Genomic DNA, 46,997 nt, shown 5'->3' with positions numbered 1-46,997 from the left:
TCAATGCTAGAAGCTGGACTCGAAACACTTAACAACTCAGCAACCTGCTTCGTTCGTCTCCGTGTATCTCGTCGGTATGGGGTGCATTCTAGAGCATTTCGAAATCATTGCAAGTGCTTTTAACCCCATGTTTTATTGAGTGTTCTATTTTTATGCACCATTATGATTCATTAATAATCACATTTACACTTAACCCTATAATATTGAAGCAAAAATATTAATTTAATATTTCTGCTTCTTTTTTTAATCACTATTTCGCTTTTGAAGGTTTTATATTCACACTTAAAATTTTAATAGGATTTTTTGGCACATCTTGATGCATACCAAATCTACCAGTAGGCACTTTTGCAATTTTATCGACAACATCCATGCCTTTAGTTACCTGACCAAACACAGCATAACCAGGATTCATTGGCGCTTTATTTAGAAAATCATTATCCGCAATATTGATAAAAAATTGGCTTGTTGCTGAATCAGGCTGGTTTGTACGTGCCATGGCTAAAGTGCCACGGTTATTCTTTAAGCCATTATAAGACTCGTTCTTGATTGGAGGTCGATTCGCTTTTTCTTTCATCGATACATCTAATCCTCCACCTTGGATCATGAACCCTGGAATAACCCGATGGAAGATTGTGCCGTTATAAAAATTAGCTTTCGCATAAGTTTCAAAGTTCTTTACTGAAATCGGAGCTTTATCATTAAACAACTCGATTTCGATATCTCCTGCTGATGTTTTGATTTGCATATGCGTATTTGCTGCCAAAGACAAAGTACTCATCGCCGCAACAGAAGCACCTAACATCATTTTTTTTAACATACGCTATCCTCTTATTGCTGTTTTATCTTATCTATTATTCATGAATCAATCGCCAGAAAAGATTCAGTTTTTTGTTAAGCATCAAAGTATTTTTATTCGATTACTCTATATAAAGAAAAAATCCTGAGTTTCGTTTAAATCTCAGGATTTGAAAGTAAGGATCTATTAACTATTTTTATCCCAAAATCTTCTAAACTCTTTACTCATTTCAATCAACAATTTTTTAGAACGCCCTGAGATTAGCGTTAGATTAATAAATCCGTGTGTTTGATCTTCAAAATCTTGATACAACACTTTAGTGCCATTTTGACGTAATTTGTGGGCGTAAATTTTGCCTTCATCATGCAATACATCATGTCCCGCTGTAACAACATAAGCTGGTGCCAATTTTTTTAGATTGCCGTATGTTGGGGAGATTAGTGGATTATCCAAAGCAACTTTATGTCTTGTCGCGTAGTATTCTGTCACATAGTCAATATCGCTGTTGGTTAATACTAAACCATCTTTATACGCAAAGAATGATGGATGACGACTTTTGAAATCCACCGCAGGATATATTAAAAATTGAGCTTGAGGCGCATAACTGGCATTCAATGCACGTTGAGCAACGACAGCACTAATATTACCGCCAGCACTATCTCCTGCTACAGCAATACGATTTTTTAAGATTTTAAAGTGACGACGATTTTGATATACCCATGCCAATGCGTCTTCACATGATTGAATCAATGATTGTGGAGAAACTTCTGGCGCTAAAGGATAATCAATACTGATCACTTGTGCTTTTGCATAATTCGCAATGATTCGGCACGCTTCATCATGTGTATTCACACTTCCGACAACAAACCCACCACCATGATAAAACACAATCATTGGTAATTTTTTATTCGGAGCAGGATGATAATGTCTGGCAAATACAGTACCACTTTGTAAAGGAAGACGAATATCTTCTACATATTGAACATGAGTTGATTTATGAGTGATGGATTGGATTTGATTTTCAAATTCTTTTCTTGATTTATCAATATCAGCGCCAATAAAGCCTGATTTTCCTTGTTTCAACTGTGCAGCCATCAAGCATTTTGTAAAACTATCGAGTTGAGGATAGTCATAGGGATAGCCAAGTAACTTCACTAGAGATTCTTGAACGATCTTTGGGAGTCGATCTAATGCACGTCCTGCAGAACCCTGACCATTTTCAAGTAATTGTTGTATTTTTTGATTCACGATTCCGATCCTTTTAAAAATCCGTATTCTTCATAATTTCTACACGATCAGCCATTTCATGACTATTTTGTTAACTAAGTCTACTGATCAATATACAAACTTCAATTCCATTTACGCTAATCTGACTATAGCAGTCTTGTCATTGACTATTTAATCCAACATCAGGAATTTTTTGGTTGTCCTGATTCAACATATAAAGGTGAAAGCTATGGCAATAAAAGTAATGATAATGTCATTGGCCACAGCAGTTCTTGCAGTCGGTTGTGTGGCCTTCCCTGACGATGGCCCTTATTATAATGGTAATTATGACCATCGTTATGATCGTGATTATGATCGCAACTATGACCGTCAACGTTGGGAGAGAGAACGCGCACAACGTTTACATCAACAGCGCCTTGAACAAGAAAAGCGCAAACGTGAATATGAACGTCAACGCCAACAACGTGAATTAGCAGATCGACGTAATAAAGAACGTGCTGAGCATGATCGTCGTAAACAGATTGAACAACGTCAAAAGGAAATTCTAAAACAACGTCAAGCTGAACGTAATCGTTGGAATCAAGATAATCGTAAAAAAGCGATTGAAGAACAACGTAAGCGCTTAGAACAGGATCGCAAGAAGCGAGAACAGGAACGTCAACACGATCGCCGAGATCGTTAAGCTTTCTTGGACTCAAGACAATTGATTTAAAGTTACCTCACAAACCTAACATTCACATTTGAATGTTAGGTTTTTTTAAGTGCTGTGATTCTAAAAATAGACAGTAAAGGCATCCTATTTACTCTCTATTCTCTGCTTTTTCATAAAATTTAATCCATTATAAGCATTTTAAATGAATTAAATTTCATTGCATTTTACTCAACAACTTGAGGGGCTTCTGCACCTTCAGCTGGGACAGCTTGAATCGGTTCAGCAGACTCTACACTTGGGTCAGCTTGTACAGCCACACCATTTTGGGTATCCATTTCAGTAGTTGCCGCTTGCGCTATTGAAGCATCTGTTTGTGTGGTCGCTTGAGCAGTTTCAGCAGATTGGTTTGAAGTACAACCTACAGTAGCAAAACCAATAGCTGCAAATGCCAGGGAAATGAGACCTAATTTTTTCATTGTTTAATTCCTTACTTGAAACATTCAAAGTCAGAGTTAACTTTGAAGGCTTATCATTCCTGACTTTTTTATTTCATGCGTCAGTTCTTGGTTCAAGTTTCGATGACTTCAGGTTGAACTTATGAAAAAAGTGTAAAGAAAATGCAATTCAACTTTTATAGTTGAATATATCTCCTAAGCCATTTATTTAATTTATTTTTTAGTGAATATGTGGTGCGATATAAACCCTTTTTGAAGGTGACTGAATCACAGTGTGGCTACACGGTATATCGGTTGCTTAACATTGTTACTCAGATCTCGACAAGCAAAAAAAAAACTCATCCAAGGAGGTTGGATGAGCTATTAAAAAGCAAAAACAAAATAAATAGAAACTACAGCGTTAGTATCTGGTTAAAGATAATACAGATTTGATTCTTTAAAAGGAAAGACTTGTTTTATCTGAATCTATATTTTTTATATATAAAATATACACTAAATCATATTTTTATAATCTTTCTCCAGTTCATCTCCTCGTCTTATTCTAGACTTTAGATTTCTCTAAATGGATCGAAAATTTTCATTCCTTGTTGTAAAGATGAATTTAGTAGAAATAAACATCGTTTAAGCTTGAATTATTTATAGTCGCCCACATTACCTTTGTATTGATGAATTACACACGCATGGCAGTTCAGATTAACGCAGTTAACACTGATGCCAAAGGACTGTACATGTTTAAAAACCCATTTAAGCGGAGATCTTCCATGGCAAATGAGCAAAACGAACAAACTCAGGACGTTCAAACGGAACAAACTGAACAGCAAGTTGAAAATCAACAAGCTGAAGTTGAAGTTTCTGTAGAAGACCTTCAAGCGCAAATCGCAACGCTGACTGAAAACTTAAAATATGAAAAAGCAGTTGCTGCAAATGCGAAGTATGAAGCAGAAAAAACCAAAGAACGTTTAGAGCGTGAGGCGGATACTGCGAAAAAATTTGCTTTAGAGAAATTTGCAAAAGAATTATTGGATTCAGTTGACAACCTTGAACGTGCAATTGCTGCTGCAGGTGATGAAAAAACTCCTTTATCAGAAGGTGTAGAACTCACACTGAAGTCATTGTTAGCAACATTAGAAAAATTTGGTGTTGTGGCAGTTGACACTGAAAATGGTTTTAATGCTGATTTGCATCAAGCAGTAGGTATTGCTCCAGATGCAAAAGCGGGTGAGATTGGTACGGTACTTCAAAAAGGTTACACCCTTTCTGGCCGTTTACTTCGTCCTGCAATGGTCATGGTAGGCCAATAAGTCAAGAAATACGGGAGTTTGTAAAAATTTTTTAAGTTTTTAACTTGAAAAATAATGAATGGCTCTCATATCGGATAACAAGTGAAAGATCACAACAAAATTTTCGAGGAACACATCAATGGCTAAAATTATTGGTATTGACTTAGGTACTACAAACTCATGTGTTGCAGTACTTGAAGGCGATAAAGTTAAAGTAATCGACAACGCTGAAGGCGCTCGTACAACTCCGTCTATTATTGCGTATAAAGATGGCGAGATCCTTGTTGGTCAATCAGCTAAACGTCAAGCGGTAACAAACCCGAAAAATACATTATTTGCGATCAAACGTTTGATCGGTCGTCGTTACGAAGATCAAGCAGTTCAAAAAGATATTGGTCTTGTACCTTACAAAATCATCAAAGCTGACAATGGCGATGCTTGGGTTGATGTAAACGACAAGAAACTAGCACCACAACAAATCTCTGCAGAAGTTCTTAAGAAAATGAAGAAAACTGCGGAAGATTACTTAGGTGAAACAGTTACTGAAGCGGTAGTTACTGTTCCTGCATACTTCAACGATGCTCAACGTCAAGCAACGAAAGATGCTGGTAAAATTGCTGGTTTAGATGTTAAACGTATCATCAACGAACCAACAGCTGCAGCGCTTGCGTTCGGTATGGACAAGAAAGAAGGCGACCGTAAAATCGCGGTTTACGACTTAGGTGGTGGTACTTTCGACGTATCAATCATTGAAATCGCTGACCTTGATGGCGACCAACAAATCGAAGTGTTGTCTACTAATGGTGACACATTCCTTGGTGGTGAAGACTTTGATAACGCGTTAATCGATTACTTGGTTGAAGAGTTTAAGAAAGAACAAAATGTGAATCTGAAAAATGATCCACTTGCGTTACAACGTTTGAAAGAAGCTGCTGAGAAAGCGAAGATTGAATTGTCTTCTTCTAATGCAACTGAAATTAACCTTCCATATATCACGGCTGATGCGACTGGTCCTAAACACTTAGTGATCAACGTAACACGTGCGAAATTAGAAGGTCTTGTTGCTGACTTAGTTGCTCGTACAATCGAGCCATGTAAGATTGCACTTAAAGATGCAGGTCTATCAACTTCTGATATCTCTGACGTGATCTTGGTTGGTGGTCAGTCTCGTATGCCACTTGTACAACAAAAAGTACAAGAGTTCTTCGGTAAAGAGCCACGTAAAGACGTGAACCCTGACGAAGCTGTGGCAATGGGTGCTGCGATCCAAGGTGCTGTACTTTCAGGTGATAAGAACGACGTTCTATTACTTGACGTAACACCGTTGACACTTGGTATTGAAACAATGGGTGGCGTGTTAACTCCAATCATCGAGAAAAACACAACAATCCCTGCGAAAAAATCACAAGTGTTCTCTACAGCTGCTGATAACCAGCCTGCAGTAGACATTTCGGTTTACCAAGGTGAACGTAAAATGGCTCAACAAAACAAATTGTTGGGTAACTTCCAATTGGGCGATATCCCACCTGCTCCACGTGGCGTGCCGCAAATTGAAGTATCGTTCGACATCAACGCTGATGGTATCTTGAAAGTATCTGCGAAAGACAAGAGCACTGGTAAAGAGCAATCAATTCAAATTAAAGCAAACTCAGGTTTGAGCGATGCTGAAATTGAAGCGATGATCAAAGATGCTGAAGCGAATGCTGAAGAAGATCGTAAGTTTGAAGAACTTGCTAAAGCACGTAACGAAGCTGATGCATTAGTTTCTTCTGCTCAAAAAGCAGTAAAAGACCTTGGTGAACAAGTGACTGCTGATGAAAAAACTGCGGTTGAAACTGCTGTTTCAGAACTTGAAGCTGCAACCAAAGAAAATGATGTTGACGCGATCAAAGCGAAAACTGAAGCACTTCAAAACATCATCATGCCGATCACTCAACGTGCTTATGAAGCTGCGCAGGGTGCTCAAGGTGGTGCGCAAGGTTTTGATCCAAATGCATTCCAAGGTGATGCTGCTGGTCAACAACAAAAAGCGGACGACGGTGTTGTAGATGCTGAGTTCACTGAAGTTAAAGATGACAAAAAATAATTTGTCACTTTAAATAAAAGACCGCGCGAAAGCGCGGTTTTTTAATTTTGGTTATTAAACTTTTGCAGAATTATTCCATTACTTATTGCTGAGGATATGAATTGAAATTCAGGGGAATTCTGCTTTGCTTCATGAATTTTTTGTTTAGAACTAAATAAATTAAAAAATGTTTTTCCAAAATTATATGTCCCTGAAAGATTAAATCCACCAAGAACTAAATCACCTGCAGCTAAACCAACTTCTAAAAGTTCTGACTTATTATGCCGAATATCACTAATTAAAGATTTCATAGAGTAATATCTAAACCTACATGAAAAGGCGTGCTCATAATCTCGAATCGCTCTTTCAAATTCTTCCAGCTCATAACATTTTGCTAAATCTCTACGTGCTAAATTCTCATGAGAACTAATCTTTTCAAATAATTTATATTTAGCAAAATGTAATCTATCTAATTCATCCAAATAATCTTCTCTAAATTTTCTTAATGTATCAATCGGAACATACGTACTTGGATAAGGTAAACATTTTGAAATTTCAACTCGAATAGAATCCTGTTCAATTAAACTTTCAGATTCAATACTATTAAATCCCTCAGCAACATTATTATAAATTATCCAATCTGCATCTTTATTTTGTCTTCTTACACTTTGACATGCTAATAATGATTCTAATGCCATTCTTTGCATTTCTGATGAATGCATTGACTGTGGGGGTGCATTAGAATAAAACTCAATGACACCATTACTTCTAAATTCTTCAATTACATCATTAGTAAAATGAAACATTGGAATTTGTGTGACTATTATATTATCCCAATAAAGCCCATAAAACATTAAATCTGCATGTGTTAAATCTTTAGCAACAAGTCCATTTTCATTCGAAACACCACCCATTCCTGAAATTATTAAACCTTTAGTAATTCTTTTCTTTTTAAATTGAATTATGTCACTCATTATAAAACTCAAAAAATTATTAATATTTTCAATATTTAATCACATAAATAAAATTATATAACTCAATATTTTATAAAAAAAGCCCAATTTTCATTGGGCTTTTTTTATTTAGAAATTATTCATTAATCTTCGAATGAACTTTCTAACTCTTCAAGTTCCATCATCAGTTCAAGCATTTTTTCTTCTGCTTGTGCTAATTTTCCTTTAAGCTCAGTTTGTTCATTCATCAATTTTAAAAGATCATCTTTCCGAGATGCATCATAAAGTGATGCATCCCCTAAAGCATCCTCAATTTGAACTAAACGTGGTTGCATCTTTGCAATCTCAGCTTCCAATTTTTCGATATTTTTACGAATTGGGCGGCTCATTTCACGGCGACGCGCAGCTTCTTTACGCTGTGCTTCTTTATCTACTTTAGAAACTACAGGCTTATCGATCACTTGAGATTTCACTGGCTCAGGTGCTTGCTGCCCTTGCTTCATCAACTCTGCACGTGCTTGACGTAACCAGTCTGCATAAGCGACCAGATCACCTTCAAACTCACGACATTTACCGTTATGCACTAGGAGTAATTCATCACAGACACTTGCAATCAATTGACGTTCATGTGACACCAGCACCACTGCCCCTTCAAAATCTTGTAGTGCCATAGTTAATGCATGACGCATATCCAAGTCTAAATGGTTGGTCGGTTCATCTAGAATTAAAACATTTGGACGCTGCCAGACAATCAAAGCCAATGCTAAACGTGCACGCTCCCCCCCAGAAAAGCTTTCACACGGTGTATCCATACGCTCACCAGAGAAGCCAAAACTTCCTAAGAATGCGCGTAAAGTCGCTTCACTGATCTTCTTATCTGCGATACGAGATAACTGCAACATTGGACTCGCATTACCATCTAATGCATCCATTTGATGTTGGGCGAAATAACCAATATTAAGTAATTCGGATGCTTTACGTTGACCTTGGATTAAAGGTAAATCACCCACCAAAGACTTAATTAATGTGGACTTACCTGCACCATTCATACCCAGCAGACCGATACGGCTGGTTGGCGTGATTTGTAGCTTCACATTGGTCACAATCAGTTTGTCGCCATAACCAATATCAGCACTATCCAGTTGTAACAACGGAGAACTCATTTTGGTCGGTTCACGGAAGCTAAAGGTAAAAGGCGTATCGACATGCGCAGCAGAAAGCTCTTGCATTCGTTCGAGCTGTTTAATACGGCTTTGTGCCTGTTTTGCTTTGGTTGCCTTAGCTTTAAAACGATCAATATATTTTTGCAGATGTGCACGTAGCTCGAGCTGTTTCTCATAGGCTTGTTGTTGCTGAGCTAAACGTTCACTTCGGGTACGTTCAAATGTTGAATAGTTGCCGGTATAAAGCGTTAGTTCTTGGTTTTCGATATGCAAAATATGGTCGGTAATGGCATCCAAGAAATCACGGTCATGCGAAATCAGTACCAATGTGCCTTCATATGCTTTTAACCAGTCTTCTAACCATAAAATAGCATCTAAATCTAAATGATTCGTCGGTTCATCAAGTAAGAGTAAATCTGAACGACTCATCAAAGTACGCGCAAGATTTAAACGCATACGCCATCCACCAGAGAAACTTTTTACGCTAAGTTCTGACTGATGTTCAAAGAAGCCTAAACCAGCCATCAGTTGTGATGCTTTAGACGGCGCTGAATAGCCACTAATTTCATCAAAACGACCATATAAATTTGCCAAATCTTGATCAGACAATCCGTCAGGATGCTCAAGTTTGTGTTGGATATCCCAATACTCTTCATCACCTGATAGAACGAAATCAATCGCTTTCATATCCAGCGCTTTAATCTCTTGCGCCATATGCGCCACTGTCCAAACCGATGGTCGTGTCAATGAGCCACCATCTGATTCCATGCCCCCAAGTAATGCTGAAAACAACGTCGATTTTCCTGCACCATTGACACCTGTTAAACCAATCTTCCAACCAGGGTGAAGTTGCATAGACGCTTTTTCAAATAAAATGCGACCGCCGCGGCGAATGGTAAGTTGGTCTAACTGAATCATAGATATTCAAACAAATAAGTATTGGATGGCGCATTTTAATGGATTTCAACCAGAACAACCAAAAATTAATCCATCTTTCATCTTCATTTCATTCTTGACATAAAAAAGCCATCACTTGGGATGGCTTTTTAATCATGCAAAACTTAATGATTTAGTCAGTAAAAGTTACTTTAGCAATGGCCTTTTTACCTGCTTGAACAATCACTGTTTTGTTTTCGTTAATTGAGAATGATGCATCCACCACTTCCCAATCAACTTTTACGGCTCCACGTGAAACAGCATCTTTTGCTTGCGCTGCATTTTTGGTTAAACCTGCTGCACGAACAATAGAAGCAATAAACATTTCACCACCGAATTCACCACGTGAAATCGTCACTTCTGGCGTTCCTTCAGGAAGCTCACCCTCTGTGATGATATTCCCTGCACCTTTATGTGCATTCGCAGCAGCTTCGCTTCCATGGAAACGCTCCACTAACTCGAGCGCTAAGATACGTTTAATTTCTTGAGGGTTACGACCTTCGGCCATTTCTTTCAATAAGCCTTCGATCTCTTCCATTGACTTGAAGCTCAGCAGTTCGAAATATCGCTCAATTAAGCTGTCTGGCATTGAAAGTACTTTTTGGTACATCGCACCAGGTGCATCAAATACACCAATGTAGTTACCTAAAGATTTAGACATTTTGTTGACGCCATCTAAACCTTCAAGAATTGGTACAGTGATACACACTTGTGGCTCTTGATTATAACGACCTTGTAAAGTGCGCCCCATCAGTAAGTTAAAGGTCTGATCAGTACCACCTAACTCAACATCTGCCTCGAGCGCGATAGAGTCATAACCTTGCACCAATGGATATAAAAACTCGTGAATCGCAATCGGCTGTTGGTTGTTATAGCGTTTAGTAAAGTCATCACGTTCAAGCATACGTGCAACCGTTTGCTGTGAAGCCAATTGAATCAGATCAGCAGCAGTTTTTTGAGCAAACCATTCTGAGTTAAACACCACCTTAGTTTTATTTGGATCAAGAATTTTGAACACTTGTTCCTGATAGGTTTTCGCGTTTTCTAAGACTTGCTCACGTGACAATGGTGGACGAGTTGCACTTTTACCTGTTGGGTCACCAATCATCGCAGTGTAATCACCAATCAAGAAGAATACTTCATGACCTAAGTCTTGGAACACTTTAAGCTTGTTAATTAATACCGTATGACCTAAGTGTAAGTCTGGTGCTGTAGGATCAAAACCCGCCTTAATTTTCAAAGGACGATTCAATTTTAATTTCTTCAGAAGATCTTCTTCTGAAATAATTTCATGTGTGCCTCGTTGAATGAGGGCAAGTTGTTCTTCAGCAGGCAGGAAATTTGACATCACAAAACCCAAATACATCTGTTGTTCAATTTGTGCGATATACTAACACTTTTTCAGCACAATGCAGGCTTAAGAATAATCATGACCACAATCTACATTGGTGTAATGACTGGCACGAGTATGGACGGCGTCGATTTTGTAGCCGCTTCTTTTGATCCATTACAGATCCATGCAACGCTGACATTAGCCTTTGATCCAGATTTACGTGATGAACTGATGGCACTTACTTTGCCAGACGATAATGAAATTGACCGCATGGGTAAAGCTGATGTCGCTTTAGCACAGATGATCGGTCATGGAATCAATCAACTTATACAAGAAAATAATCTCGATAGAACTCAAATAAAAGCCATTGGATCTCATGGTCAAACGATTCGTCATCGTTCCGAACATGGATTTACCCTGCAAATTGGTGATCCCAACATTATTACTGAAATCACTCAAATTCCTGTGGTATCAGATTTTAGACGCCGTGATATGGCTGCTGGTGGTCAAGGTGCACCTCTAGTGCCAGCATTCCATCAAGCCTTATTTCAGCATCCGACGATACACCGTGTGATCTTAAATCTCGGTGGAATTGCCAATGTCAGTATGTTACCTGCGGGTGATCCTAAAGGCGTATATGGTTTTGATACTGGACCAGCCAATATTTTGATGGATGCTTGGTGTGAACGTTACACAGGGCAGCCTTATGATGAAAATGGCAATTGGGCTGCTTATGGTACGCCTATTCGTGCTTTGCTTGATCGTTTGCAATCACATGACTTTTTCTCGAAAGAGCCGCCAAAAAGTACTGGTCGTGAAGACTTTAATTTGGAATGGTTGGATGAACAAATTGCGGATTGGCGTAGCGATGTTGAATACGATGAACTTGAAGATACGCCTGAAAATGTTCAAGCAACGCTGATGAAACTCACGACACGTGCCATTAAGAAAGCCATTTATCGTTCCCCTATGGACACAGGTGAAGTTTATGTCTGTGGGGGTGGTGCATACAACTCACAATTATTAGAACAATTACGTTGGCGTTTACGTAAACATGAGTGGAGTGTTCAAACCACAGCAGATTTGGGATTAGCACCGACTTGGGTGGAGGCGACCGCTTTTGCGTGGTTGGCTATGCGATTTGTAAACCAACTTGCTGGTAATTTACCTGAAGTGACAGGAGCTCAAGGAGATCGAGTTTTAGGAACGATCACTGCGGTTTAAATGAAGAATCGATGTATCCACTATCCTGAGTTGATACATCGATTTACTTAAACAGGTGCAAAATTCAATTTTGAAAGTGGCAAGTTTACAGCAAAAATTCGATGTCTACATTCAGTAAAGCCATTTTCCCTTAAACGCTGAAGATGCATATTTAGATAATCCTCTGCATCTGCTTGGCTTTCAAATAAGTAAATTCCACCTGCTTCTTTGGACGCTTCATTTTCAGTCCAAATTTTCCAAATCAAGCCTTTCTCATTTGCTATTGAATCCGCGAGTGTTTTGAAACTTTCAAACATTTCATGACCCCACGGTCCATCATAGGGGAAATCAATTTGTAGAATAATTGCCATTCAACTTTTCCTTATATACGCGCATCTTTGATTAAGTCATCAATAGCTTGTGTTAATTTTTCCAATGCCACATGACCAGAGCCTATGATTTTGACATTGTCTCCATGACGTATCACAAAACTTGGGAACCCTTTTATGCCCCAACTTCTGTTAAGCTTGAACTCTTCATAGGTCGCTGTTTGGGTCTCAGGTAATTCAAACAACGTTGAGAATACGTCAAAATCTAGCTCAAATGTTTCACATATACTTCGATAATATTCAAGCTCGTTCGGATCTTCACCATCCACATAAAATTTATATTGGATTTCTGAAAAAAATGCCAAAAGTTTTTCATCATGATGATCATGGTCTTGCCAAAGTTGTCGAGCAACGTAAACAGCACGTGCTGAAGGCTCGGTATCATAGTTAAAATGTGCTCTTTCTAACAATTTTTCAGTGAAAGGTTGTTTAGTCAGTCTCTGAATATTTTTCCATTCGGTGCGTAAAAAATTCTTGAAAGTATCGGTCCAAGCATCACCTCCACCAGGTCTTAAACCACCGCTAATCACTTGAAAGCCAACACCATGCTGGATTGCATATTCACGCGCTTGTTTAATGACATTTGAACTTCCCCAACACCATGAGCACATTGGGTCACCCACATAAATCAGGCTGAGGTCAGATGCTACATTGACCACTGCATTTTGGCCTTTTTCCAATTCGGCTACTGAACAAGTACCGGTTTCTAAATCACAATTCAGTGTCATTGCTATGTCCTCAATTTGCTAAATCAGATCATTTGCTACATCTGATCGATTGACTTAACTTAGCGGTTCTATAATGATGTGAATAGACAATAAAAATGAAAGGTGGTGTTCGATTTTATGAACAGCTTACCCTACTCAATCGATGACCTATATTGGTTCGTACTGATTGCAGATGCTGGAAGTTTATCCGCGGCAGCAAGACGTTATGATATTGCTAAATCCACGTTATCCAATCGACTTTCAAGACTTGAAAAATCCTTAAATATTAGATTATTAAATCGAAATACTAATTCAAGCTCAGTAACTGATGCTGGTAAGATTTTCTTAAAAGAAATCTCCCCCCTATTTCATCAAATTGAATCGCTGACGAACGATCTCACACAATTAGAAATACAACCCAAAGGTCGAATTCGAATAGCTGCTTCGGGAACTTTTGGAAAATTGGTGGTATTGCCTTTAATCTCTCAATTTTTAATTGAATACCCACACATTGATATTGAAATTGATTTGAATGACAGCAAAGTTGATTTAATTTCTGGAGGATATGACTTAGCCATCAGACTTGGTGATTTAGCAGACTCTACACTCCATGCTCAAAAGGTTGGACAAGTTCGAAGAATTTTATGTGCCAGTCCGACCTATCAAATGCATTGTGGCATTCCTGAACACCCAGAGCAACTGTGTGATCATCATTTTATCTCGCATAACCGCGAGCTGTCCAAAATCACACTTTTCAAAAACGGTACGATAAAAAAATTTAAAATTTATACCCATTTGATGGTGACACCATCCGAACATGCACTTGCTGCTGTAGAAGCACATTTAGGTATTGCCGCCGTTGCAGAAATCCAAGTGGCCCATCAATTAGTCAACTCAACGTTAATTCATATTTTACCTGAATGGTCTCTAATCCCTGAAGATGTCCACTTGGTTACTCCGAGCTTAAGCTATCGGACCTTAGCTTTGAGACTTTGCTTAACGTTCTTACAAAAACAAATCCCAATACAAATACACCGTTTAATCAACCCATAATATTGTCAGACAATGAACGACCTTCTTTCACCTAGAACTGACCCGTTCAGCCCTAGTTCTATCATCCAAATTTGATAAAGATATGTAAAGGAAAGAGGGTATTGATTATGGAAAAACAACAACGAATCACTGAGTTTCAAAAAGGTAATCTTATTTTTGATGTAATAGACAGCGGTCCAATCGATGGCAGTCCAATTGTGCTATTACATGGTTTTCCTGAAACATCAAAAATTTGGCAGCATAGTGCCGAAATACTAAACCAACATGGTTTTCGCACCTATGCGTTAAACCAACGTGGATATAGCTTAAGGGCTCAACCGAAAAAACGCGCAGATTATGCCATTCAACATTTAGCAGATGATGTAAATGTTCTACTTGACTTAATTGGAGAGCCTTCATATATCGTAGGACACGACTGGGGCGCAGTCGTTGCTTGGGAAGTTGCTCTACGTTATCCTAATAAAATTAAACATTTGACCGCGATCTCCGTCCCTCACAAAGCAGCATTTATGCGGGCTTTTTACAGCAGTACACAACTTTTTAAATCCTATTATATGGGACTATTTCAGCTTCCATGGATACCTGAGTTGCTCTTTAATAAAACACCTCAAATTGGCGAGGCTTTATTAAAAAATTCTGGGATGACAGTTGAACAATTAAATAACTTTAAACAAGAAATGATCATAGAAAAACGGCTCAGCCCATCACTCAACTGGTATCGAGGTTTACCTTTTAGCTCTAATAAAACGCTATTCAATAAAGTCAAAGTTCCCACTTTATTTATTTGGGGCAAAGATGACGTTGCAATTGATGCTAAAGGTGTTCAGTTCAATCAAAATTATGTTGAAGGTCCATATACGGAAATTCATTTAGAGGCGAATCATTGGATTCCAGTTCAAAATTATCATGAGCTGACTGATTTAATTCTGAAAGAACAGCAAAAATTATCATAAAAAAAGCCCGCTTAGCGGGCTTTTTTTGCTGCATATTAAATTGAGAATGAAGATCCACAACCACATGTCGTTGTCGCATTAGGATTTTGCACGATAAAGCGAGATCCTTCCAAACCTTCGACATAATCAACAACTGAACCAACGAGATATTGATAACTCAGTGAGTCAACAAGCATCTTCACATCACCATTCACAAATTCAGCATCGTCTTCATTTTGAGATTCAGCAAAATTGAATCCGTAAGAAAAACCAGAGCAACCACCACCTGTCACATATACACGTAACATCAAATCTTGATTTCCTTCGCTCTCACGAAGTTGACGAACTTTATTCGCAGCATTGTCAGTCAGCTCAAGTGCTTGGGCAGTCATGATGGATTCCTCAAAAAATTAAATAGGCTTTGAAATTAAAAGACCATATATCAAGTATAACATACTCAATATATGGTCATAACTCGAACTTTAAAGTTTATTCAGAGTAAATTTATCGGATTTAAATGTAACGTCCTATGAACTTATTTGTAGTTCTCATCCTGCAAGCTACATTCGAAGTTTGTCGGTTCATTCTTACAACGGAACTGCCAAAGTAGTTTCATCATTTGTTTGTTGTAAACACCTTGTTTAGTAAGTGCAATACGAGATTCACGCATCAATTTTTGATAACCAGGTTTATCTCCAGCTGGAACATTCATCCAATATTTAGCCGGAATATCCGCTTTCATTTTGCCTAAAATTTGATTCGCACGTGGTAATTGTGTTTTCACCCAATCACGCGATTTCTGTCCGAAACCTTCAGGGAATTTATCATGACGAATGATGATATTACCGGTAACTTGAAGAATTGGATAATTCACAATTGCACCTTTCGTTCCTAGCCCTTTATGAAGTTCTAAAGGACGGAATACCGCTGCTGGTGCACCAATAATATCAACTTGGCCATTATTGAATTTACTACCAAAATTAGTGACATCAGAACTCACTGCTTGCGCACCAATTTGCTGTACCATAATTTTTTGTGCCTGATCATAATCAAGTACGGCGATCTTTTTACCCGCAGCTTTAGCAACCGTATTAATACTACGATCACGCACCATTAAATAAGCATCACCAACAGGAATCACACCTGCAACTTCATAGTTGCCATTTTTCATATGTTTTGCAAAGGTTGGACTTGCTAAACCTTGCATGACTTTAACAGCTAAATTGAGATTAGTAATCGCACCAATGGCATCTAAAGAGCCAGTGAAATTATTAAACTGACGACCGCGCATCCCTGTGATACTTACACCGTCACATTTACCTGCTTTGAAATCTTCAGCAATTACGCCTTCATTTTGTCCGACTTTAAGCTCAATATCAGCTCCCCACTGCTTAGCAGCAAGTTGATAATCTTTCATTAACGCATAGACATCGCCGTTTTTACCGACGAGATCAAACACGCAGACGACTTGCTTTGCTTGTGAAGCCGTTGCAGCAGTCATTAAACCTGCTGATAGCAATAATGTTTTGGTTAAATTCATTTTATTGTTTCCTATTCCTTCTTTCTTATAGTCTCGAATATCCCATATCGAACACCTTAAACTTCAGTGTCAGTGTGTTGAACTAAAATGAGATTACACGATCCAATTGTGTAGATACTGATCCTGAGATGCTGTATGTATATGGTTTTTAGATACAGATCATTTAAATAGTACTTATTGTGATTAAAGCATACTTTTTTCTTATAAATGTGCATTGGCGAAAATGACATAAAATGAATAAAAAAAATCCTAGACCAGGTCTAGGATTTTTTCTTTAGAAATCAGAATTATTCACCACCAAGTGAACATTCGAAGTTGGATTTATCGACAGAGCAACGTGCTTTCTTAAGAACAGACATCATCTCTTTGTCATAAATACCTTGTTTAGTGAGATCCATACGACCATCACGAAGTAGTTTTTGATATTTCAGCTTTTCTTCAGCTGAGAATTGCATTTTGTACTTAGCAGGAATTTCACCCTCTAAACGCTTGATCATTGCGTAGCTTTTCGGCAAGTTTTTAACAAACCAATCACGTGATTTTTGACCAAACCCTTCAGGGAATTTTTCAGGCTTCATCACAAAGTTTGCTGTAATGTGTACCACAGGGAAATCAAACATTGCCCCTGTACTACCTAAACCTTTATAAATTTCAAGAGGCTTATAGGCATATGCTGGTGCACCCACCATATCCACCTGACCATTATTGAACTTCGCAACAAAGTTTGAAACATCAGATCCGACTGCTTGAGCACCGACACGTTGCACCATAATTTTTTGTGCGGGGTCATAGCTTAATACTGCGAATTTCTTACCTGCAGCTTTTTCGATTGAATCAATTTTTTTATCACGCACGAAAATATATGCTGCCCCTAGTGGTGCAATACCAGCCACTTCATATTTTTTCCCACCGAGATTTGTGACCATCTTTGCAGCATTACGTTTGTCTAAAGCAAAAGTAATCGCACGTTGTGCAATTGCATTTGATGGTGCGCCACCTAAAGAGTCAATCGAACCCACAAACTTGTTATATTGACGAGCACGCATCGCTGTTAAGAAAACAGCATCACACTTACCTGCTTTAAAATCATTATCGGCTACAGCCTCATCTTGACGTGGAATCAGATTGATATCTGCACCCCAGCCCTTTGCTGCCAATGCCCATTCTTGAGCCATTTGAAACGATTCACCAGACTTACCGAGTAAATCAAATACACACACATCAACCTTTGCTTGAGCAGTTGAAACCATACCCATGGTTGAAGCCGCCAATAAAGCCAGAGTTGTTTTTTTCATTCTTAGTTCCTTTTAAGCATTTAAATGGATTCTTTTCCATGACAAAAATTTTAATCACTCTCTATTTAAAAAAATAGAGCTATTGCTCTATTTTTTATTATCTAATTATAAGTTATTGAATTTTATATTTTTAATTATTTATTAATTTCGTAAATGCTTATTTAATTATCTTTATATTTCATATAATAAATAAAATATGTGACTTCAAGCACATCATTTTATTGAAATTAATTCCCAAAAAATGACTTAAGATTTTAGATTGATACAAAAAAAGCACTCCTAAGAGTGCTTTTTTTAACTTATAGCATTAAGCATCAATATCTGCATTCAATGCATTCTCTTCAATAAATGCACGACGTGGTTCAACATCATCACCCATGAGACAAGAGAACATGCGATCTGCTTCAATTGCATCATCAATCGTCACTTGAAGCATATTACGATTTTCAGGATCCATCGTGGTTTCCCAAAGCTGCTCTGCATTCATCTCGCCCAAGCCTTTATAGCGTTGGATCATCATGCCACGGCGTGAATCTGCCAATACTTGTTGCCATACTTGATGGAAGTTAGCAACATTGACTTTACGCTCACCTTTTTGCAAATAAGCCCCGTCTTCAAGTAACGTAAACCAACTCTTTGAGTTTTGAAGTAAACGTTTATATTCACCTGAACCCAACAAACCAGCATCTAATAAATAGTGATGAGGAAGGTTGTGTACATACACTGTTAAACGTGGCCAATAATGTGTTTCACGTGAACCATCTGCGAGTTCTTTTTCGAATGCTTCGAGCGTGAATTCAGGTCTTAAGCTTGGCTGTTGTGTTTCAATTGCTTGACGCAATTGCTCAGCCCAAGACGTCACATAAGCTTCATCTTGATTTTGATCTAATTTAAATGCATCTAAACCAAGTAAAGCATCTAACAAAGTTGCAGGATAACGAATCGTTAATCGCTGTAAGCTTTTTTGTGATGTCTGATAATCAGCAATGACTTTTGCAAGCGCTTCACCACGAATCGCAGGTGCGTCAGCACTGATATGTAATGCCAACTCATCAATTGCATTCGAAATTAAATATGTTTCAAGCGCATCATTATCTTTAATATACTGTTCTTGCTTACCTTTCTTTAATTTATAAAGTGGTGGCTGAGCAATATAAATATGACCACGTTCCACTAATTCCGGCATTTGACGGAAGAAGAACGTTAATAACAGCGTACGAATATGTGAACCATCCACGTCCGCATCGGTCATAATAATAATTTTGTGGTAACGTAATTTGTCTGGATTATATTCTTCACGACCGATACCACAACCTAATGCTGTAATCAGTGTTCCAACTTCAGCAGAAGAAATCATCTTGTCAAATCGAGCACGTTCCACATTTAGGATTTTACCTTTAAGTGGTAAAATCGCTTGCATTTTACGATTACGACCTTGTTTCGCTGAACCACCTGCTGAATCACCCTCGACAAGATATAGTTCAGATAAAGCTGGGTCTTTTTCTTGGCAATCCGCCAATTTACCAGGAAGACCTGCTATATCAAGCGCACTCTTACGGCGAGTCATTTCACGTGCTTTACGCGCTGCATCGCGTGCACGCGCTGCATCAATAATTTTACCCGCAATCGATTTAGCCGCAGCTGGATTTTCAAGAAGATATTCTGAAAAAGCTTTATTCATTGCTTGTTCAACAGCAGGTTTTACCTCGCTCGATACCAATTTTTCTTTGGTTTGAGAAGAGAATTTTGGATCAGGAACTTTCACTGAAACAATAGCTGTTAAACCTTCACGTGCATCATCACCAGAAACTGCAACCTTCTCTTTTTTGAGTAAGTTTTCGTTTTCCATGTAGTTATTAAGGCCACGAGTTAAAGCAGCTCGGAAACCAGCTAAGTGAGTACCACCATCTTTTTGAGGAATGTTATTGGTAAAGCAACGTACGTTTTCTTGGTACGTATCATTCCATTGCAATGCAACTTCAACACCAATGCCATTATCAGCTTGCGTGGTAAAGTGAAAAATATCGTTAAGATGCGTTTTTCCTTCGTTAATGTATTTAACGAATTCTGATAAACCACCCTCATAATCAAATACATGTTCTAAACCAACACGTTCGTCACGTAGAACAATTCGGACGCCCGCATTTAAAAATGACAGTTCACGTAAACGACGAGCTAAAATATCGACATTGAAAATGGTCTGACTGAATGTTTCAGCACTTGGATAAAAACGTACACGAGTACCTGAACGATCTGTATCGCCCACCACCTTTAAAGGGTATTGAGGGTCACCATGGCGGTATTCTTGTTCATGAATTTTACCAGCACGATGAATTGTGAGTTCCAGTTTACTAGACAAAGCGTTTACAACTGAAACACCTACACCGTGTAAGCCACCAGAAACCTTATAGCTGTTGTCATCAAACTTACCACCCGCATGAAGAATCGTTAAGATGACTTCAGCAGCAGATACACCTTCTTCAGGGTGAATATCTGTGGGAATACCACGACCGTTATCTGCGACAGAAACAGATTCGTCTTCGTGAATGGTAACCAGAATTTCATCACAGTGACCAGCAAGGGCTTCATCAATCGAGTTGTCCACCACTTCAAACACCATATGGTGTAAACCAGTACCATCATCCGTATCACCAATATACATGCCTGGACGCTTACGTACTGCGTCTAAACCACGTAATACCTTGATGCTAGAGGAATCATAAGCCTTTTCAATGGTTTGTTCTGTTTGAGAAGCAGCTTGATCTTCTGAACTCATGGTTACTCCCTAGTGAAAAAAAGGTCTATCCAAAGATGGAGAAAACTTCAAAAAATTATTGCACAACAACTTGAACAGAACCGTTTTCAACATTGAATAATTGATAGGAAATAGACAAATCATGTAAATGCTTTTGTACAGATTCATGGTCTAAAGTGGTAATGAAAACTTGACTACCAAGTTGGCTCAATCGCTCAATTAAACGTTGTTGTGCGGTTATATCTAATTCTGCTGTCACATCATCTAATAATACCACAGTTTCCTTATTAGACGCATGCAACATTGCGATCTGTGACAATTTTAAAGCCATGATTAATAATTTTTTTTGCCCCCGTGACAGTACGGCATCTGCATCTCCTGTTGGGGTTTTTAACTTTAAATCTGCACGGTGTGGACCATATTCTGTATAGCGTCTTTCGCAGTCTTTTTGATGATACAAAATCAAGTCTTCAGCCAAGCCATGTTCCACATGAAAGCCTGCTGCATACTCCATATGGATCTCGATATCTGGTAATAGTGTTTTAAGATCTTGCTGAAAAAATATCTGCCACTGTTCAACAATAGCCTGACGTTGTAAATGTAATATTTCACCGTACTCACTAAGCATTTTGTTCCATGCTTCTAAATCTTGCAGCGTCAGATTACGTTTTGATTTTAATAAGCTATTTCGTTGTTTTAATGCTCTAGAATAAAATTGCCATGCATAGTAAAAATCTGGTTCCACGTGAAACATTAACCAATCAAGCAATTGTCGTCTTGGTTTAGCTCCGTGATCAATAATATCTGTACTCAGAGGGTCAATAAGCTGTAATGGTAAAATTTTGGCTAGCTGTCCTTGCGTGGCAATACTATCCCCATTCACTTTAATATTTTGCTCACCTGTAATGAGCTTTTGCATACCAATCTTTTCAGTAGCAGACTGTGCAAATACAATCGCATCCTGCATTTGATTTTGAATGTAATGTTTAGGAATATGTGTACGAAAAGATCGACCAGTGGCCAATAAGTGAATTGCTTCTAATATAGACGTTTTTCCTGAACCATTTTGTCCATAAAAAACATTAAACGGTTGCAACTCTTGGAGTGCAACCGCTTTTAAATTTCTCACACGCTGGATATTTAAACGCGTAATGAACATGACCAGATTAAACTAAATCAAAAACAACATTAAACACGCATCGGCATGACGACATAGGTTTGATCTTGATGTGCTGGATCTTGAACCAATACAGATTGGTTTGCCTCAGTCATTGTCATTAATACATCATCACCATCCAACACATTCAATACATCCAAAATGTATTGTGCGTTGAATGACATTTCCATAGGTGCATTATTGTATTGAATCGCAAGATCTTCAACTGCCTCATCTTGCTCAGGGTTATTGGCACGAAGTTGCAGTGAATCTGGATTGAAGTTTAAAAATACACCACGTAATTTTTCGTTACTCAGAATAGCAACTCGCTGTAATGATTGTTTGAAAATATCATGTGCAATCGTAACTGTTTTATCACCGCCACGAGGAATAACACGTCGATAATCAGGGAATTTACCATCAATTAATTTTGTAGTAATACGAACAGTAATATCCCCCTGCTCTTTATCACGGCTTGGAATTGTCAAAGTAACATTCAGGAGCTCACGACCAATTAACAGCGAGAGTTGATTATCTTCGATACTCAATAGACGCTGTAATTCACCGACCGCTTTACGAGGCACAATTGCTTGCACTAACTGCGAAGCATTTGAACTGGCCAATGTTTCACAAAGAGCAAGACGATGTCCATCTGTCGTCACTGCACGAAGCTGATTTTCATCAATTTCAAGTAAAGTACCTGTAAGATAAAAACGGACATCCTGAACAGCCATCGCAAAAGAGGTTTTTTCAAATAAACGTTTTAGTTCACGTTCAGTGACCTGAACTTGAGTCCCTTGACTATTTTCAGTCGTTAATAAAGGGTAATCCTCAGCAGATAATGTTCCTAATACAAAGCGGCTATTACCAGATTTCAAAATACAACGCTGGTCTTCTGTGATTTGTAAATCAATCAGTGCTGCTGTCGGTAAAGATTTACAGATATCCATCAATTTACGTGCGGGTACTGTGGTTTGACCTGCTTGTAAACATGCTCCCTCTAAAAGCGTTGTACTCGCAACAAGTTCAACTTCAAGATCGGAACCTGTAATCGTCAGTGCATCTTGAGTAACCTGAACTTTGACGTTTGAAAGAATATTTAACGTATGGCGACGTTCTACAGCACCTACAACATGAGACAAAACATTGAGTAAGCTTTCTTTCGCGATCTTCAAACGCACGATGGATTTCCTCTAAAAACAGTATATCGACGACAGACTAAAACACTTTTAATCATGTACTATGCGGCAGAATATGCCGCATTGCAAGAATAGAATTTAAACAGATTTAGCTTTGTAATAAGCGCATTAAATTTTTGTAATCTTCATTAAAGATGGGATCTTCAGCACACAAACTCTGCACTTTTTCACAGGCATGCATGACTGTACTGTGATCACGACCACCAAATGCCATGCCAATTTCAGGAAAACTGTCGCCCGTTAATTCTCTCGCAAGCCCCATTGCTAATTGACGTGGTCGAGCATATATACGAGTTCGTTTAGGTCCAACCAACTCTTTCAATGGGATACGAAAATATTCACTGACTACACGCTGAATATTTTCGGTGCTAATAGTACGAGCACGAATCGCAAGAACATCTTTCAGTGATTCTCGCACCACATCTAAGTCGATTGGTGTCCCTTTAAAACGAGAAATCGCGACGACTTTATTTAATGCACCCTCAAGTTCACGTACGTTTGCCACAACTTGCTGTGCAATAAAGAGCGCACAGTTACGAGGCAAATCGATACCATTACTTTCAGCTTTTTTAAGTAAAATCTCAATTCGAGTTTCAATATCAGGCGGTTCTACCCCTACCGATAATCCCCATGAAAAGCGAGATACCAAACGAGGATCTAACTCGGTCAACTCTTTAGGATAGCGATCTGAGGTCAAAATAATTTGTTTAGATTCATCTAATAAGGCATTAAACGTGTAAAAAAACTCAACTAAGCTGGCTTCTTTACCTGCAAGTAAATGGATATCATCCACTAAAAGTAAGTCCAGTGAACGGCAATTTTTTTTAAATTCTTCGACTTTACCTTGTTGAAGTGAACTCACAAAGTCCTGAACAAAACTTTCAGCAGTCATGTACATCACACGAGCATTTGGTTTAGCTTGTAATAAAGCATTACCCACTGCTTGCATCAAGTGGGTCTTACCTAAACCAGTCGGACCGTATAAAAATAACGGGTTATGTTGAGGTTCGCCTAACTGAGTTAACACTTTACGGCAGGTTTCTGCCGCCATCTGATTTGAACGCCCTTCGACGAACAATGCAAAATTAAACAGCGGATTTAATAATCGTTTTTTTGATGTTTTTGTATTTTGCTGCTCATTGCTTTCTTTTTTTGCTCTGACTACAGGTGCTGCTGCTGAAGACTCAAGCGCTGCAGTTGTTGTCGCAGGTTGCTCTGAAGCAGATAAAATCGCGCCTGGTCGTGAGTCGACTAAAATTTCAACTTTACAAACACGTCCTTCAGACATTTGTTCTGCAAGAATGCTAATTAATTCTAAATGATGTTCTTGAATATAGCGTGTCCAGTAAGGATTAGGTGCATAAAGCTTTAAAACACCATCTACCTCTTCGGCAACCAATGGACGTATCCACATTGCAAAGACATTATCTGAGAGCTCTTGTCGCAAGCGATTTAAGCAGTCTGTCCACAGCATGTGAAACCCCTCATTCCATTTAAATTTAAAAACAACCCCATGAGATTGGGGAGGCAATCATACCCAAGTTATCCACATATGTCATGAGTAATTTTGAACTTTAAACACAAATAATCAAATTTAAAAGTCTAAATTTAAATTTAAAATAGGGTGTGGATAAGGTTTTCCACAAACTGTGGATAAATAAAAGTAATAACTTATCCACAATCTATAAAAAATATGAAAACATAGTTATCAACAACCTAAGTATATATATTTAAAAAAAAATAATGCCTTATCCATAGAAAATTAAAACCCTAATAGTAATAAATTTAAATTTATAAATTTGAATTTATTTAATAAGATTCGGTTTTCTGTGGATAATCATTCCTTGTGTTTAAATTTAAATTCAAATTTAAAAATCAGTCATAATTAAATTTCATCTTGTGTATAAGTTTATGGATATTTCTGTGGTTAACTTAAATACTATAATAAAAACATATATTTATTTTGTGTATAAATAGATTATTTAACAAATTTGTATCTTTCTCAGACTCAAGCAACTTTCATCAAAAGTGTTACACAATACTGTTTAATATTGACAGAACAAACAATGCACAATACAATCGCGAACCTTTATAGAACACCAACTTTGGAGTTTCGATATGAAACGTACTTTCCAACCATCTGAATTAAAGCGTAAACGCGTTCATGGTTTCCGTGCTCGTATGGCGACTAAAGCTGGCCGTCAAGTATTAGCTCGTCGTCGTGCAAAAGGTCGTCACAGCTTAACTGTTTAATACCAGTTTAGTTTATCGACGATTTGGGTGTTATGACACTTTATAGTTTCAGTCCAGAGGTGAGAATCCGCTGTGCTGCAGATTACAAAGGTGTATTTGATGGTGCGCTTTTTAAAGTGCATCAACCCCATTTCTTATTTTTAGCTACACCGACTAAACAGCCTAAAAGCCGTTTAGGTATTGTTGTTGCTAAAAAGAAAGTGCGCCGTGCACATGAAAGAAATCGAATAAAACGTATTGCTCGCGAAAGTTTTCGCTTAAATCAGCAAGATATAGATTTATTGGATATTGTGGTCATGCCTAAGGTAGGTATTGAGTCGATTCCGAATGCTGAATTGCATAAGCAATTACAATTTGCATGGCAGAAGCTACAGCGTCTTGTAAAAAAACATCATAAAATATCAGTTCCCTCTCCTCAAAGTTAGAGGTGGCCAATGGTCCGTATATTGCATTGGTTGATTCGTTTCTATCAAATTGCGATTAGTCCGCTCCTTGGACCTCGTTGCCGTTATTTCCCAACTTGTTCTCAATACTCGTTAGAAGCTATTCATATACATGGCCCGATTAAAGGTGTCTGGTATGCAACGCGACGGATTTGTCGTTGCCATCCGTGGGGTGGAAGTGGATATGATCCTGTTCCCAAAAAAGCAATTCGTTTTATTTCATTTCAGCAAATAGATTCTCAAATGACTCACGTTACTGTACCCTTGCGTGAGCGTTTATTGAACCAAAAATCACTCTAACCAATTGGGGTAATCGATATGCAACAATGGGCCAGGTTTGCAATTCTCGGGGCCATGTTTGTCACCGCATATTTGCTTATTCTTGCTTGGCAAAAAGACTATGGTCAAACTGAAACAACTGCTGCGACAGCACCTGCTGCCGTCGTTGCCCAAGATGTTTCTGCTGATCTGCCAACGAGCCAAACGACAGCGGGTTTAACTGATATACCGCAAGCAAATATTGCAGCTGAACAACAAGACACAACTACACCTGCAACAGCAAATCAACAATTAGTTGCTGTTCAAACTGATTTATATCATCTTTGGATTAACCCTAAAGGTGGTGACATTGTCCGTGTTGAACTACTCAATCATGATAAAAGTAAAAATAGTGAACAACCGTTCGTTATGCTTGAAAATGATGAGAAACGTACTTATGTCGCTCAATCAGGTTTAATTGGTTTAAATGGACCTGACAGTAGCCGTAGTGGACGTCCAACATTTGAGTTTGAAAAGTCGACTTATACTTTAGCTGATGCTCAAGCAACCACCAATAAAGATGGTGAAGCTGAGAAAGTGTTAAAAGTACCAATGGTATTAAAAACGGCTGATGGTGTTGAAATCATCAAAACGTTCACTTTCCAAGAAGGTGCATATCCAGTTAACGTAAGTTATCAAGTGATTAACCGTAGTCAGCAAAACTGGCAAGGTCAAATGTTTGGTCAGATCAAACGTGACAATTCTGAAGATCCAGGTAAAACTGATCAAGGAATCTTTACGCTGGGCACTTATTTAGGTGGTGCTTGGGGTACACCTGATGAGCACTATAACAAATTAAAATTTGATAATTTTAATGAAGAAAAGTTAAGTGTTGAGGCTCAAGGTGGTTGGGTTGCAATGGTTCAGCATTACTTTGTAAGTGCTTGGGTGCCTGGTAACTTCGGTAACCAGCCGTATTCTGCAAAAATGGAGTCACGTAAATCTGCTGATGGTATGAATATCATTGGCTTTACTTCGCCTACCATTAATGTACCAGCTGGCAAAACAATGACTGTTGATGCAACATTCTACTCAGGTCCAAAAATTCAATCTGAATTAAAAGACTTGGCAACTGGTTTAAATCAAACGGTTGATTATGGTTGGTTATGGCCAATTGCGAAATTGCTATTCTTAGGTTTGCAATTCTTCCACGGCATTGTTGGAAACTGGGGTTGGTCAATTATTCTGTTGACAATTCTTGTGAAACTTATTCTTTGGCCTCTTTCATCTAAGAGCTATCGCTCTATGGCGAAAATGCGTGTGATTGCACCAGAAATGCAACGCATGAAAGAAGAGTTTGGCGAAGACCGTATGCGTTTCTCACAAGAAATGATGGCACTTTATAAGCGTGAACAAGTCAATCCATTATCTGGCTGTTTACCTTTACTTCTTCAAATGCCAATTTTCTTGGCTTTGTATTGGGTGCTCATGGAGTCTGTTGAGTTACGCCACGCTCCTTGGTTAGGTTGGATTCAAGATTTATCTGCAATGGACCCATGGTTTATCCTACCATTGTTGATGGGGGTGACGATGTATGTTCAACAAATGTTGAACCCACAGCCGACAGATCCAATGCAAGCAAAAGTCTTTAAGTTTATGCCGATTATTTTCACGGTGTTCTTATTGTTCTTCCCTGCTGGTCTTGTGCTTTACTGGATTGTCAACAACTTGATCACGATTCTTCAGCAAGGTCTGATCAATAAGAGTGTTGAGAAAGCTCGCTTAGCAAAAGAAGATACAGCATCTACGAACTAAGTTTTGTTAGTAGCTGAATCGATCCGCTTAAGGTGATATCCTTAGGCGGATTTTTTTTGCCTAGCTTTGAGATCAATTCAATGACGAACCTACAACATCAAACCACTATTGCTGCGATTGCAACACCGCCAGGTCGTGGAGGTGTAGGTGTAATTCGACTGTCTGGTCCTAAGGCATATGCCATAGCAGAGGCTTTAACTGGTAAGGCACTCGGTCCTGCTCGTTATGCTGCATTTCGTCAATTTCTTGATGCGAATGGGCAAGTCATGGATGAAGGGTTGGTCATTTGTTTTCCAAATCCGAATTCATTTACGGGTGAAGATGTAGTTGAGTTACAAGGTCATGGTGGACCAGTGATTCAAAATACATTATTGGGCCGACTGTTAGAGCTAGGTGCAATTGCAGCAAAAGCGGGTGAGTTTTCAATGCGCGCTTTTGAAAATGGAAAAATGGATTTAGTCCAAGCTGAAGCAATTGCTGATTTAATTGATGCTACTTCACAAGCAGCTGCTCGTTCTGCAGTACGTTCATTGCAAGGCGCATTTTCGGCCAAAGTAAATACAGTATTAGAAAAACTGATTCATTTGCGATTGCATGTTGAGGCGGCGATTGATTTTCCGGAAGAGGAAATTGATTTTCTTGCAGATGGAAAAATTTTAGCGTTATTGGAAGATGTGCAAGCATCAGTGGGTGCAGTACAACAATCAGCACGCCAAGGTCAACTTCTGCGTGAAGGTTTACAAGTGGTGATTGCAGGGAAACCCAATGCAGGTAAATCGAGCTTATTGAATGCATTGGCTGGTGTTGAACGCGCGATTGTAACGGACATAGCAGGTACTACACGTGATGTACTACATGAGAAAATAAGCCTAAATGGTTTGCCAATTACCCTGACGGATACAGCAGGTCTGCGTGAAACGGGAGATATTGTTGAGAAGGAAGGTATTCGTCGAGCGATTAAAGAAATAGAAAATGCTGATCTCCTACTCTTGGTTTACGATTTGAGTCAAGGTGAAGATCCGATGTATTTGGCAGATACTTACTTTGCTAATTATATCGATCCTAAACGCTTAATTTTAATCGCTAACAAATGTGATTTAGTAGATAGTGAAGCTAAAGTTGCTGATCTCCAAGGCTTTAGACACATTACGGTCTCAGCCAAGCAAGAAATGGGTGTTCAATCGCTTGTAGATGCGATTACAGCACATGCAGGCTTTCAGCCTGAAGAAGATACCTTTATCGCAAGAACACGCCACCTAGACGCAATGAAGCGCACTCAATCTTATCTTGCGGAAGCTCGTGAACAACTTGTTGTTTACCATGCAGGAGAGCTTGTCGCAGAATCGTTACGTCTCGCACAGAATGCATTAGGTGAAATTACTGGTGATTTTAGTGCGGATGATTTACTCGGAAAAATCTTTGGCTCTTTCTGTATCGGGAAGTAAACGAGTTTTTATCTGTGGTTTAAAAAGCCCAGTAATGGGCTTTTTGGTTAATTGGCTAAAGGTAACTTGCTTGACTTAACCCTCATCTGCTTTATGAATAAAACAATCAATAAAATTGAAATTGCAATACAGAACCAAATCACTGCATTTGTAAGCCCAAAATGGTCAGCTAAATATCCTACTGCTAGGATGGGTAGAATTGTTCCGAGATAGCCGATAAAGAGATAAGTAGACATGACGGCGGCTCGATTGTGAGGTGTGGTCATGTGATGAATAAGCCCGAAAGCCCCAAGTAAAGCTAAGCCATGTCCAATCCCAAACAGACCATCGCTTAGGAAGAATAACCAGCTGATTTTAAACTCCATACAGAGGAATAAAGCGATCACGCTCATGAAGCAAGTCATGATACCGAGTAATAGGCTGGATTGCGGTTTGATTGATCTTGAAAAAAATTGTGTCGCAGCTGAAATCAGTAAAATGACAGTAATGGCAGAACCACTAATCAGTGGACCGTGCCAAGGCAAAATGTCTTTAACAAATGAAGGAGATAGTGAGGCGTATAAACTAAATCCTGCAAAAACAGCAAATGCAGTCAAGCTCAGTATAAAAAATTGAGTGCGATCATGTGATTGTGGTGTTAATAATTTGGGAGCAAAATTAAATTTTTGCACATCAAAAGGTATAGGTTTGAGTGTAATTAGACTAAAGAAGCAAAATATTGAACCTATCACAATGGGTACATAAGGTATTACCAAAGGATATGCAAAAAATTCAGCAAAAAATCCCCCAAATAAAGGACCTAAACCAAATCCAACAGCAGTAATGATTGAGCTTAATTGTGGTGCAATTTGTTTATGGGAAATTGGAACAGTTTGAATAAGCCCAATAAGAGCAGATGTTGTCATCAATCCAGATGCGATACCAATGATAAATCTTCCCCATGAGAGAGACATGACATCGCTCGCAAAGATAGACATTAACAAGCCAATGGTGATAAAAATGAGCCCAAGTTGCATAGTTTTTACATAACCAATGGTATTACTGGTTCTGCCCAAAAACAGTAAGGTGGTCAGGCACCCTAGCATGTAGGAAACGAAAATAAAGGTGATATCGCTCGGGTTTAACCCCCATAATTCTTGGTAAATTGGATAAAGTGGGCTAGCAAGCGCTGTTCCAATGGTGCCGATACAGAGTGCGATACTTACGAGAATAAAATCTCGCCACGATTGGTTTTCATTCATTATTTGTCTTATAGAACAGCAGTGCTGATACGAAGATTCATTAGTCTATGTCGACTGTTAAGCATGAGTCAATTATCTTCAATCAGTTAAAATTCAACAGTCATATTTGGTTTCACGTGAAACAATTTATGAGGTTTAAAATTACATAAAAACTGATCTTTGTAGAAAGTAGAAGATTAGAATAAGCAATAATATCCATCAAACATATGCTCAACTTATGTATAAAAAAATTTTAATCAGTGCTTTACTTGCACTGTCTACAAGTTCTAGTTTTGCGAATATTGAATTGCTTCAGCAAAAAATTAAAACGCAGCACCCAAAATTGAATATTCAAAATTTACAGAAAACTGAGATGAAAGGTCTCTATAGCGGATCTTTAGACAATCAGATTATTTATATTGATGAAGAAGCTAAGCATTTATTCTTTGGATCAATGATTCGTATCGAAGATCAAAAAAATCTAACACGTGATTTGGTGCTGAAACATAATTCAGTCGACTTTAAACAACTTCCACTTCAATATGCCATTAAGACTGTAAGGGGGAATGGTAAGCGTCAGCTCGCGATCTTTTCTGACCCAAATTGTCCATATTGTAAGACGCTTGAAAATAATTTAAGCCAGTTAAAAGATGTGACAATTTATACGTTTATGTATCCAATTAAATCTCAATCGATCCAGCCCTCTAAACAAGTTTGGTGCTCCGCAAACCGTGAGTTTGCATGGAATGCTCTTTTACAAAAGAATCAACAACCAACAGCCCAAGCTGATTGTTCAAACCCTATTGAACGAAATTTGGAACTTGGACGTCGTCTAGGTGTTCAAGGAACGCCAGCAATTATTTTTGAAAATGGATTTAAGGTAACAGGCGCTTATCCAGCTTCAGAAATTGAAAAAATTTGGAAAGAGCTGAACTTATAAAATCTAGTTCATAGAAATGAAAAAAAGCACCTTAACAAGGTGCTTTTTTGATTAAGATTTTTTGGTAACGAGGTTATAAATAAACAGAACGATAATTGCGCCTATGACTGAAGCAATAAAACCTGCCGATGAACCTTCGGGATAAATATTAAGAAGGCGTCCACCATATGTAGCAAGTAATGAACCAGCAATACCTAATAACGTTGTGACAATGAAACCTGCTTTATCGTCACCAGGATGAATTGCGCGAGCAATTAAACCTGCTAAAAAACCGATAAGAATAGCTCCAATAAGTGAAAACATACTTGTTCTCCTTTTTATCATGAATTTTTATTGTGTCGCTCAAATATAGTTGATTATGTATTGATGTTTGAAAAGAAGAATCACGCTACATGTTGTTGTTATTTTGTTGTTTATAAAGAAAGTGGCATATGCCACTTTCTTGAAAAACATTACAGACCGATTTCACCAATGAATGGAATATGACGGTATTTTTGATCGTAATCTAGTCCATAACCTACGATAAATTTATCTTCAACTTCAAATCCTAGAAACTCTACTTCCAAGTCGATTTCTCTTCGAGAAGGCTTACTGATCAGCGTGCAAAGTTTGATAGAGTTTGGCTCACGAGTTTCAAGGATTTCTACCACTTTACTCAGCGTATTGCCTGAATCGATGATGTCCTCTACGACAAGAACATCTTTACCACGAATTTCACCATCAAGGTCTTTTAGAATTTTAACATCACGACTAGAAGTCGTTCCACTGCCGTAACTTGAAACTGTCATAAAGTCGAGTTCGTGTGGTTTTTCAATGGTGCGGCATAGGTCTGCCATGAAAATCACTGAACCGCGAAGTAAGCCTACAAGAACCAATTCTCGATCACTATTTGCATAGTGAGCATTAATTTGATTACCAAGTTCATTAACTTTCGCTTGAATTTCTTCAGCGGAAATCAACACTTTCATGTCAATGGTCATGGGTAGATACCTAAAACAACAATTCTAAAATTAAAAAAGGTGTTGACCTGCAACACCTGAAATATGCTTCGATTTTAAAACATATCCCAGAATGTTGCACCCTTTTTAAAAAAACGAAATGTAAACTAATGGTTTATTAATGCGCATCGCGTTTTAGTACGACAGCACAAACTAAGAATACAGCACCAATTAACACATATTTTTTAATTGGGTGTTGTGGTTGAGTCTGAGCATTAGGATGCTGATTGTTGATATGCTTTTTGTCCATAAATATAAGTCGCCTCAATATTTCGATCATCACCCATGGTAAACAATGCGAAAAGTGCATCTTCAATATTTTTAGCGCGTTGTTGTCTTAATGTTTGTAATGCAGTGGCATTCAAATTTAATACAACAAAATCCGCTTCTTTTCCAATATTAAAGTTACCAAGTTTATCCTCGAGCGCTAATGCTTTTGCTCCACCTAGGGTCGCATGATAAAGCGATTCAAATGCAGATAATTTGTCGCCTTGGAGTTGTTGAACTTTATAGGCTTCATTCAACGTCTGAAGCTGATTAAATGAAGTCCCCGCACCGATGTCTGTGCCAAGACCGACTTTAACTTGTTTATCCCAGGTTTTTTTCAATGGAAACAATCCACTTCCTAGAAAGAGGTTTGAAGTCGGGCAGAAGGCGATTGCAGAGTTTGTTTGATGCATACAATCCCATTCATGCTCTTCTAAATGAACACAGTGAGCGAAAACAGATTTATTGCCTGTTAATCCATAGTGGTGATACACATCTAAATAGCCATTTTGCTCAGGAAAAAGCTCTTTCACCCAAGCGATTTCATTGGTGTTTTCACTCAAATGAGTATGAATATATACATCAGGATATTCAGTTTTTAACTGCCCTGCTCTTTTTAATTGTTCTGGTGTAGAGGTAGGCGCAAAGCGAGGCGTAATGGCATAAAGGTTTCGACCTTTACCATGCCATTTCTCAATCAATTCTTTGCTATCTGTATAAGCATTTTCAGCGGTGTCTGTCAGTGCTTCAGGTGCATGACGATCCATCAATACTTTGCCTGCAATCAAACGCATCTGGTATTGTTCTGCCGCTTCAAATAGTGCATCAACAGATTCTTTATGAACTGTACAAAAAACCAATGCAGTCGTTGTGCCATTTTTCACCAGCTCATTGACAAAAAAGTGTGCAATTTGGTCTGCATAAGCTTTGTCTTGAAATTGGACTTCTGTAGGAAAGGTATAAGTGTTCAGCCATTCGAGTAATTGTTCGCCATACGCACCTACCATTTCAGTTTGAGGAAAGTGAATATGCGTATCGATAAAACCAGGAACAATCAGTTGATCTGGGTAATGCTCAACTTGGATAGAGGATTCAAGCTGACGGAGCTGTTGTTGCCCATCTTCCCAACGACCAAACCATTGAATTTTACCCGCTTGAGTAATCAATAAACCATCTTCTACGTAACGCACTTGGTCGTGAATTTCACGCGCTTGGGCAACCGTATTCTGAATATCTAGGAAGCGACCGCGAATCGCCGTCGATGCAACTACAGAAGACATTTAAAACCTACACTTTTAATTTTTTCGATTGATTGTAACTGATCTATCTTAATTAAACTGTATATCGTTTGCTGAGCCCCCACTCTGCGAGAATACGACGATAAGTAGTCGAAGATCGATCAGCCTCAAAATGCGCTTCCATCATTAAATCAAGTGGTAATTCTTCAGGTTTTTGCGATTCTACGATATCTTGGTCTTCGGCAAAAATTTGGGCATTAAAATCATAGACTGCTTGTAAATCTCCAGTCTGATCAAAATTACGCGTCAAAGGAACAAATAATCTGGTTTGATTGACCGATACAGGACAACACGCATTCAAGATTTTTAAAATCCCATTGTCTGGAAAATCTACAGTTAATATCGCTGAAAATGGTGGGTAAATATCAAAAGTCCTTTTCCATTCAAAACCTTCTGGTTCTAAGTGTTTCAAAGCATGCGGGTAATTACTGACACCACTAATATAAATTGTTTTTAAACCATAGTCTGTTCTCTCAGTATGGTATTTCGGTACAACTGGGTTGTTTCGATCTGCAAAAGCTTCGTGATGCACCCATGCAAAGTGAGCTACATCAATGAATCCTTCGAGTTGACGACCTGCTGAGCCTGCAATATCAACATATGGAGGTAAAATAGACTGATGATCAGGATGATCCCAAGTGTCAAGTTGGGGAATATTATTGTGTTGAGAATCACGTCCATGCAAGCTAGTCCAGACCAGTCCATATCTCAAAATTACTGGAAATTGGGTTAAACTAAAACGGTCAGATATCTTAGTTAAATCAGGTTGAGCAGGAATTTTTGTACACTTCCCTGCAAGGTCGAATCTTAACCCGTGATATCGGCAAATAATTTCTTCACCCTCTACCCATCCTTTACTTAGAGGTACACCTCGATGAGGGCAGATATCACGCACTAATCGAATTTCTCCCTTGTCAGTTTGGTAAATCGCCATTTTTACATCAAGTAAAGTGACCTGATGTGGTGTGGTTGAAACATCTTGAATACGAGCCACTGGATACCAATATTGCGCGAGAATTTCCCAATCTTGTAAGTCGAAACTACATTGGCAAGGTGCACTGAGTGGATTTAATGCGGGAATCATATTCATCGTCATTTCCTAAAAAAAGAGCTCCGAAGAGCTGCGCTAAATTTATTGAGCTTTTTCTTGGGTGATGATGCAAGATCTTTGCCAACCGCCTCTTAACATTTAAAATTGGAGAGCTGAGTGGAAATATTAAATTCTAATCAAAATATATAAAGTGAATTTACCCATGGACTTATATGAGAAGTTAAGCCATTTAATACGATCTAATGCAGATATTTGTGAACTTTTACAGTGTTTACGTCAGATTGATAGTGCGGCCTATTTTAGTGCGGGCTTGATTCGAAATTGGATCTGGTCTTATTTGCATAATCAACATTATTCTATTTTTGAAACTGAAATTGATGTCATTTATTTTGATCCTTCAGAAAAAATGGATGAGAGACGAAATTATTTAAAGGGTGCACTTCAACATAGATACCCTAATATTCATTGGGACATTACAAATCAAGCTCTGGTACATCATTGGTATAGAACTGATGAAGGTGCACAAATTGATCCATATACTTCAGTACATCATGCTATGAGTTTTTGGCCAGAAACGGCAACCGCAATCGCCATCAAATTAATGGAGAATAATCATATTGAAATTCTCGCCCCTTTGGGGCTTGAAGATTTATTTACTTTAAAATTAAGGTGGAATAATCGTTTGGTTTCACGTGGAGTCTTTGAACATAGGGTTAAGTCAAAATGTTTTTTGGAACGATGGCCTAAGTTAAGCATTGTGAATTAGATGGCTCATCTAATGATATAAATAAAGCCTTCAGATGAAGGCTTTATTGAATCCAACAAAGTTTGACCTTATAAGGTCGTTTGATGATGTTTTTTACTATAACGAATTGAAAGCCATGCTGTAATTGAAAGGGCAATCACGATAAAACTTAATGAGATCCAAATTGGCATATGGAATACGTCAAGCATAAGCATTTTGAAACCGATAAAAATTAAAATAGCCCCAAGTCCATAAGGCAAATAATGCATTTTTGAAGCGGCTCCAGACAGTAAGAAAAACATAGCCCGTAGACCGAGGATAGCCATCAAGTTAGCTGTAAGGACGATAAAAGGATCAGTGGTGACCGCAAAAATCGCTGGAATAGAATCGACTGCAAAAATAACATCAGATGCCTCGACTAAAATTAGCACTAAAAATAATGGGGTTGCCCATAGAACGCCATTTTGCCTTACGAAAAACTTATTTCCTTCCAACTGTGGAGTAATTCGCATGTGTTTACGTAGCCATTTCAGAATGGCCATATCTTCAATATTTGGATCATCCTCTTGTCCTTTAAGGAATTTAAATCCAGTGTATACAAGGAAAGCACCGAAGATATAGAGGATCCACGAAAATTCCTGAACGAACCACGCACCGATAAAAATAAAAATTGTTCTGAGAATAATAGCGCCCAATACACCATAAAGGAGTAATTGACGTTGAAGTGCAGGAGGTATAGCGAATGCAGCAAAAATCATTAGCCACACAAAGACGTTATCAATTGCGAGTGACTTTTCCAGTAAATAGCCGGCAAAATATTCCATAACTTTCGTATTGGCTACGTTTATACCAGCGGTATTTTCTAGATATAGCCATAGTCCACCACCAAAAAGTGTTGCGACAGTGACCCATGCAATACTCCAATAAGCAGCAGTTTTAACTTTAACTTCTTGACCTTCTTTTTGTTTAAAACCTAGAAAGTCAATTAAGAGCATAATCGTGACGATGCCAAAAAAAATGACATAAAGCCAAATATTGCCTATGGTTTCCATAGTGATCTCCAATACTGGCAATTGATTTTGGCATAAAAAAACCTCGACCAGTTGCCAGATAATAATTCTGAAACAACATGATCAAGGTCTTGCCTACACCATTTTGATTATGCATTTTAGATAATCGAAATGATGCTCAGATACCGACTTCTTTCAAAGTGTAATGACGATATTCTGACACAGTATTTAAGTACTGTTTGAGGAGGCTACTCCCCTTGTTCAAATTTGATAATAAATTACGTTGAAATCGTTTCATTTGATTTCGAGTGCACAAAGGATGACACACTTATAAGTTGTGTGCAAATTATTTAAATGGGTTATTAAATTTGTCTTTAAAAATTGAAATTAATAAGATTATTGCAATGATGATCAATACTACAATTGATATTAGATAGATATCCATTTCATTTACTCATTAATGTTTTAACAATAATAATACATTTATATATTAAAAAAATAACATTTAATGATTATGACTGACAATATATATTTTTGTTTTTTATAATATTTCTTTTTTTAAAATAAATTAAAGTTTTGAATTTGTAATTGATAGACAAGTTTGTCCCATTTTTTCATAGTGTTATGTAAATATGTCGTTCTAATCTATATTTAATAACGAATGATAGGATAATGATAATGTTAGAAATTAAACATCAAGAAAATGGATCAAAAGGTGAGTTTTTTATTGGTGAAGATGGCCATCATTTAGCTGAAATGACTTATTCATGGGCAGGTGAAGATAAATTTATTATTGATCATACTTGGGTTGATGATTCATTAAGAGGGCAAAACGTGGGACGTCAACTTGTTGACCGTGCGGTGGAATTAGCTCGTCAAAAGAATGTTAAAATCCTACCGCTTTGTCCATTTGCTAAATCTGTTTTCAACAAAGATGAAGCAATCCATGATGTTCTGTTTAAATAAAATCATACAGTGAGCGGTCATATGCAGTTTGAACATATCGATAGTGTGAAAGGCGGTGAGTTTTATCTCACGGACGCAGATCAATCAAGAATTGCAGAAATCAGCTATCGTTACCAAACTCCACAGATCATTATAGCTGATCATACTTGGGTCGATGATCGTTTACGTGGACAAGGAACTGCAAAGTTATTGTTAGATCGACTTGTAGAATTTGCTCGTACAGAAAAATTAAAAATTGTTCCAACTTGCTCTTATGTGGTTGTCATGTTTAAGCGTTTTCATAATGAATATCATGACGTTATCGCTTAAATATAAAAAAGCCCGCAGAGCGGGCTTTTTTATTTATTCTTTTGCTTTGAGTGCTTGAATGAGTTTTTGATGCAAACCACCAAATCCACCGTTTGACATGATCACAACGGCATCCCCCTCGCCTGCTTCATTCACGACATTTCGGATGATCTCTTCTAAAGTACGCGCTACCACAGCTTTATTCGGAGCAGCTTCAACAACAGGTTGTAGATCCCAATCTAAACCCTCAGGTTGATACCAAATCACTTCATCTGCCAATCGAGCAGAATATGCTAAACCATCTTTGTGGCTTCCCATTCGCATCGTATTTGAGCGCGGCTCAATAATCGCCCATAGTTTACGTTCGCCTAGTCGTTTACGAGCACCATCCAGTGTTGTGTCAATTGCTGTTGGGTGATGAGCAAAATCATCGAAAACTTCAATACCTCGAATGGTATCGAGGAGCTCCATACGGCGTTTTACACCACCAAAATTCGATAATGCTTCGCATGCAGTTTCAATGGAAACACCTACATGCTCTGCAGCTGCAATGGTTGCTAAAGCATTTGCAACGGAGTGTTGACCTGTCATCGACCATTGGACTGTACCTTTTACTTCGCCGTCTTTTAAGACTTGGAAATGAGTACCATCTGCAGAAAGTTGGTTTGCAGAGATAGTTGCTTGATCATGAGATTCAAGCGATGTACGGACGATCGGTGTCCAACAGCCTTGTGCCAAAACTTCATCAATATTTGATTCAGTGATTGGTGCGATGATACGGCCTTCACTTGGAATAGTACGAACCAAATGATGAAATTGTTTTTGAATGGCAGCGAGATCATCAAAGATATCTGCATGATCAAATTCAAGATTATTCAGAATAGCTGTCTTTGGATGGTAATGAACAAATTTAGATCGTTTATCAAAGAAGGCAGAGTCGTATTCATCTGCTTCTACACAGAAATATTGACCTCCGCCTAGACGAGCACTTTCTTTAAATCCAAGTGGTACACCACCAATTAAAAAGCCCGGTTCCAAGCCCGCTTGATCTAATACCCAAGCTAACATCGTGGTAGTGGTTGTTTTTCCGTGTGTACCAGCAACCCCTAATACATGTTTACCTTGTAGCACATGGTCGGCAAGGAACTGTGGTCCAGAGATATAGGGTAAACCCTGATTTAGCATGTATTCAACGGCGTCAATTCCACGTTTCATGGCATTACCAACGATCACTAAATCTGGGTGTGGTTGCAAATGACTACGGTCATAACCTTGCATTAAGGTAATACCCGCATTTTCAAGTTGTGTCGACATAGGTGGATACACATTTTGGTCCGAGCCTGTCACTGTGTGCCCTAGGTCTCGAGCTAACAGTGCTAACGATCCCATAAAGGTGCCACAGATTCCCAAAATATGCAGATGCATGATGATTTACTCCACTACTCTTTTCGACACAAACATCTTTTTGGTGCTGTTGTCATGTGTTATTTGATTTGATGTCAACGATAACAAGGGTCTTGGTGAAAAGATAGTGATTATTAGAAGCCATTCCGTAAAATTTTGCAGAAATAAATTTTTAAACTTATGAGCTAAAATATATGAATATTTTTAATCTAGTATGATGAAACGAAATGATTTAATCGTAGAATAACGCGGACGATTTAACTTGAGATTTAAATGATTTATTTACCTTTATTGCTTCTGATTTTAGCAAATTGCTTTATGACTTTGGCGTGGTATGGTCATTTAAAATTTTTGCCGCATGATGCCCCTTTATGGCAAGCCATTCTATTTAGTTGGATCATTGCATTATTCGAATACAGCTTAATGATTCCTGCAACCAAGATGCTGGCTCAAAATGGCTGGGCTGTGGGACAAATGAAAATCACTCAGGAAGTCGTTACGCTATTGGTATTTGTTCCTTTCATGATTTTCATGTTTAAACAGCCTTTCAAATTAGATTATGTATGGGCTGCACTTTGCTTATGTGGTTGTGTCTATTTTGTATTTAGAACACCATGATTCAAAAGGATGAAGATTAACTAAAGTTATTTTCATATTCCCGAACTAATCTTTGACGATCAGGTTCAAAATCAAAATGTTTTAAGCAGCGTGCCAAGATTTCATGTGCCATTTCATGAGCAGCTTCCCGTAGTTCCGGTTCAGATACATTTTTTTCAATCATGGATAAGCATTTAATTATTCTTTGATTTAATTCGATATTACTTATACAGTCCCGTGCCATCGGTGCAAAGCTACTGCTAATAAACTCACGAATATCAAAAATATCGACACTGATATTCGAGAAATTAAAAGTTTTCTGTTCTGGATCTGGCTGACTATCAATAATAATCCGCGTTAAGGCATTGATCGCACTAATTGCTGAACCCACATCATTAATTGCAGCTGACATCGCTTTTTGTCCAACCTCGCTCATGACCAATAAACCAAATCTTGGGTCTTGTAAAAAGCTACGGTTCGTTTCGATAATTACGTATTCATGAATTTGTTGTTCTAAATTTTTTAATTCTTCATCATCTATTAGATTTTCTGCAAAGACTTCAATCAGAACCAGTGATGGGTCTACAAATTTCCCAGGAAGAAAAGCAAGATGAATATGTGCATTGTGAGTTTGAGCAAGAAGATTTAAGGACTCAATATCAAAATGAGTAAAATAACCTGTCTGTTTTGGGTGTATTTTGAGTTGGCTTTCGCCCAATGGTTTTTGTCCAGAAGCGCCAAAGTTGGGGTGTGTACGGAATGTACTTAAAGCTTGAGATGCTGCTGTTTCAATTTTAGAAATAGCATTGGTTAATGTGCCAAGCTGAGACAATGTTTGTACCCAACGAATCAGTGTCACAATCAAATAAATGAGAACCAAAATGGTACTTACAAATAAGACAAAACGACCCGAAACGCCATAATATTGTAAACCCAAAGCGATTTTTGCGATGACGGCATAGATAAATGCCGAAATAAAACTGGTAATTGCGAGACGAGTATTATCATCATTCATCATCAGCTTATAAGCACGTGGCGTACCACTTGAGGAAGCTGAAGCAAATGCGGCGACCATAATCGAAAGTGAAAATGTAGTGACCGCCAGCATACTCGAAGCAATGATATCCAGTAGGCTACTTAGTGTTTCAATACTGATATTTGGAACCGCGTGTGATGGAATAAAATAACGACTTGCGGTTGCAAATAGAGAGAAAAAAATCGCTAATAAAGCCCCAAGTGCTGGTGTAAACCATAAATTTTCTGCAGGGCTATTCCACCATAGTTTCAGTTTAAACCACATGCTATATTCTCCTTTTTATTTTTTAATTTGAATGACTTAGTTCAGTTTAATCCAAATTCAATTTCAATTTGTCTTGAATGAGCCAGATGTTTAAGGTGGATGAGGCAGAACAATGACCAATCATAAAAATCTTTTTTATGTCTATTAACAAGTATATATTTTTAATCCTTATTTTATCAGCTTAACTTTAGACCTATTCATTTTCAGTCTATAATAGTGAGTTCTTATTAAAGCTTGGCTCTCGTCGAGATTTATCTCTCTTACTTTAATCTCTGGAAACATTGCAATGAATGCGGCCGCTTCACAAGACACTCCTCTCGTTGGAATTATCATGGGCTCTCAGTCAGACTGGGCGACACTCGAACACACTGCCAATATGTTGAATCAGCTTGGTGTACCTTTTGAAGCGGAAGTTGTGTCAGCACACCGTACGCCAGATCGTTTGTTTGAATATGCTGAGCAAGCTCGTGATCGTGGTATCCAAGTGATTATTGCGGGTGCTGGTGGTGCAGCGCATTTACCGGGTATGTGCGCAGCGAAGACTGATCTTCCTGTTCTAGGTGTACCGGTTAAATCTTCGATCTTGAATGGTGTTGATTCATTGCTTTCAATTGTACAAATGCCAGCAGGTATTGCTGTCGGTACATTGGCAATTGGTCCTGCAGGTGCGACCAATGCTGCGATTATGGCGGCACAAATTTTAGGTTTAACTCGCCCAGATATTGCAAAGAATGTAGCCGATTTTCGTTTAGCGCAAACTGAGAAAGTTGCGAGTAAAAATATTCCTGGTCAAGCTTAATTCGAGAGAAATCTTATGGATAAAACCATCGGTATTTTTGGTGGCGGTCAATTGGGTCGAATGATGGCGCAGGCGGCACTTCCATTAAATATTCAATGTACTTTTTTTGAAGCAAGTACAGACTGCCCTTCTGCTGCTTTGGGTCCAGTGATCTCAACTCAAGCTAAAAATGGCTTACAGGATTTCATTAATAGTGCAGAAGTCTTTTCTTTAGAATTTGAAAATACGCCATTGTCAGATGTAGATGTATTAACTGAAACCAAGCAACTGCATCCCCCGCGTCAGGCTTTAGCGATTGCTCAGCATCGCTTGTCTGAAAAAGCGTTATTTGATGAGTTAGATATTCCAGTAGCACCTTACAAAGCGGTGACATCACTAGCGAGTTTACAAAACGCGGTCGCTGAACTTGGTCTTCCAATCGTACTAAAAACTTCACGTGGTGGTTATGATGGTAAAGGTCAGTTTGTCTTACGCACTGAGGATCAAATTGATCAAGCATGGGCGGAACTTGGTCCTGCGGGTGAATTGATTGCTGAAAGTTTTGTGACTTTCTCGCGTGAAGTGTCAATCATTGCAGTACGTGGTCAGAATGGTGATGTGAAAACATGGCCATTGGCTGAGAACCACCATCACAATGGTATCTTATCGCACTCGATTGTCCCTGCACCGAACAGTGTAGATCTACAACCTGTAGCACAAGATTACATCACTCGCTTGCTTAACCATTTGAACTATGTCGGTGTGCTGACGCTTGAGCTATTTGTGACGGACAAAGGCTTATATGCTAATGAGATGGCGCCACGTGTACATAACTCAGGTCATTGGTCGATTGAAGGTGCTGTGTGCTCTCAGTTTGAAAACCATATCCGTGCTGTTGCAGGCTTACCTTTGGGTTCAACTGAGATGATTCGTCCAACGGTATTGGTGAACATTATTGGTCAGCATCCAAAGACTGAAGATGTGTTGGCTTTAGAGGGTGCACATTTGCACCTTTATAACAAGTCAGAACGTGAAGGTCGTAAAATTGGTCATATTACCTTAATGCCAATCGATAGCTCAGAATTGACTACACTCTGTCGCCAATTGTCGAAAATTTTACCAAACCCATTAGCATTAAGTGAAGATATGACCATCTAGACTTTAAGTTGCTGATAAAAAAAGCGATCACACGAGTGGTCGCTTTTTTATTTATCTTGTTTAAGGCATGATTGCGCCTCTTTAAAAATCACTTGCCATTGGTCGGATGAAATTTTAAAAAAATTGCATAATAATTATACTATTAGTTCTGATTAGAATACATATTTTGAACTGTGTATAAGTTTGATTATGGCTTATGTGAGCCATCTTAACTTTGAATTCAAAGTGGGTTTAAATTCAAAATAATAGGCTTGCAGGATATTTTGAATTCAAAGTTACTATTGAGGTTTGAATTCAAAAATGTATTTAAAGATTTATATCTAAATTCTTATCTATTGAGTAAATTAAATTATTTTAATATTTATAATTTTCAATGATTTAAGTTGATTTGTAGTATTGGATGACTGTGGATAAGTTTTTTGAATTTAAATGTTGTGTGGCGGTTTAAATTTAAATTCAATAACAAATGAATTTAAAACTAGGTTGTGGATAAGTTATTAAATTTAAATTTTCAAAATAAATTTAAAAAAGTAGAAAGTATGAATTTAAATTTACGATTCGATGCTTTAATTTTTAGAGTGAGCTGTTAAGGTAAAGACATAATTCCAACATTTTAGAATTACAGGGTCTTATGCAACGGCTTGCACTCACGATAGGTTCATTTTTTTTAGCGATATCTCAAACTCATGCTGAGTTGATTATTAATGGTCAGTCTGTGACAGCCTCGCCATTCATGACGCCAACTGTGTCATCCGCTCCTAATTTTCAGCAATGCATCTCGAATTTAAAATCACAAGCGATCACTAGAGGGGTTAGTTCGGCGACGTATGATCGTTACACGCAGAATTTAACTCCTGACTATTCTGTGATTGAACGTTTAAATTATCAGCCTGAATTTTCGACGCCAATTTGGGATTATTTGTCAGGTTTAGTTGATGATGAACGTGTTCAATTGGGGCAACAGAAACTTCGACAGCATCGAGAAACACTTGACCGTGTAAGTGTGGCTTATGGCATTCCAGCTGAAATGGTGGTTGCAGTTTGGGGAGTTGAGAGTAACTATGGTGATATTTCTGGACGCTATCCATTACTTCAAGCTTTGGGAACTTTAAGCTGTGAGGGGCGCCGTCAATCGTATTTTAGAGGTGAATTTTTTACCACCATGAAACTTTTACAGCGTGGTGATGTTCGGGAAGAACAATTGAGAGGATCGTGGGCAGGGGCTTTTGGTCATACTCAGTTTATGCCTTCAACCTATGATGAGCTTGCTGTAGATTTTGATGGTGATGGACGACGTGATCTAGTCTCGAGTATTCCAGATGCTTTGGCTTCAACAGCAAATTTTTTGAAGAAAAGAGGATGGCAAACTGGTCAACCTTGGGGATTTGAAGTGCAGATTCCTGCAGGAATGTCAGTTGTAGGTGAGGGGCGACGTAATAAGAAAGCATTGTCTTATTGGGTCAATCAAGGATTGAATAGAGTGGATGGCTCCCCTTTAATTCAGGGTAATCTTTCTGCATCTTCTCAAGCTGGGTTGCTTGCGCCTGCTGGCAGTGCTGGGCCGGTCTTTCTAGTATTTAAAAATTTTGATGCTATATATAGTTATAACGCAGCAGAAAGTTATGCGTTGGCAATCGCACATTTATCAGATCGATTGCAAGGAAAAGCTAAAATTGCAAAAGCTTGGCCGACTGATGATCCTGGTACATCAAGAGCAGAACGCCGAGAAATTCAACGCTATTTAATCCGGCGCGGTTACGATATTGGTGCGATTGATGGTTTAATTGGGGATAAAACTCGACAGGCAATTCGTCAAGAGCAAACCCGATTGGGCTTAAATCCTACAGGTCGAGCGGGACAGCAGATATTGAGTGCATTTAGAAATGAGCAGGCTCAGCTGATGATGCAATAAATAGGTTCTCGGATTAAAAAAGGTCAACATAGGTTGACCTTTTTTTGTGATGATGTTTCTAAATAATAGAGCGATCGATTTTAACAGCATCGAGTAAGTCAAAAATGACTAAGGTTACATCTTGACTTAATTCTCGATCGTTAAAAATTTCATAAGCTGTAATGGTGACATCTGTATCGCTTGGAAGCTGGCGTTGTTCCTCTTCAATTAAATCTTGAATAGGTAATAATGTTTGCTTAATTTGAATATGTAAGACGTCTTCGAATTTAATGTTCTCATCATCGAGTTCGATGAGTTGTTTATTGAAATATGGCAGTAAAATTGAGTAGAGATAAGGTTGAAGCTCGACAATATCAAATATTTCAATATCACGAGTTTCCTCGATCGTGCTGATATGATCATTTACCTCAAGAATAATATGATAATAACTCACGTCTCTCTCCTCTGATTAATTTTAAAATACCTTAACACGAATTCAAAACTATTCAATTAAATCCGTAATTTAATTATGGGATTGAGCTGTGGCGCTGATTTTATCGACTTTTTAGCAGTTCGAGGTCGGCAGTAGTCAATTTAAAATTGGAGAAATTCTGCTTTTCTAGAATTGGATACATTAAGGCATTGGGGTCATTAGTATGCTGAAGACCTAATGCATGACCAAATTCGTGAGCTAATGTGATTCGAAGCTCATCTATAGATTGAAATTCATAAATATTGATTTCACGACCATTAAACTCGCCTTTGTGGAACATTTTGGCTTGAAAAACTTGGTTAAACTCATTAATAGCTTTACGTTGTTGGTGTTGGGATTGGTTGAATTTTTCAACTTTATCGTTGAGTTCTGTTCGTAAGATGTTAAATCGTTCAATATTGCTTTCAATCCCAAGCTTCTGCTGTGTGAGCCGTGTCTTAGAGTTATTGATCTGCTGAAGTTGTGAATCTGTAATAGATGTGTTTAAGCCATTAATGTGGTGGACGAAATTATTATGTTGATCTAGATCATTACTATAGTTGTGTTGCTGCTGTTCAATTTGCTGTTTTAAAAATTCAAGTTGTTGTGATTCTTGCTCTAGCTGTAATCTCATTTGGTCGGCTAATGATTTGCTATTTTCAAATTGCTTTAGCGTATGCTTTCTATAATTGGATTCATTTTGACGTTCATCAAAAATGAGATTAATTGTAAGACGAGCATTGGGGTCGTAAACGAAATACTTTTGTTGAGTTTGATTTTCCCAGATATTCGCTGCCTCTTGAGTTATTTGGCGTAATGCCTCTGTATCAAGTTGAAATCTTGGGTCAATAAACCCAATACGATATCTTAGGCGTTGATCAATGGGGTGTTGAAGCCGATCTAAAGTTGAATTGTGATTTAATTGAGGATGAATAAAACGTTGTACAGCAAAATATGCAACGCATAAAAAGGAAAAGATCAGAATAATGGAGCGCATCATGCGAGCAATTCAACTTAATTTTTATTCAATGTAGCCTAAAAAAACATTTTGGAAAATAAAACATCAAAATATATGAGCTCCAGTGTGTATAAAAATGAAAATTATTCGTAAAATTTAAATGAATGATGAAAATAAATATGAATAATGATTAAAAAACGAGTGAAAATTCATGTTTTTCATCTTTTTAGTCGAAAAAAGCAACACCCGTTGAAAATAAGTGAAATAAGGGGTTGCAAGGGAGGAAAAAATCTATAGAATGCACCCCATACCGACGAGATACACGGAGACGAACGAAGCAGGTTGCTGAGTTG

44 protein-coding genes and 1 pseudogene are annotated in these 46,997 nt (G+C 38.1%); 19 read left to right on the top strand and 26 right to left on the bottom strand.

Annotation, left to right across the window (positions count from 1 at the left end; genetic code table 11):
• Positions 1–250 precede the first annotated feature (250 nt).
• Both AC1M9J_RS14245 and AC1M9J_RS14240 read right to left on the bottom strand, forming a co-directional pair.
• Complete coding sequence (locus AC1M9J_RS14245; RefSeq protein WP_481589581.1) at positions 251–817, bottom strand: peptidylprolyl isomerase; 567 nt, start codon at positions 815–817, stop codon at positions 251–253.
• Between the two features lie 165 nt (positions 818–982).
• The gene (locus AC1M9J_RS14240) at positions 983–2,053 is read right to left on the bottom strand and encodes an alpha/beta hydrolase (protein ID WP_481952530.1); all 1,071 of its coding nucleotides are present in this window, start codon (positions 2,051–2,053) and stop codon (positions 983–985) included.
• Positions 2,054–2,252: 199 nt separating this feature from the next.
• Here AC1M9J_RS14240 and AC1M9J_RS14235 point away from each other — a divergent pair, with 199 nt between their 5' ends.
• The gene (locus AC1M9J_RS14235; RefSeq protein ID WP_092768671.1) at positions 2,253–2,705 is read left to right on the top strand and encodes a cell envelope integrity TolA family protein; all 453 of its coding nucleotides are present in this window, start codon (positions 2,253–2,255) and stop codon (positions 2,703–2,705) included.
• 194 nt (positions 2,706–2,899) lie between these two features.
• Here AC1M9J_RS14235 and AC1M9J_RS14230 read toward each other — a convergent pair whose 3' ends face one another.
• Positions 2,900–3,151 carry a hypothetical protein gene (locus AC1M9J_RS14230; protein ID WP_035269475.1) on the bottom strand — a complete coding sequence of 84 codons (252 nt, stop codon included), beginning with the start codon at positions 3,149–3,151 and terminating at the stop codon, positions 2,900–2,902.
• 707 nt (positions 3,152–3,858) lie between these two features.
• Here AC1M9J_RS14230 and grpE point away from each other — a divergent pair.
• Positions 3,859–4,431 (top strand): nucleotide exchange factor GrpE, encoded by a 573-nt coding sequence (gene grpE, locus AC1M9J_RS14225; RefSeq protein WP_257219952.1) that lies wholly within the window; start codon positions 3,859–3,861, stop codon positions 4,429–4,431.
• Between the two features lie 118 nt (positions 4,432–4,549).
• Positions 4,550–6,496, top strand: coding sequence for a molecular chaperone DnaK (gene dnaK / locus AC1M9J_RS14220; RefSeq protein ID WP_481592405.1), 1,947 nt, complete (start codon positions 4,550–4,552; stop codon positions 6,494–6,496).
• Positions 6,497–6,537: 41 nt separating this feature from the next.
• On the opposite strand, the gene AC1M9J_RS14215 is transcribed toward dnaK, so the two are convergent.
• The 3 genes from AC1M9J_RS14215 to tyrS all read right to left on the bottom strand — a co-directional run bounded on the left by AC1M9J_RS14215 (position 6,538) and on the right by tyrS (position 10,893).
• Complete coding sequence (locus AC1M9J_RS14215; protein WP_481596665.1) at positions 6,538–7,449, bottom strand: DUF6236 family protein; 912 nt, start codon at positions 7,447–7,449, stop codon at positions 6,538–6,540.
• A 122-nt stretch (positions 7,450–7,571) separates the two neighbouring features.
• Complete coding sequence (locus tag AC1M9J_RS14210) at positions 7,572–9,509, bottom strand: ATP-binding cassette domain-containing protein (RefSeq protein WP_481952529.1); 1,938 nt, start codon at positions 9,507–9,509, stop codon at positions 7,572–7,574.
• 151 nt (positions 9,510–9,660) lie between these two features.
• The gene (gene tyrS, locus AC1M9J_RS14205; RefSeq protein ID WP_171076798.1) at positions 9,661–10,893 is read right to left on the bottom strand and encodes a tyrosine--tRNA ligase; all 1,233 of its coding nucleotides are present in this window, start codon (positions 10,891–10,893) and stop codon (positions 9,661–9,663) included.
• Positions 10,894–10,956: 63 nt separating this feature from the next.
• On the opposite strand from tyrS, the gene AC1M9J_RS14200 reads away from it, so the two are divergent.
• Positions 10,957–12,084 carry an anhydro-N-acetylmuramic acid kinase gene (locus AC1M9J_RS14200; protein WP_481952528.1) on the top strand — a complete coding sequence of 376 codons (1,128 nt, stop codon included), beginning with the start codon at positions 10,957–10,959 and terminating at the stop codon, positions 12,082–12,084.
• A gap of 47 nt (positions 12,085–12,131) precedes the next feature.
• On the opposite strand, the gene AC1M9J_RS14195 is transcribed toward AC1M9J_RS14200, so the two are convergent.
• A complete protein-coding gene (locus tag AC1M9J_RS14195) occupies positions 12,132–12,434 on the bottom strand; it encodes a monooxygenase (RefSeq protein WP_481596663.1) in 303 nt (100 codons plus the stop codon).
• 11 nt (positions 12,435–12,445) lie between these two features.
• The gene (locus tag AC1M9J_RS14190; protein WP_481952527.1) at positions 12,446–13,180 is read right to left on the bottom strand and encodes a DsbA family protein; all 735 of its coding nucleotides are present in this window, start codon (positions 13,178–13,180) and stop codon (positions 12,446–12,448) included.
• 117 nt (positions 13,181–13,297) lie between these two features.
• Between AC1M9J_RS14190 and AC1M9J_RS14185 the strand changes: the two genes are divergently transcribed.
• Together AC1M9J_RS14185 and AC1M9J_RS14180 are read left to right on the top strand one after the other, a co-directional pair.
• Positions 13,298–14,212 (top strand): LysR family transcriptional regulator, encoded by a 915-nt coding sequence (locus tag AC1M9J_RS14185; RefSeq protein WP_481592401.1) that lies wholly within the window; start codon positions 13,298–13,300, stop codon positions 14,210–14,212.
• A 107-nt stretch (positions 14,213–14,319) separates the two neighbouring features.
• Positions 14,320–15,165 carry an alpha/beta fold hydrolase gene (locus AC1M9J_RS14180; protein WP_481592400.1) on the top strand — a complete coding sequence of 282 codons (846 nt, stop codon included), beginning with the start codon at positions 14,320–14,322 and terminating at the stop codon, positions 15,163–15,165.
• 35 nt (positions 15,166–15,200) lie between these two features.
• Here the strand turns inward: AC1M9J_RS14180 and erpA are convergent, their stop codons facing one another.
• The 7 genes from erpA to dnaA all read right to left on the bottom strand — a co-directional run bounded on the left by erpA (position 15,201) and on the right by dnaA (position 24,563).
• On the bottom strand, positions 15,201–15,536 hold the full coding sequence (erpA, locus tag AC1M9J_RS14175) for an iron-sulfur cluster insertion protein ErpA (RefSeq protein WP_035268624.1): 336 nt from the start codon (positions 15,534–15,536) through the stop codon (positions 15,201–15,203).
• Between the two features lie 143 nt (positions 15,537–15,679).
• Positions 15,680–16,684 (bottom strand): putative solute-binding protein, encoded by a 1,005-nt coding sequence (locus AC1M9J_RS14170; RefSeq protein WP_035268621.1) that lies wholly within the window; start codon positions 16,682–16,684, stop codon positions 15,680–15,682.
• A 287-nt stretch (positions 16,685–16,971) separates the two neighbouring features.
• Positions 16,972–17,979: a putative solute-binding protein gene (locus tag AC1M9J_RS14165; protein WP_481589590.1), complete on the bottom strand. Its 1,008-nt coding sequence runs from the start codon at positions 17,977–17,979 to the stop codon at positions 16,972–16,974.
• A 307-nt stretch (positions 17,980–18,286) separates the two neighbouring features.
• Positions 18,287–20,755: a DNA topoisomerase (ATP-hydrolyzing) subunit B gene (gene gyrB, locus AC1M9J_RS14160; RefSeq protein ID WP_035268615.1), complete on the bottom strand. Its 2,469-nt coding sequence runs from the start codon at positions 20,753–20,755 to the stop codon at positions 18,287–18,289.
• A gap of 55 nt (positions 20,756–20,810) precedes the next feature.
• The gene (gene recF / locus AC1M9J_RS14155) at positions 20,811–21,893 is read right to left on the bottom strand and encodes a DNA replication/repair protein RecF (protein ID WP_481590914.1); all 1,083 of its coding nucleotides are present in this window, start codon (positions 21,891–21,893) and stop codon (positions 20,811–20,813) included.
• A gap of 29 nt (positions 21,894–21,922) precedes the next feature.
• Complete coding sequence (gene dnaN / locus AC1M9J_RS14150; RefSeq protein WP_180028822.1) at positions 21,923–23,071, bottom strand: DNA polymerase III subunit beta; 1,149 nt, start codon at positions 23,069–23,071, stop codon at positions 21,923–21,925.
• A 106-nt stretch (positions 23,072–23,177) separates the two neighbouring features.
• Positions 23,178–24,563, bottom strand: a complete 1,386-nt coding sequence (gene dnaA / locus AC1M9J_RS14145; RefSeq protein ID WP_035268607.1) for a chromosomal replication initiator protein DnaA — start codon at positions 24,561–24,563, stop codon at positions 23,178–23,180.
• Between the two features lie 644 nt (positions 24,564–25,207).
• On the opposite strand from dnaA, the gene rpmH reads away from it, so the two are divergent.
• From rpmH to mnmE, 5 genes and pseudogenes are all read left to right on the top strand, one after another.
• Entirely contained in the window at positions 25,208–25,342 is a 135-nt protein-coding gene (gene rpmH, locus AC1M9J_RS14140) for a 50S ribosomal protein L34 (protein ID WP_000831329.1), read from the top strand.
• Between the two features lie 32 nt (positions 25,343–25,374).
• Positions 25,375–25,767 carry a ribonuclease P protein component gene (gene rnpA, locus AC1M9J_RS14135; RefSeq protein WP_035268604.1) on the top strand — a complete coding sequence of 131 codons (393 nt, stop codon included), beginning with the start codon at positions 25,375–25,377 and terminating at the stop codon, positions 25,765–25,767.
• A gap of 9 nt (positions 25,768–25,776) precedes the next feature.
• Positions 25,777–26,098 (top strand): annotated as a pseudogene (yidD, locus tag AC1M9J_RS14130) (membrane protein insertion efficiency factor YidD).
• Between the two features lie 5 nt (positions 26,099–26,103).
• Positions 26,104–27,858 (top strand): membrane protein insertase YidC, encoded by a 1,755-nt coding sequence (yidC, locus tag AC1M9J_RS14125; RefSeq protein WP_035268599.1) that lies wholly within the window; start codon positions 26,104–26,106, stop codon positions 27,856–27,858.
• 80 nt (positions 27,859–27,938) lie between these two features.
• Positions 27,939–29,303 (top strand): tRNA uridine-5-carboxymethylaminomethyl(34) synthesis GTPase MnmE, encoded by a 1,365-nt coding sequence (gene mnmE / locus AC1M9J_RS14120; RefSeq protein WP_481596657.1) that lies wholly within the window; start codon positions 27,939–27,941, stop codon positions 29,301–29,303.
• Positions 29,304–29,350: 47 nt separating this feature from the next.
• On the opposite strand, the gene AC1M9J_RS14115 is transcribed toward mnmE, so the two are convergent.
• On the bottom strand, positions 29,351–30,544 hold the full coding sequence (locus AC1M9J_RS14115) for an MFS transporter (protein WP_481596656.1): 1,194 nt from the start codon (positions 30,542–30,544) through the stop codon (positions 29,351–29,353).
• Positions 30,545–30,761: 217 nt separating this feature from the next.
• Between AC1M9J_RS14115 and AC1M9J_RS14110 the strand changes: the two genes are divergently transcribed.
• Positions 30,762–31,463, top strand: coding sequence for a DsbC family protein (locus AC1M9J_RS14110; RefSeq protein WP_481596655.1), 702 nt, complete (start codon positions 30,762–30,764; stop codon positions 31,461–31,463).
• 51 nt (positions 31,464–31,514) lie between these two features.
• Here AC1M9J_RS14110 and AC1M9J_RS14105 read toward each other — a convergent pair whose 3' ends face one another.
• The 5 genes from AC1M9J_RS14105 to AC1M9J_RS14085 all read right to left on the bottom strand — a co-directional run bounded on the left by AC1M9J_RS14105 (position 31,515) and on the right by AC1M9J_RS14085 (position 35,116).
• Positions 31,515–31,766 carry a GlsB/YeaQ/YmgE family stress response membrane protein gene (locus tag AC1M9J_RS14105; RefSeq protein ID WP_481596654.1) on the bottom strand — a complete coding sequence of 84 codons (252 nt, stop codon included), beginning with the start codon at positions 31,764–31,766 and terminating at the stop codon, positions 31,515–31,517.
• A 149-nt stretch (positions 31,767–31,915) separates the two neighbouring features.
• The gene (gene hpt / locus AC1M9J_RS14100) at positions 31,916–32,443 is read right to left on the bottom strand and encodes a hypoxanthine phosphoribosyltransferase (RefSeq protein WP_035268589.1); all 528 of its coding nucleotides are present in this window, start codon (positions 32,441–32,443) and stop codon (positions 31,916–31,918) included.
• A gap of 136 nt (positions 32,444–32,579) precedes the next feature.
• Entirely contained in the window at positions 32,580–32,711 is a 132-nt protein-coding gene (locus tag AC1M9J_RS14095; RefSeq protein ID WP_257219949.1) for a hypothetical protein, read from the bottom strand.
• On the bottom strand, positions 32,677–34,008 hold the full coding sequence (guaD, locus tag AC1M9J_RS14090) for a guanine deaminase (protein ID WP_481952526.1): 1,332 nt from the start codon (positions 34,006–34,008) through the stop codon (positions 32,677–32,679). Before guaD ends, AC1M9J_RS14095 begins: the two co-directional genes overlap by 35 nt.
• 52 nt (positions 34,009–34,060) lie before the next feature.
• On the bottom strand, positions 34,061–35,116 hold the full coding sequence (locus AC1M9J_RS14085; RefSeq protein WP_481952525.1) for a Rieske 2Fe-2S domain-containing protein: 1,056 nt from the start codon (positions 35,114–35,116) through the stop codon (positions 34,061–34,063).
• A 163-nt stretch (positions 35,117–35,279) separates the two neighbouring features.
• Between AC1M9J_RS14085 and AC1M9J_RS14080 the strand changes: the two genes are divergently transcribed.
• Entirely contained in the window at positions 35,280–35,843 is a 564-nt protein-coding gene (locus tag AC1M9J_RS14080; RefSeq protein ID WP_481952524.1) for a nucleotidyltransferase family protein, read from the top strand.
• 68 nt (positions 35,844–35,911) lie between these two features.
• Here AC1M9J_RS14080 and AC1M9J_RS14075 read toward each other — a convergent pair whose 3' ends face one another.
• Positions 35,912–36,874, bottom strand: coding sequence for a TerC family protein (locus AC1M9J_RS14075; protein WP_481588063.1), 963 nt, complete (start codon positions 36,872–36,874; stop codon positions 35,912–35,914).
• 636 nt (positions 36,875–37,510) lie between these two features.
• Here AC1M9J_RS14075 and AC1M9J_RS14070 point away from each other — a divergent pair.
• Both AC1M9J_RS14070 and AC1M9J_RS14065 read left to right on the top strand, forming a co-directional pair.
• Positions 37,511–37,798 (top strand): GNAT family N-acetyltransferase, encoded by a 288-nt coding sequence (locus AC1M9J_RS14070; protein ID WP_035268578.1) that lies wholly within the window; start codon positions 37,511–37,513, stop codon positions 37,796–37,798.
• 21 nt (positions 37,799–37,819) lie between these two features.
• The gene (locus tag AC1M9J_RS14065) at positions 37,820–38,107 is read left to right on the top strand and encodes a GNAT family N-acetyltransferase (protein WP_035268576.1); all 288 of its coding nucleotides are present in this window, start codon (positions 37,820–37,822) and stop codon (positions 38,105–38,107) included.
• Positions 38,108–38,140: 33 nt separating this feature from the next.
• Here AC1M9J_RS14065 and mpl read toward each other — a convergent pair whose 3' ends face one another.
• Positions 38,141–39,511, bottom strand: a complete 1,371-nt coding sequence (mpl, locus tag AC1M9J_RS14060; RefSeq protein ID WP_481596652.1) for a UDP-N-acetylmuramate:L-alanyl-gamma-D-glutamyl-meso-diaminopimelate ligase — start codon at positions 39,509–39,511, stop codon at positions 38,141–38,143.
• Between the two features lie 252 nt (positions 39,512–39,763).
• Here mpl and AC1M9J_RS14055 point away from each other — a divergent pair, with 252 nt between their 5' ends.
• Positions 39,764–40,108 carry a DMT family protein gene (locus tag AC1M9J_RS14055; RefSeq protein ID WP_035270328.1) on the top strand — a complete coding sequence of 115 codons (345 nt, stop codon included), beginning with the start codon at positions 39,764–39,766 and terminating at the stop codon, positions 40,106–40,108.
• Positions 40,109–40,124: 16 nt separating this feature from the next.
• Here AC1M9J_RS14055 and AC1M9J_RS14050 read toward each other — a convergent pair whose 3' ends face one another.
• Complete coding sequence (locus AC1M9J_RS14050; RefSeq protein WP_481952523.1) at positions 40,125–41,387, bottom strand: DUF2254 domain-containing protein; 1,263 nt, start codon at positions 41,385–41,387, stop codon at positions 40,125–40,127.
• Positions 41,388–41,673: 286 nt separating this feature from the next.
• On the opposite strand from AC1M9J_RS14050, the gene purE reads away from it, so the two are divergent.
• The 3 genes from purE to AC1M9J_RS14035 all read left to right on the top strand — a co-directional run bounded on the left by purE (position 41,674) and on the right by AC1M9J_RS14035 (position 45,235).
• Positions 41,674–42,186 (top strand): 5-(carboxyamino)imidazole ribonucleotide mutase, encoded by a 513-nt coding sequence (gene purE / locus AC1M9J_RS14045; RefSeq protein ID WP_035270333.1) that lies wholly within the window; start codon positions 41,674–41,676, stop codon positions 42,184–42,186.
• 15 nt (positions 42,187–42,201) lie between these two features.
• Positions 42,202–43,323: a 5-(carboxyamino)imidazole ribonucleotide synthase gene (locus AC1M9J_RS14040; protein ID WP_481589602.1), complete on the top strand. Its 1,122-nt coding sequence runs from the start codon at positions 42,202–42,204 to the stop codon at positions 43,321–43,323.
• Positions 43,324–43,954: 631 nt separating this feature from the next.
• Positions 43,955–45,235, top strand: coding sequence for a lytic murein transglycosylase (locus tag AC1M9J_RS14035; protein ID WP_481596649.1), 1,281 nt, complete (start codon positions 43,955–43,957; stop codon positions 45,233–45,235).
• Positions 45,236–45,293: 58 nt separating this feature from the next.
• Here the strand turns inward: AC1M9J_RS14035 and AC1M9J_RS14030 are convergent, their stop codons facing one another.
• Together AC1M9J_RS14030 and AC1M9J_RS14025 are read right to left on the bottom strand one after the other, a co-directional pair.
• Positions 45,294–45,668 carry a hypothetical protein gene (locus AC1M9J_RS14030; protein ID WP_035270344.1) on the bottom strand — a complete coding sequence of 125 codons (375 nt, stop codon included), beginning with the start codon at positions 45,666–45,668 and terminating at the stop codon, positions 45,294–45,296.
• A gap of 100 nt (positions 45,669–45,768) precedes the next feature.
• The gene (locus tag AC1M9J_RS14025) at positions 45,769–46,686 is read right to left on the bottom strand and encodes a matrixin family metalloprotease (RefSeq protein ID WP_481596648.1); all 918 of its coding nucleotides are present in this window, start codon (positions 46,684–46,686) and stop codon (positions 45,769–45,771) included.
• Positions 46,687–46,997: the final 311 nt, after the last annotated feature.

It is taken from the genome of Acinetobacter sp. ANC_7588, assembly GCF_056783995.1.
Note: the sequence above shows the minus strand (reverse complement) of the source record. Positions and strands in the feature narration are given on the sequence as shown.

Coding starts and splice junctions, on each gene's coding strand:
- AC1M9J_RS14245 (WP_481589581.1), bottom strand. CDS start 817: ATGTTAAAAAAAATGATGTTAGGTGCTTCTGTTGCGGCGATGAGTACT.
- AC1M9J_RS14235 (WP_092768671.1), top strand. CDS start 2,253: ATGGCAATAAAAGTAATGATAATGTCATTGGCCACAGCAGTTCTTGCA.
- AC1M9J_RS14230 (WP_035269475.1), bottom strand. CDS start 3,151: ATGAAAAAATTAGGTCTCATTTCCCTGGCATTTGCAGCTATTGGTTTT.
- grpE (WP_257219952.1), top strand. CDS start 3,859: ATGTTTAAAAACCCATTTAAGCGGAGATCTTCCATGGCAAATGAGCAA.
- dnaK (WP_481592405.1), top strand. CDS start 4,550: ATGGCTAAAATTATTGGTATTGACTTAGGTACTACAAACTCATGTGTT.
- AC1M9J_RS14215 (WP_481596665.1), bottom strand. CDS start 7,449: ATGAGTGACATAATTCAATTTAAAAAGAAAAGAATTACTAAAGGTTTA.
- AC1M9J_RS14210 (WP_481952529.1), bottom strand. CDS start 9,509: ATGATTCAGTTAGACCAACTTACCATTCGCCGCGGCGGTCGCATTTTA.
- tyrS (WP_171076798.1), bottom strand. CDS start 10,893: ATGTATTTGGGTTTTGTGATGTCAAATTTCCTGCCTGCTGAAGAACAA.
- AC1M9J_RS14200 (WP_481952528.1), top strand. CDS start 10,957: ATGACCACAATCTACATTGGTGTAATGACTGGCACGAGTATGGACGGC.
- AC1M9J_RS14195 (WP_481596663.1), bottom strand. CDS start 12,434: ATGGCAATTATTCTACAAATTGATTTCCCCTATGATGGACCGTGGGGT.
- AC1M9J_RS14190 (WP_481952527.1), bottom strand. CDS start 13,180: ATGACACTGAATTGTGATTTAGAAACCGGTACTTGTTCAGTAGCCGAA.
- AC1M9J_RS14185 (WP_481592401.1), top strand. CDS start 13,298: ATGAACAGCTTACCCTACTCAATCGATGACCTATATTGGTTCGTACTG.
- AC1M9J_RS14180 (WP_481592400.1), top strand. CDS start 14,320: ATGGAAAAACAACAACGAATCACTGAGTTTCAAAAAGGTAATCTTATT.
- erpA (WP_035268624.1), bottom strand. CDS start 15,536: ATGACTGCCCAAGCACTTGAGCTGACTGACAATGCTGCGAATAAAGTT.
- AC1M9J_RS14170 (WP_035268621.1), bottom strand. CDS start 16,684: ATGAATTTAACCAAAACATTATTGCTATCAGCAGGTTTAATGACTGCT.
- AC1M9J_RS14165 (WP_481589590.1), bottom strand. CDS start 17,979: ATGAAAAAAACAACTCTGGCTTTATTGGCGGCTTCAACCATGGGTATG.
- gyrB (WP_035268615.1), bottom strand. CDS start 20,755: ATGAGTTCAGAAGATCAAGCTGCTTCTCAAACAGAACAAACCATTGAA.
- recF (WP_481590914.1), bottom strand. CDS start 21,893: ATGTTCATTACGCGTTTAAATATCCAGCGTGTGAGAAATTTAAAAGCG.
- dnaA (WP_035268607.1), bottom strand. CDS start 24,563: ATGCTGTGGACAGACTGCTTAAATCGCTTGCGACAAGAGCTCTCAGAT.
- rpmH (WP_000831329.1), top strand. CDS start 25,208: ATGAAACGTACTTTCCAACCATCTGAATTAAAGCGTAAACGCGTTCAT.
- rnpA (WP_035268604.1), top strand. CDS start 25,375: ATGACACTTTATAGTTTCAGTCCAGAGGTGAGAATCCGCTGTGCTGCA.
- yidC (WP_035268599.1), top strand. CDS start 26,104: ATGCAACAATGGGCCAGGTTTGCAATTCTCGGGGCCATGTTTGTCACC.
- mnmE (WP_481596657.1), top strand. CDS start 27,939: ATGACGAACCTACAACATCAAACCACTATTGCTGCGATTGCAACACCG.
- AC1M9J_RS14115 (WP_481596656.1), bottom strand. CDS start 30,544: ATGAATGAAAACCAATCGTGGCGAGATTTTATTCTCGTAAGTATCGCA.
- AC1M9J_RS14110 (WP_481596655.1), top strand. CDS start 30,762: ATGTATAAAAAAATTTTAATCAGTGCTTTACTTGCACTGTCTACAAGT.
- AC1M9J_RS14105 (WP_481596654.1), bottom strand. CDS start 31,766: ATGTTTTCACTTATTGGAGCTATTCTTATCGGTTTTTTAGCAGGTTTA.
- hpt (WP_035268589.1), bottom strand. CDS start 32,443: ATGACCATTGACATGAAAGTGTTGATTTCCGCTGAAGAAATTCAAGCG.
- AC1M9J_RS14095 (WP_257219949.1), bottom strand. CDS start 32,711: ATGGACAAAAAGCATATCAACAATCAGCATCCTAATGCTCAGACTCAA.
- guaD (WP_481952526.1), bottom strand. CDS start 34,008: ATGTCTTCTGTAGTTGCATCGACGGCGATTCGCGGTCGCTTCCTAGAT.
- AC1M9J_RS14085 (WP_481952525.1), bottom strand. CDS start 35,116: ATGAATATGATTCCCGCATTAAATCCACTCAGTGCACCTTGCCAATGT.
- AC1M9J_RS14080 (WP_481952524.1), top strand. CDS start 35,280: ATGGACTTATATGAGAAGTTAAGCCATTTAATACGATCTAATGCAGAT.
- AC1M9J_RS14075 (WP_481588063.1), bottom strand. CDS start 36,874: ATGGAAACCATAGGCAATATTTGGCTTTATGTCATTTTTTTTGGCATC.
- AC1M9J_RS14070 (WP_035268578.1), top strand. CDS start 37,511: ATGTTAGAAATTAAACATCAAGAAAATGGATCAAAAGGTGAGTTTTTT.
- AC1M9J_RS14065 (WP_035268576.1), top strand. CDS start 37,820: ATGCAGTTTGAACATATCGATAGTGTGAAAGGCGGTGAGTTTTATCTC.
- mpl (WP_481596652.1), bottom strand. CDS start 39,511: ATGCATCTGCATATTTTGGGAATCTGTGGCACCTTTATGGGATCGTTA.
- AC1M9J_RS14055 (WP_035270328.1), top strand. CDS start 39,764: ATGATTTATTTACCTTTATTGCTTCTGATTTTAGCAAATTGCTTTATG.
- AC1M9J_RS14050 (WP_481952523.1), bottom strand. CDS start 41,387: ATGTGGTTTAAACTGAAACTATGGTGGAATAGCCCTGCAGAAAATTTA.
- purE (WP_035270333.1), top strand. CDS start 41,674: ATGAATGCGGCCGCTTCACAAGACACTCCTCTCGTTGGAATTATCATG.
- AC1M9J_RS14040 (WP_481589602.1), top strand. CDS start 42,202: ATGGATAAAACCATCGGTATTTTTGGTGGCGGTCAATTGGGTCGAATG.
- AC1M9J_RS14035 (WP_481596649.1), top strand. CDS start 43,955: ATGCAACGGCTTGCACTCACGATAGGTTCATTTTTTTTAGCGATATCT.
- AC1M9J_RS14025 (WP_481596648.1), bottom strand. CDS start 46,686: ATGATGCGCTCCATTATTCTGATCTTTTCCTTTTTATGCGTTGCATAT.